The sequence below is a fragment of the Streptomyces sp. NPDC051452 genome, assembly GCF_044454765.1.
In the GTDB taxonomy this organism is placed as follows: Bacteria; Actinomycetota; Actinomycetes; order Streptomycetales; family Streptomycetaceae; genus Streptomyces.
Genome location: NZ_JBITEB010000013.1, coordinates 57,214 through 114,884, shown reverse-complemented (window position 1 = coordinate 114,884; position 57,671 = coordinate 57,214). Strand labels below are relative to the sequence as shown.

The 57,671-nt window shown below is 71.4% G+C and carries 40 protein-coding genes (1 of these 40 running past the window's edge); 11 read left to right on the top strand and 29 right to left on the bottom strand.

Annotated features, from left to right (window positions below; translation table 11 throughout):
- Positions 1 to 1,031, bottom strand: the 5' portion of a protein-coding gene (locus ACIBA9_RS27100) for a M16 family metallopeptidase (RefSeq protein ID WP_393899135.1). The gene continues 358 nt to the left of window position 1, outside the view; the window shows 1,031 of its 1,389 coding nt (coding positions 1-1,031); the start codon lies at positions 1,029 to 1,031; its stop codon lies off the left edge, out of view.
- On the bottom strand, positions 1,028 to 2,476 hold the full coding sequence (locus tag ACIBA9_RS27095) for a M16 family metallopeptidase (RefSeq protein ID WP_399366918.1): 1,449 nt from the start codon (positions 2,474 to 2,476) through the stop codon (positions 1,028 to 1,030). The genes ACIBA9_RS27100 and ACIBA9_RS27095 overlap by 4 nt, the downstream gene beginning before the upstream one ends.
- Before the next feature lie 318 nt (positions 2,477 to 2,794).
- Here ACIBA9_RS27095 and ACIBA9_RS27090 point away from each other — a divergent pair, with 318 nt between their 5' ends.
- Positions 2,795 to 5,251 (top strand): DNA topoisomerase IV subunit A, encoded by a 2,457-nt coding sequence (locus ACIBA9_RS27090; RefSeq protein ID WP_362157723.1) that lies wholly within the window; start codon positions 2,795 to 2,797, stop codon positions 5,249 to 5,251.
- Positions 5,252 to 5,433: 182 nt separating this feature from the next.
- Here the strand turns inward: ACIBA9_RS27090 and ACIBA9_RS27085 are convergent, their stop codons facing one another.
- Positions 5,434 to 6,609, bottom strand: a complete 1,176-nt coding sequence (locus ACIBA9_RS27085) for a CobW family GTP-binding protein (protein ID WP_399366917.1) — start codon at positions 6,607 to 6,609, stop codon at positions 5,434 to 5,436.
- 220 nt (positions 6,610 to 6,829) lie between these two features.
- On the bottom strand, positions 6,830 to 7,996 hold the full coding sequence (locus ACIBA9_RS27080; protein WP_399366916.1) for a citrate synthase: 1,167 nt from the start codon (positions 7,994 to 7,996) through the stop codon (positions 6,830 to 6,832).
- A gap of 112 nt (positions 7,997 to 8,108) precedes the next feature.
- Between ACIBA9_RS27080 and ACIBA9_RS27075 the strand changes: the two genes are divergently transcribed.
- The 4 genes from ACIBA9_RS27075 to ACIBA9_RS27060 all read left to right on the top strand — a co-directional run bounded on the left by ACIBA9_RS27075 (position 8,109) and on the right by ACIBA9_RS27060 (position 12,815).
- Positions 8,109 to 9,365 carry a citrate synthase gene (locus tag ACIBA9_RS27075; protein WP_399366915.1) on the top strand — a complete coding sequence of 419 codons (1,257 nt, stop codon included), beginning with the start codon at positions 8,109 to 8,111 and terminating at the stop codon, positions 9,363 to 9,365.
- Between the two features lie 54 nt (positions 9,366 to 9,419).
- Positions 9,420 to 10,361 carry a sucrase ferredoxin gene (locus ACIBA9_RS27070; RefSeq protein ID WP_399366914.1) on the top strand — a complete coding sequence of 314 codons (942 nt, stop codon included), beginning with the start codon at positions 9,420 to 9,422 and terminating at the stop codon, positions 10,359 to 10,361.
- Positions 10,362 to 10,476: 115 nt separating this feature from the next.
- The gene (locus ACIBA9_RS27065; protein WP_399366913.1) at positions 10,477 to 12,138 is read left to right on the top strand and encodes an ATP-binding protein; all 1,662 of its coding nucleotides are present in this window, start codon (positions 10,477 to 10,479) and stop codon (positions 12,136 to 12,138) included.
- A complete protein-coding gene (locus tag ACIBA9_RS27060; RefSeq protein ID WP_399366912.1) occupies positions 12,135 to 12,815 on the top strand; it encodes a response regulator in 681 nt (226 codons plus the stop codon). Before ACIBA9_RS27065 ends, ACIBA9_RS27060 begins: the two co-directional genes overlap by 4 nt.
- A 68-nt stretch (positions 12,816 to 12,883) precedes the next feature.
- Here the strand turns inward: ACIBA9_RS27060 and ACIBA9_RS27055 are convergent, their stop codons facing one another.
- From ACIBA9_RS27055 to ACIBA9_RS27030, 6 genes are all read right to left on the bottom strand, one after another.
- Positions 12,884 to 14,476, bottom strand: a complete 1,593-nt coding sequence (locus ACIBA9_RS27055) for a cation acetate symporter (protein ID WP_399366911.1) — start codon at positions 14,474 to 14,476, stop codon at positions 12,884 to 12,886.
- Complete coding sequence (locus tag ACIBA9_RS27050; protein ID WP_399366909.1) at positions 14,473 to 15,021, bottom strand: DUF485 domain-containing protein; 549 nt, start codon at positions 15,019 to 15,021, stop codon at positions 14,473 to 14,475. The genes ACIBA9_RS27055 and ACIBA9_RS27050 overlap by 4 nt, the downstream gene beginning before the upstream one ends.
- A gap of 69 nt (positions 15,022 to 15,090) precedes the next feature.
- Positions 15,091 to 15,774, bottom strand: a complete 684-nt coding sequence (locus ACIBA9_RS27045; RefSeq protein ID WP_399366908.1) for a response regulator — start codon at positions 15,772 to 15,774, stop codon at positions 15,091 to 15,093.
- Positions 15,771 to 16,922 carry a sensor histidine kinase gene (locus tag ACIBA9_RS27040; protein WP_399366907.1) on the bottom strand — a complete coding sequence of 384 codons (1,152 nt, stop codon included), beginning with the start codon at positions 16,920 to 16,922 and terminating at the stop codon, positions 15,771 to 15,773. The genes ACIBA9_RS27045 and ACIBA9_RS27040 overlap by 4 nt, the downstream gene beginning before the upstream one ends.
- Positions 16,919 to 17,440 (bottom strand): DUF1453 domain-containing protein, encoded by a 522-nt coding sequence (locus tag ACIBA9_RS27035; protein WP_399366906.1) that lies wholly within the window; start codon positions 17,438 to 17,440, stop codon positions 16,919 to 16,921. Before ACIBA9_RS27035 ends, ACIBA9_RS27040 begins: the two co-directional genes overlap by 4 nt.
- Positions 17,441 to 18,448: 1,008 nt before the next feature.
- Positions 18,449 to 20,572, bottom strand: a complete 2,124-nt coding sequence (locus ACIBA9_RS27030) for a DNA topoisomerase IV subunit B (RefSeq protein WP_362157695.1) — start codon at positions 20,570 to 20,572, stop codon at positions 18,449 to 18,451.
- 439 nt (positions 20,573 to 21,011) lie between these two features.
- On the opposite strand from ACIBA9_RS27030, the gene ACIBA9_RS27025 reads away from it, so the two are divergent.
- Positions 21,012 to 21,242 (top strand): hypothetical protein, encoded by a 231-nt coding sequence (locus tag ACIBA9_RS27025; RefSeq protein ID WP_360148297.1) that lies wholly within the window; start codon positions 21,012 to 21,014, stop codon positions 21,240 to 21,242.
- 101 nt (positions 21,243 to 21,343) lie between these two features.
- Here the strand turns inward: ACIBA9_RS27025 and ACIBA9_RS27020 are convergent, their stop codons facing one another.
- From ACIBA9_RS27020 to ACIBA9_RS26995, 6 genes are all read right to left on the bottom strand, one after another.
- A complete protein-coding gene (locus tag ACIBA9_RS27020) occupies positions 21,344 to 22,204 on the bottom strand; it encodes a serine protease (RefSeq protein ID WP_399366905.1) in 861 nt (286 codons plus the stop codon).
- A 122-nt stretch (positions 22,205 to 22,326) separates the two neighbouring features.
- On the bottom strand, positions 22,327 to 23,865 hold the full coding sequence (locus ACIBA9_RS27015; protein ID WP_399366904.1) for an RNA polymerase sigma factor: 1,539 nt from the start codon (positions 23,863 to 23,865) through the stop codon (positions 22,327 to 22,329).
- 452 nt (positions 23,866 to 24,317) lie between these two features.
- Complete coding sequence (locus ACIBA9_RS27010) at positions 24,318 to 25,205, bottom strand: FadR/GntR family transcriptional regulator (protein ID WP_399366903.1); 888 nt, start codon at positions 25,203 to 25,205, stop codon at positions 24,318 to 24,320.
- A gap of 162 nt (positions 25,206 to 25,367) precedes the next feature.
- Entirely contained in the window at positions 25,368 to 28,115 is a 2,748-nt protein-coding gene (locus ACIBA9_RS27005; protein ID WP_399367079.1) for an ATP-binding cassette domain-containing protein, read from the bottom strand.
- Between the two features lie 162 nt (positions 28,116 to 28,277).
- On the bottom strand, positions 28,278 to 29,036 hold the full coding sequence (locus ACIBA9_RS27000; protein WP_362157685.1) for an NUDIX hydrolase: 759 nt from the start codon (positions 29,034 to 29,036) through the stop codon (positions 28,278 to 28,280).
- Positions 29,037 to 29,696: 660 nt separating this feature from the next.
- Entirely contained in the window at positions 29,697 to 31,298 is a 1,602-nt protein-coding gene (locus ACIBA9_RS26995) for a DUF4192 domain-containing protein (RefSeq protein ID WP_399366902.1), read from the bottom strand.
- Between the two features lie 141 nt (positions 31,299 to 31,439).
- On the opposite strand from ACIBA9_RS26995, the gene ACIBA9_RS26990 reads away from it, so the two are divergent.
- Complete coding sequence (locus tag ACIBA9_RS26990; RefSeq protein WP_399366901.1) at positions 31,440 to 33,605, top strand: RecQ family ATP-dependent DNA helicase; 2,166 nt, start codon at positions 31,440 to 31,442, stop codon at positions 33,603 to 33,605.
- 267 nt (positions 33,606 to 33,872) lie between these two features.
- The gene (locus tag ACIBA9_RS26985) at positions 33,873 to 34,487 is read left to right on the top strand and encodes a hypothetical protein (RefSeq protein ID WP_399366900.1); all 615 of its coding nucleotides are present in this window, start codon (positions 33,873 to 33,875) and stop codon (positions 34,485 to 34,487) included.
- A 519-nt stretch (positions 34,488 to 35,006) separates the two neighbouring features.
- Here ACIBA9_RS26985 and ACIBA9_RS26980 read toward each other — a convergent pair.
- From ACIBA9_RS26980 to ACIBA9_RS26960, 5 genes are all read right to left on the bottom strand, one after another.
- Positions 35,007 to 35,639 (bottom strand): hypothetical protein, encoded by a 633-nt coding sequence (locus ACIBA9_RS26980; protein ID WP_393899115.1) that lies wholly within the window; start codon positions 35,637 to 35,639, stop codon positions 35,007 to 35,009.
- A gap of 68 nt (positions 35,640 to 35,707) precedes the next feature.
- Positions 35,708 to 36,409 (bottom strand): ribonuclease HII, encoded by a 702-nt coding sequence (locus ACIBA9_RS26975; RefSeq protein ID WP_399366898.1) that lies wholly within the window; start codon positions 36,407 to 36,409, stop codon positions 35,708 to 35,710.
- A gap of 385 nt (positions 36,410 to 36,794) precedes the next feature.
- A complete protein-coding gene (locus ACIBA9_RS26970; protein ID WP_399366897.1) occupies positions 36,795 to 37,709 on the bottom strand; it encodes an ADP-ribosylglycohydrolase family protein in 915 nt (304 codons plus the stop codon).
- A gap of 12 nt (positions 37,710 to 37,721) precedes the next feature.
- Positions 37,722 to 38,381, bottom strand: coding sequence for a histidine phosphatase family protein (locus tag ACIBA9_RS26965; RefSeq protein ID WP_399366896.1), 660 nt, complete (start codon positions 38,379 to 38,381; stop codon positions 37,722 to 37,724).
- Between the two features lie 164 nt (positions 38,382 to 38,545).
- Complete coding sequence (locus ACIBA9_RS26960) at positions 38,546 to 39,151, bottom strand: YdbC family protein (protein ID WP_393899112.1); 606 nt, start codon at positions 39,149 to 39,151, stop codon at positions 38,546 to 38,548.
- A 150-nt stretch (positions 39,152 to 39,301) separates the two neighbouring features.
- Between ACIBA9_RS26960 and ACIBA9_RS26955 the strand changes: the two genes are divergently transcribed.
- The gene (locus tag ACIBA9_RS26955; RefSeq protein ID WP_362157657.1) at positions 39,302 to 39,835 is read left to right on the top strand and encodes a TerD family protein; all 534 of its coding nucleotides are present in this window, start codon (positions 39,302 to 39,304) and stop codon (positions 39,833 to 39,835) included.
- 99 nt (positions 39,836 to 39,934) lie between these two features.
- On the opposite strand, the gene ACIBA9_RS26950 is transcribed toward ACIBA9_RS26955, so the two are convergent.
- Both ACIBA9_RS26950 and nrdR read right to left on the bottom strand, forming a co-directional pair.
- Positions 39,935 to 42,832, bottom strand: a complete 2,898-nt coding sequence (locus tag ACIBA9_RS26950) for a vitamin B12-dependent ribonucleotide reductase (protein ID WP_399366895.1) — start codon at positions 42,830 to 42,832, stop codon at positions 39,935 to 39,937.
- A gap of 167 nt (positions 42,833 to 42,999) precedes the next feature.
- Positions 43,000 to 43,551 carry a transcriptional regulator NrdR gene (gene nrdR, locus ACIBA9_RS26945; protein WP_399366894.1) on the bottom strand — a complete coding sequence of 184 codons (552 nt, stop codon included), beginning with the start codon at positions 43,549 to 43,551 and terminating at the stop codon, positions 43,000 to 43,002.
- Between the two features lie 562 nt (positions 43,552 to 44,113).
- On the opposite strand from nrdR, the gene lexA reads away from it, so the two are divergent.
- Positions 44,114 to 44,893, top strand: a complete 780-nt coding sequence (gene lexA, locus ACIBA9_RS26940; RefSeq protein ID WP_393899109.1) for a transcriptional repressor LexA — start codon at positions 44,114 to 44,116, stop codon at positions 44,891 to 44,893.
- 246 nt (positions 44,894 to 45,139) lie between these two features.
- Here lexA and ACIBA9_RS26935 read toward each other — a convergent pair whose 3' ends face one another.
- From ACIBA9_RS26935 to ACIBA9_RS26920, 4 genes are all read right to left on the bottom strand, one after another.
- On the bottom strand, positions 45,140 to 47,233 hold the full coding sequence (locus ACIBA9_RS26935; RefSeq protein WP_399366893.1) for an ATP-dependent DNA helicase: 2,094 nt from the start codon (positions 47,231 to 47,233) through the stop codon (positions 45,140 to 45,142).
- Positions 47,234 to 47,692: 459 nt separating this feature from the next.
- The gene (locus ACIBA9_RS26930) at positions 47,693 to 48,478 is read right to left on the bottom strand and encodes a GNAT family N-acetyltransferase (RefSeq protein ID WP_399366892.1); all 786 of its coding nucleotides are present in this window, start codon (positions 48,476 to 48,478) and stop codon (positions 47,693 to 47,695) included.
- Between the two features lie 80 nt (positions 48,479 to 48,558).
- On the bottom strand, positions 48,559 to 50,745 hold the full coding sequence (locus tag ACIBA9_RS26925) for an IucA/IucC family protein (protein WP_399366891.1): 2,187 nt from the start codon (positions 50,743 to 50,745) through the stop codon (positions 48,559 to 48,561).
- Positions 50,746 to 51,096: 351 nt separating this feature from the next.
- Entirely contained in the window at positions 51,097 to 52,539 is a 1,443-nt protein-coding gene (locus tag ACIBA9_RS26920) for a diaminobutyrate--2-oxoglutarate transaminase family protein (RefSeq protein WP_399367077.1), read from the bottom strand.
- A gap of 398 nt (positions 52,540 to 52,937) precedes the next feature.
- Between ACIBA9_RS26920 and ACIBA9_RS26915 the strand changes: the two genes are divergently transcribed.
- On the top strand, positions 52,938 to 54,161 hold the full coding sequence (locus ACIBA9_RS26915; RefSeq protein ID WP_399366890.1) for a trypsin-like serine peptidase: 1,224 nt from the start codon (positions 52,938 to 52,940) through the stop codon (positions 54,159 to 54,161).
- Positions 54,162 to 54,257: 96 nt separating this feature from the next.
- Here the strand turns inward: ACIBA9_RS26915 and hflX are convergent, their stop codons facing one another.
- Together hflX and ACIBA9_RS26905 are read right to left on the bottom strand one after the other, a co-directional pair.
- A complete protein-coding gene (gene hflX, locus ACIBA9_RS26910) occupies positions 54,258 to 55,748 on the bottom strand; it encodes a GTPase HflX (RefSeq protein WP_362157637.1) in 1,491 nt (496 codons plus the stop codon).
- 258 nt (positions 55,749 to 56,006) lie between these two features.
- Positions 56,007 to 57,530: a M1 family metallopeptidase gene (locus tag ACIBA9_RS26905; RefSeq protein WP_399366889.1), complete on the bottom strand. Its 1,524-nt coding sequence runs from the start codon at positions 57,528 to 57,530 to the stop codon at positions 56,007 to 56,009.
- Positions 57,531 to 57,671 lie beyond the last annotated feature (141 nt).

Genomic DNA, 57,671 nt, shown 5'->3' with positions numbered 1-57,671 from the left:
CCGGTGTTGGGGGTGTCCACCGAGCCGCTGATGGCGAGCATCGAGGCGCCGGTGCCATCCGGGGCGGACCTGAGGACCTGCCCGAAGGAGCGCACACCGTAGGTGTAGCCCTTCTCCTCGCGCAGGACGCGGTCCAGGCGGGAGGTGAGCGTGCCGCCCAGGCAGTAGGTGCCGAGCACCTGGGCCGGCCAGACGCGGTCGTGCCGGTCCGGGCCGACGCGGCCGATGAGCAGCTGCGTCTGGACCGCGCCGGGCCGGTCGACGATGACCACGCGCCCGGTGTCGTCGGCGGTCACCGGCGGCACCGGCCGGGGCTCGCCCGGCGTGCCGGTCCAGGCGCCCAGGGTCTCGCCCAGCAGCGCGTCCAGGTCGATACCGGTCAGGTCGCCGACGACGACCGCGGTGGCCGTGGCGGGGCGCACATGGCGGTCGTAGAACGCGCGTACGGAGCCGGCGTCGATCTTCTCGACCGTCTCCTCGGTGCCCTGGCGCGGGCGGGACATGCGCGAGGTGGCCGGGAACAGCTCCCTGGAGAGCTCCTTGGCGGCCCGGCGGGCGGGGCTGGCCAGCTCGTGCGGGATCTCGTCCAGCCGGTTGCGGACCAGCCGCTCGACCTCGCTCTCGGAAAAGGCCGGGGCGCGCAGGGCGTCGGCGAGCAGACCGAGGCCCTTGGCCAGACGGGAGGCCGGGACCTCCAGGCTGATGCGGACACCGGGGTGGTCGGCGTGCGCGTCCAGCGTGGCGCCCGCGCGCTCCAGTTCGGCGGCGAACTCCTCGGCCGAGTGCTTGTCGGTGCCCTCGGAGAAGGCCCGCGCCATGATCGTGGCGACGCCGTCCAGGCCGGTCGGCTCGGCCTCCAGGGGTGCGTCGAGCAGCACCTCGACGGCGACGACCTGCTGGCCGGGGCGGTGGCAGCGCAGCACCGTCAGACCGTTGTCGAGGGTGGCGCGCTCGGGGGCGGGGAAGCCCCACGGCCTGGCGTCGCCCGGCTGCGGCCGGGGGTGGAAGTCCATGGTGGCGAGCTCGGTCACTTGGCCGTCTCCTCGTTCTCGTTACCGGCCTGTGCGGTGGCACCCTCGGTGCCGGCCCGCGCGGCCGTCCTCTCGTTGCCGGCCTCCACGGTCGCCTCGCGCTCGGGGTCCTGCGGCACCTCGGCGTCCTCGACGGCCTCCGGGGACTTCGGCTCGTAGACGAGGACCGCGCGGTTGTCGGGCCGCAGACGGGCCGCGGCGACCTCCCGCACCTCCTCGGGGGTGACGTCCAGAACCCGCTTCACGGCGGTGAGGGCGAGCTGCGGGTCGCCGAACAGGACGGCGTAGCGGCACAGTTCGTCGGCTCGGCCGGCGACCGTGCCGAGCCGGTCGAGCCACTCGCGCTCCAACTGCGCCTGGGCTCGCTCCATCTCCTCGGGCGTCGGGCCCTCCTCGGCGAACCGGGCCAGCTCCTCGTCGATGGCGGCCTCGATGACCGGTACCTCGACGTCACCGGAGGTCTTCACGTCCAGCCAGCCCATCGAGGGCGCGCCGGCCAGCCGCAGCAGACCGAAACCGGCCGCGACGGCGGTACGGTCGCGCCGCACCAGCCGGTTGTACAGGCGGGAGGACTCGCCGCCGCCGAGGACGGTCAGGGCGAGGTCGGCCGCGTCCGCCTCGCGCGTGCCGTCCTGCGGCAGCCGGTAGGCGGCCATCAGGGCGCGCGCCGGGACCTCCTCCACGACGACCTCGCGCAGCTGCTCGCCGATGACCTCGGGCAGGGAGCCGTCGCGCGGCTCGGGCTTGCCGTCGTGGGAGGCGATCGAGCCGAAGTACTTCTCCACCCAGGCCAGGGTCTGCTCGGGGTCGATGTCGCCGACCACGGAGAGCACCGCGTTGTTCGGCGCGTAGTAGGTGCGGAAGAACTGGCGCGCGTCCTCCAGGGTGGCCGCGTCCAGGTCCGCCATCGAGCCGATCGGCGTGTGGTGGTAGGGGTGGCCCTCCGGGTAGGAGAGGGCGGTCAGCTTCTCGAAGGCGGTGCCGTAGGGCACGTTGTCGTAGCGCTGGCGGCGCTCGTTCTTGACGACGTCCCGCTGGTTCTCCATGGACTCCTCGTCCAGGGCGGCCAGCAGCGAGCCCATGCGGTCGGCCTCCAGCCAGAGGGCCAGTTCGAGCTGGTGGGCCGGCATGGTCTCGAAGTAGTTGGTCCGCTCGAAGCTGGTGGTGCCGTTGAGCGAGCCGCCCGCCCCCTGCACCAGCTCGAAGTGACCGTTGCCCTTGACCTGGCCGGACCCCTGGAACATCAGGTGCTCGAAGAGGTGAGCCAGACCCGTACGCCCCTCGACCTCGTGGCGGGAGCCGACGTCGTACCAGAGGCAGACCGCCGCCACCGGGGTCAGGTGGTCCTCGGAGAGCACCACGCGCAGACCGTTGGCCAGCCGGTGCTCGGTCGCTTTCAGGCCCCCGGAGCCTGCCTCGGCTGTGGTCGTGTGACCCATGGGCATGTACGTCCCTTCGCGAGCGGAGGCGGTCGTCGAAACCGCGCTTTTCCTGCCGTTCCTGCCACTGTATGCAAAGCGTGCGGGGCCTCGGCGAAGTTCCCGCGGGACGTACGCCCACAGCGGATCGCGTAGCCTGCGTCCGACCCGTCCGGGGACGTCCTCCGGGCGCCGGGCGGGCCCGCGGAGACCGGGGCGCGGCCCGGCTTGTCAGTGGGGCGGTCCACAATGGTCCGCGACAGATCCGTCAATCGCTTCAGCAAGAGCGAGCCGAGGGGTGCGCGCCCCCTCGGTGAGCGACCAGACCAGGAGGAGCCGGCAGCGATGGCCCGCCGCAGCACGAAGACCCCGCCGCCCGACGACCCGTTCGAGGAGAGGATCCTCGATATCGACGTCGTCGACGAGATGCGTGGCTCCTACCTCGAGTACGCGTACTCGGTCATCTACTCGCGCGCCCTGCCGGACGCCCGCGACGGCCTCAAGCCGGTGCACCGCCGCATCGTCTACCAGATGAACGAGATGGGCCTGCGCCCCGACCGCGGGTACGTGAAGTGCGCGCGTGTCGTCGGCGAGGTCATGGGCAAGCTGCACCCGCACGGCGACGCGTCCATCTACGACGCCCTGGTACGCATGGCGCAGCCGTTCTCCATGCGCCTGCCGCTGGTCGACGGCCACGGCAACTTCGGTTCGCTGGGCAACGACGACCCGCCGGCCGCCATGCGGTACACCGAGTGCCGGCAGGCCGAGGCGACGAGCCTGATGACCGAGTCGATCGACGAGGACACGGTCGACTTCGCACCCAACTACGACGGCCAGGAGCGGGAGCCGGTGGCGTTGCCCGCCGCCTTCCCGAACCTGCTGGTGAACGGCGCCTCGGGCATCGCGGTCGGCATGGCGACGAACATGGCGCCGCACAACCTGCGCGAGGTCATCGCCGCCGCCCGCCACCTGATCAAGTACCCGAACGCCGACCTGGACGCGCTGATGAAGCACGTCCCCGGCCCGGACCTGCCCACCGGCGGCCGGATCGTCGGCCTGGACGGCATCCGCGACGCGTACGCGACGGGCCGCGGCACCTTCAAGATCCGGGCCACGGTCGCGATCGAGACGGTCACCGCCCGGCGCAAGGGCCTCGTCGTCACCGAACTGCCGTTCACGGTCGGTCCGGAGAAGGTGATCGCGAAGATCAAGGACCTGGTCAACGCCAAGAAGGTCCAGGGCATCGCCGACGTCAAGGACCTCACCGACCGCCAGCACGGCCTGCGCCTGGTCATCGAGATCAAGAACGGCTTCGTGCCCGAGGCGATCCTCGAGCAGCTGTACAAGCTGACCCCGATGGAGGAGTCCTTCGGTGTCAACAACGTCGCCCTGGTGGACGGTCAGCCGCTCACCCTGGGGCTGAAGGAGCTGCTGGAGGTCTACCTCGACCACCGCTTCGACGTCGTGCGGCGTCGCAGCGAGTACCGGCGCGGCAAGCGCCGCGACCGGCTGCACCTGGTCGAGGGCCTGCTGACCGCCCTGGTCGACATCGACGAGGTCATCCGGCTGATCCGGTCCAGCGAGAACTCCGCGCAGGCCAAGGAGCGCCTGATGGAGCGCTTCTCGCTGAGCGAGGTGCAGACGCAGTACATCCTCGACACGCCGCTGCGCCGGCTCACCAGGTTCGACCGCATCGAGCTGGAGGCGGAGCAGGACAGGCTCACCACCGAGATCGAGGAACTGACCCGGATCCTGGACTCGGACGCGGAGCTGCGCAAGCTGGTCTCGGCGGAACTGGCCGCGGTGGCCAAGAAGTTCGGCACCGACCGGCGCACGGTCCTGCTGGAGTCCGGTGGCGCCCCGGTGGCCACCGTGCCGCTGCAGGTCGCCGACGACCCGTGCCGGGTGCTGCTGTCCTCGACGGGTCTGCTGGCCCGCACGGCGACCGCCGAGCCCTTCCCGGAGGCGGCCGGCGCGAAGCGGGTCAAGCACGATGTGATCGTCTCGGCGGTGCCCGCGACGGCGCGCGGCGAGATCGGGGCGGTCACCTCGGCGGGCCGGCTGCTGCGGATCAACGTGGTCGACCTTCCGCAGCTGCCCGAGGCGGCGGCCGCGAACCTCGCCGGAGGGGCGCCGCTGGCGGAGTTCGTCTCCCTGGTGGACGACGAGACGGTGGTCTGCCTGACCACTCTGGACGAGTCCTCCCCGGGCCTGGCGCTGGGCACGGAGCAGGGCATCGTCAAACGCGTGGTGCCCGACTACCCGTCCAACAAGGGCGAGTTGGAGGTCATCGGCCTCAAGGAAGGTGACCGGATCGTCGGCGCGGTGGAGCTGCGCACCGGCGAGGAGGACCTGGTGTTCATCACCGACGACGCTCAGCTGTTGCGTTTCCAGGCCTCGATCGTCCGTCCGCAGGGCCGTCCGGCGGGCGGCATGGCCGGCATCAAGGTCACCGAGGGCGCGAAGGTCATCTCCTTCACCGCGGTGGACCCGGCCGCCGACGCCGCGGTGTTCACGGTGGCGGGCTCACGCGGCACCCTGGACGACTCGGTGCAGACGACGGCCAAGCTGACCCCGTTCGACCAGTATCCGCGCAAGGGCCGGGCCACCGGTGGCGTGCGCTGCCAGCGGTTCCTGAAGGGCGAGGACTGTCTCTCCCTGGGCTGGGCGGGCCCGGTCCCCGCGCGCGCGGCACAGAAGAACGGCACCCCGGTCGACCTCCCGGAGCCGGACCCCCGCCGAGACGGCTCGGGCACGTCCCTGCCGAAGACGGTGGCGGTGGTCGCTGGGCCGGTGTTCTAGGCGGTCGAGGGGGGAGGTGCCGGCTGCCTGGACTGGTCGTCCGGGCGGGCGGGGTCTCGGGGGCCTTCGCTGGGGGCAGTCTCGCTGGGGGACGGCCTCGCTGGGGGCGGCCACCGGATTCTCCGGGTCGTCCGGGTGCCGGTCAGCCGGTTCGGGGCGGTGAGCCCGTCCGGGTCGGCCGCTTAGTACGGGTCGGTCGGCCCGTCCAGGTCGGTCGGGTCCGTCAGGTCGGTCGGGTCCGTCAGGCCGTCCGGGGCAGCCGCCGTCCCCGGGCCCGCTTCCCCCGGGCCGCGCACATAGCGCAGGACGCCCCACATGCCGTGCTCGTCGGCGTGCGGGGCGTCCGTCTTGCACGCCTCCAGTTCCTTGCCGAGGGTGTCGGCGTCGATGCCGGAGCCGATCAGCACGAGTTGGGTGAGGCGGGGCTCCCCAGGGGACCAGGGCTCCGGGTAGAAGCGCAGGAACCGGCCGACGGCGTGCACGGCATACCGGTTGGACGTGTCGTGCGGACCGAAATCAACGTATCCCTTGATCCGGTACAGGCCCTCGGGCCGGCTGTCCAGGAACCGCATGAGCCGCCGGGGCTCCATCGGCATGTCGGAGGTGAAGGACAGACTGTCGTAGCCGGTGTGCAGGTGCGGGATGTGGTCCTGCGAGTCGAGGCCGGGGGCGTCGTCGCCGGCCGTGTGGTCGTGCAGGTCGTCGAAGGACAGCTGGCCGATCCGCTCCTCGCTCGGCCGGCAGTCGAAGAGGAACTCCGGGTCGACGCGGCCGTAGGTGGCGGGGACGACGGCGGCGCGGTCGGTGAGCGAGCGGACGAGCCGCAGGATCCTGTCCCGGTCGGCGTCGTCGGCCCGGTCGAGCTTGTTGACGACAGCCAGGTCGGCGAGGGCCAGGTGCCGGTCGATCTCGGGGTGCCGCGCGCGCGTGTCGTCGAACTCGGCGGCGTCGACGACCTCGATCAGCCCGCCGTAGACGATGCCGGGCTGCTCGCTGGCGAGCACCATCCGCACCAGCTCCTGCGGCTCGGCGAGTCCGCTCGCCTCGATGACGATCACGTCGATGCCGGCGGCGGGCGCGGCGAGCCGGTCCAGGTAGACGTCCAGTTCGCTGGTGTCGACGGCGCAGCACAGACAGCCGTTGCCGAGTGAGACGGTGGAGTCCCCGAGCGCACCGGCCACGGCCATCGCGTCGATCTCGATCGCCCCGAAGTCGTTGACGATCGCCCCGATGCGGCTGCCTCCGCTGCGGTGCAGCAGGTGGTTGAGGAGCGTGGTCTTTCCCGAGCCCAGGAAACCGGCGAGCACGACGACCGGGATCTGCTGCGGACTACGGCTGCCGCCCAGGCTGTTCCCCAACGGGCACCTCTCTCACACGGAAGCGCACCGGCTCGCGGCCCGGCGCGCACACGGGAATCGACTGTGCGACCAGGATACGAGCGGGCGGAATCGCGGCGCCGTGCTCGCCCCGGCACGGCACCGCGCTCCGGACCGTGCGGCATCACGAGCGGCTCGGCGTGGCACCGCGCTCCGGACCGTGCCGCATCCTGGCGGGCTCCGCGCGGTGCCGCGCCGAGGCTCAGGCGGGTGCGGGGACGGAGAACCGTGGTTCCGGGCCGACATAGCGGGCCGCCGGCCGGATGATCTTCGAGTCGGCGGCCTGTTCCAGGATGTTGGCGCTCCAGCCGACCACGCGTGCGGCCGCGAAGGTGGGGGTGAACATCTCCCTCGGCAGACCGCACAGTTCCATGACGACACCGGCGTAGAACTCGACGTTGGTGTGGAGTTCGCGGCCGGGCTTGAGCTCGGCGAGGATCGCCTCGACCCGGCGCTCGACCTCCACCGCGAAGTCCACCCGGGGGCCGCCGAACGACTGCGCCGTCTCCCTCAGCATCCGCGAACGGGGATCCTCGGTGCGGTAGACGGCGTGACCGAACCCCATGATCCGGTCCCCGGCGAGCACCCGCTCCCGGATCCAGCCGTCGATCCGGTCCGGCGTGCCGATCGCGTCCAGCGTGTCCAGGGCCCGGCTCGGCGCGCCGCCGTGCAGCGGTCCGGACAGCGCGCCGACCGCACCGGTGAGGCAGGCCGCGACGTCGGCACCCGTGGACGCGACGACCCGTGCGGTGAAGGTTGACGCGTTGAATCCATGATCAATGGTTGAGACGAGGTATTGCTCGACGGCACGTGCCCGACGCGGGTCGGGCTCGGAACCCGTCAACATGTACAGGTAGTTGGCCGCGTACGAGAGATCCTCGCGCGGCTCGATGGGTTCCAGGCCCTGCCCGAGCCGGTACAGCGCGGTCAGCAGGGTGGGCACGGCGGCGCAGACGGTCACGGTGTCGGCGCGGCGCCGGTCGGCGTCGATGTCGTACACCGGCCGGAGTCCCCGTGCCGCACCCAGGAGCGACAGGGCCGTGCGCAGGCCGGCGAGCGGGCCGGAGACACGGCTCGCGGCGGCGATCGCCGGCAACGCGGCCCGCACCTCCCCGGGCAGTCGCCGCAGGGCCGCGGTCTCGGCGGCGAAAGCGGCGGCGCGCCTCGCGTCCGGCAGTTCACCGTGTACCAGCAGATGCCAGACGTCCTCGAAGCCGCGGGTACGGGCGAGTTCGACGGCCGCGTACTGACGGTAGTGATAGAAGCCCTCCCGCCCTCGGACGTCACCGATTCGGGTCTCGGCGACGACGACGCCCGCGAGACCGCGCGGCACCTCGACGAGGGAGCTCGCGGTGGTGTTGCTGTCCATGGTTCTCCTCCCTGAACTTGATCCGACTGTCCATGCTTGACTGACTTATTGTCAATGTTGATTGGATCAATGTTGTCCATCAAGCTGTGCAGGGACGGCTACGGTGGCCCTCATGCGCGATCACGAACCCGCTCCCGGCCGCCCCGGGGGACGGCTGACCACCAAGGAGACTGCCGAGGCACTCGGCGTGAAGCCCGAGACGGTGTACGCGTACGTGAGTCGCGGCCTGCTCAGCAGCAGACGCGAGCCCGGCGGCCGCGCCAGCACCTTCGAGGCGAAGGAGGTGGAGGCACTCGCCCGGCGCAACCGGCGTGAGGCGGCCGGGAGTCCGGGCTCCGGCACCGATCTGTCGGTCCGGACCCACATCACGCTGATCGACGAGGACCGGTACTTCTTCCGCGGCGTGGACGCCGTCGAACTGTCCACCCGGCACTCCTACGAGGAGGTCGCCGAGTGGCTCTGGACCGGCCGGCTGACCCCGGGCGTCACCTTCTCCGCGCCCGGGGCCACCGTCGAGGTCGCCCGGCGCGCGGTGAACGCCCTGTCCGAGCACGCCTCCCCCGTCGACCGGCTGCGGGTGGCGGCGATCGCCGCGGCGGCCGAGGACCCGCTGCGCTTCGACCTGTCCGAGGAGGCCGTGCTGAACACCGCGCGCCTGCTCATCCCGACGCTCGTCGCCGCGCTCCCGCCGGCCCCGCACGGCGACCGGGACGACGGCCCGCTGGCACACCGCCTGTGGGGCCGGCTGACCGGCCGCCCCGCCGACGAGGCCTCCCTGCGCGTACTCGACACCGCGCTGGCCCTGCTGGCCGACCACGACCTGGCCGCCTCCACCCTCGCCGTCCGGGTCGCCGCCTCGGCGCGCGCGCACGTCTACGCCGCCGTATCGTCCGGCCTCGGCGTCCTGGAGGGTCCGCTGCACGGCGCCGCCAGCGGCCTGGCTCACCGGATGCTCGTGGACGTCCTGGAGCAGGGCACGGCGGTCCCGGTGATCGCCGACGAGCTGCGCGCGGGCCGCCGCATCCCCGGTCTCGGCCACCGGCTCTACCCCGGCGAGGACCCCCGCGCGCGCGTGCTCTTCGGCCTGCTGGAGCAGGTCCCGGATGCCGAGCCCGCGCTCCTCGCGGCCCGCGACATCGTCGCCACGACGGCGCGGCACACCCCCCTGCACGCCAACGTCGACCTGGCGCTGGCGGTGTTCACGGCCTCGTGCGGCATGCCGGCCACGGCCGGTGAGACGATCTTCGCCGTCGCCCGGACGGCGGGCTGGATCGCGCACGCCATCGAGGAGTACGGCGAGCGACCGCTTCGGATGCGGCCCAGCGGTCACTACGTCGGACCGCGGCCGCCCCGCCCCCTGCCGGAGTAGGCCCCCGACGAGGCCGGAAGTCGCCCTGGGAGGAGTCAGGTTAGGCTCGCCTCTGTGAGTAGGTGCGCGACCGTCTCCCGGAGCCTCGACGAGCCTGTTGCCGGCACGGCTGCCAGGGCGACGACATGGCTGCTGCTGGAACAGCCCGGACCGTGGGGTGCCAAGGCACTCACGTCGAGCCATCTGGACCCCGCGGTGGGCCGGGTGCTGGAGGCCGCCGCGGAGGGGACGGGCGTCCGTGTCGCGCTCATCCGCCACCCCGGGCGCCACGCGGACCCCGGCACCGCCGCGATCCGGCGCGTGTACGCCGCCCACACCGTTCCGGGCCACACGTGGCTGCACAGCGCCACCACCCGCGATCCGCGGCGCCTGCTCGGCCTCGACTTCGCGGCCCTCGGGGCGGGCGACCCCCGTTCGTTCGGCGCGGCGCTCGGCGGCCTCCCCCACAACGGCGATCCGCTCGCACTCGTGTGCACCAACGGCAAGCGAGACCGCTGCTGCGCCCTCCTGGGCCGTCCCCTCGCCGCCGAGCTGGTCGCCTCCGGGGTCCGCGGCGTCTGGGAGGTCACCCATCTGGGTGGACATCGCTTCTCGCCGACGGTGCTCGTCCTGCCGTACGGCTATTCCTACGGCCGCGCCAAGGCGCACACCGTCAAGGAGGCGCTGCACGGCGCCCGCGAGGGACGTGTGGTCGTGGAGGGGTGTCGCGGGTGCTCCGCCTGGGAGCGGCCCGGGCAGGCGGCCGAGCTGGCCGTCCGGGCGGCCGCGGACGAGTACCGGGCGGGCGTGCTGAGTGTGCTGCGGACCGATGGCTCGGCTCCCCGCTGGGAGGTCACCGTGGGCCACGCCGACGGCCGCCGCTGGCGGGTCACCGTGGCGCAGACGGCGTCGCTGCCGCCCCGCCCGGAGAGCTGCGGCGCGGCGGTGCTCGGGGCGCCCGCGCGAATGGACGTGGTGGCGCTGCGCGGTCTGCGGCCGACGGCGCTGGCGAGCTGAGCGCGGCCTCCGGTCCGATCGATCTCCCGTCCCACCGGTCTCCCGGGACAGGGGCCGGGAGATCCGCGCCACACCCCCTGGGGCGGGTCCGCGGCGGACACGTACCGTCGGGGGCATGAGCCCCCCTCCCGCCGCACGCCGTCCGCGCCTCGGGCTGCCGCGGCGGGTGTTCTCGCAGGTGCTGCTGATGCAGGTGGCGATCGCCGCGGGGGTCGCGGTACTCGCGACCGGGCTGTTCCTGGCGCCGCTGAGCAAGCAGCTGGACCAGGAGGCGATGCGGCGCGCCCTGGCCATCGCCGAAACCACCGCCCAGGACCCGCAGATCGCCGAGGGGGTCCGCGCCACCCGGCCGGCCGGCGACGGCCCCGTGCAGCGGGAGGCGGAACGGATCCGGCGGGCCACCCACGCCGAGTACATCGTGGTGCTGGACCGGAACTGGGTGCGCTGGTCGCATCCCACGGACTCGGAGATCGGCCGGCGCGTGTCCACCGATCCCAGCGACGCCCTGGCCGGCAGAGAGGTCATGGAGATCGACAAGGGCACCCTGGATCGCTCGGCCCGAGGCAAGGTGCCGCTGTACGACGCCGAGCACCACGTCGTCGGCGCGGTGTCGGTCGGCATCGCCTACGACAGTGTGCGGGCCCGGCTGATCAGCGCGATCCCCGAGTTGTTCGGGTACGCCGGCGGCGCTCTCGCGGTGGGCGCGCTGGCCGCCTGGCTGATCTCCCGCAGGGTCCAGCGGCAGACCCGGGACCTGGCCTTCTCCGACATCTCGGCGCTGCTCGCGGAGCGCGAGGCGATGTTGCACGGCATCCGGGAGGGTGTCGTCGCCCTCGATCGCGGCGGCCGCGTCCGCCTGTTCAACGACGAGGCGCGACGGCTGCTCGGCATCGGCGACGAGGCGGTCGGACGCACCCCCGACGAGGCTCTCGGCACGGGCCGCACCACGGACGTCCTGACCGGCCGTGTGGCCGGCACCGACCTGCTCACCGTGCGCGGCCCGCGCGTCCTGGTCGCCAACCGCATGCCCACCGACGACGGCGGCGCCGTGGCCACCCTGCGCGACCGCACCGAACTGGAGCGACTGGGGCGGGAGCTGGACTCCACGCGCGGGCTGATCGACGCGTTGCGCGCCCAGGACCACGAGCACGCCAACCGCATGCACACCCTGCTGGGCCTGCTGGAACTGGAGATGTACGACGACGCGGCGGAGTTCGTCGGTGAGGTGGTCGGCGACCACCGGGCCACCGCCGAACAGGTCACCGAGAGGATCCAGGACCCGCTGCTGGCCGCGCTGCTGGTCGGCAAGGCGGCCGTGGCGGCCGAGCGTGGGGTCGTGCTTCTGGTGTCGGACCACACCCGGCTCCCGGACCGGCTGATCGATCCCCGGGGGCTGGTGACGGTCGTCGGCAACCTGGTGGACAACGCCCTCGACGCGGTCGCCGGCTCCCCGCACGCGCGCGTGGAGGTCGAATTGCGTGCGGAGGGCCGGACGGTCGCCCTCCGGGTACGGGACACGGGCCCCGGCATCCCGGCGGACCGACGGGAGTTGATCTTCACCGAGGGGTGGTCCACCAAGGACCCGCCCGCGCACGGCAAGCGCGGCATCGGACTCTCCCTGGTACGCCGGCTCGCCGAACGGCAGGGCGGCAGCGCGTCCGTTGACACGGCGGCCGGCGGCGGTGCCGTGTTCACCGTGGTCCTGCCCGAGGCACTGACCGACCCCGCACCCGAACCGGCAGGCGTCCGGGCCACTGCCGAGGAGGAGACACGATGATCGAGGTGCTGGTCGTGGACGACGACGTCCGGGTGGCCCGGGTCAACGCCGCCTACGTCGAGAAGGTGCCCGGATTCCATGTGGCGGGCGAGGCGCACAGCGCGGCGGAGGCACTGCGCCGGGTGGCGTCCCTGCCCCGGCTCGACCTGGTGCTCATGGACCACTATCTGCCCGACGGCACGGGGCTGGCCGTCGTACGGGAGATGCGGCGGCGCGGCCACCAGGCCGACGTGATCATGGTGACCGCCGCACGGGACGTCTCCACCGTCCAGGCCGCCATGCGGCACGGCGCGCTGCAGTACCTGGTGAAACCGTTCGCCTTCGCCGGTCTGCGGGCCAAGCTGGAGGCGTACGCCGAGCTGCGGCGGACCCTGGACGGCGGCGGCGAGGCCGAACAGGCGCAGGTGGACCGCATCTTCGGCGCCCTTTCCACCCCGTCGGAGCCGGAGCTGCCCAAGGGGCACTCCCCCACCACGGCCGAGTTGGTGCGCCAGGCGCTGATGAGCGCGGAGGACCCGCTGTCGGCCCAGCAGATCGCCGAGCGCACGGGAGTGAGTCGGCAGACCGCCCAGCGCTATCTCAAGCTCCTGGAACGCACCGGACGCGCCCGGCTGACCCTCAAGTACGGCGACGCGGGCCGCCCGGAACACCGTTACGTGTGGGCGACCCGCGCCTGAGCCAGACGGCGGCTTCGAGCAGCCCCGGGACGCGCCCGGGCCGGAACAGCGCCACCACCCCGCCCCCGCTACACGGCTCCGGCGCCGGTCAGTGACCGCACCTCCGTCTCGGCGTACTTGGTCTCGTCCGCGACCTCCTCCGAGGTGACCGTCCCCAGCCAGCCGGCCAGGAAGCCGAGCGGGATGGAGACGATCCCCGGGTTCTGCAACGGGAAGTACTGGAAGTCGACACCCGGGAACAGCGAGGCAGGACTGCCGGAGACCACCGGGGACAGCAGCACGAGCCCGAGTGCCGGGATCAGCCCGCCGTACACGGCCCACACCGCGCCGCGCGTGGTGAAGCCCCGCCAGAACAGCGAGTAGAGCAGCGCCGGGAGGTTCGCCGACGCGGCGACCGCGAAGGCGAGTCCGACGAGGAAGGCGACGTTGAGGTCCCGGGCCAGCAGCCCGAGCGCGATCGCGACGACACCGATACCCACCGCCGCGAACCGCGCCACCGCCACCTCGCTGCGCGCCGTGCCGTGCGCCCGACGCAGCGACGCGTACAGGTCGTGGGCCACCGAGGCCGAGGAGGCGAGCGTGATGCCGGCGACCACCGCGAGGATCGTCGCGAAGGCGACGGCGGCCACCACCGCGAACAGAACGGTCCCCCCGGTGGAGCCCACTCCCCCGCCCAGATCCAGGGCGAGCAGCGGCATGGCCGTATTCCCGGCCGCGTTCGATGCACGCAGGGCCTCCGGCCCCACAATGGCCGTCGCCCCGAACCCCAGGACGATGGTCATCAGGTAGAAACTGCCGATCAGGCCGATGGACCACACCGTGGAGCGGCGGGCGGCCCGCGCGGTGGGCACGGTGTAGAAGCGGGACAGGATGTGCGGCAGCCCTGCCGTGCCCAACACCAGCGCGACGCCGAGGCTGATGAAGTCCAGACGCTCGGTCCAGTTCCCGCCGTACTTGAGACCCGGTGCCAGGAACGCGTCCCCGTGGCCACTGCGTTCGGCGGCCGTGGTCAGCAACCGGTCGAAGTCGCCGTGGAACCGGACCAGCACGAGCACGGTCAGCGCGATCGTCCCGCTGAGCATCAGGACGGCCTTCACGATCTGGATCCAGGTCGTCGCCCGCATCCCTCCCAACGACACGTAGATCACCATGAGTGCACCCACCCCGATGACCGTCCAGGCCTGGGCCACGCCGCTCGTCCGCCCCAGCAGCAGCGCCACCAGACTGCCCGCGCCGACCATCTGCGCCACCAGATACAGAACGGACACCGTCACCGAGGAGGTTCCCGCGGCGATCCGCACCGGACGTTCGCTCATCCGCGCCGCCACCACGTCGGCCATGGTGAACCGCCCGCAGTTGCGCACCAGTTCCGCCACAAGGAACAGCACGACCAGCCACGCCACGAGGAAGCCCACCGAATACAGCAGCCCGTCGTACCCGTACAGCGCGATCAGCCCGGTGACCCCGAGGAAGGAAGCCGCGGACAGATAGTCGCCCGCGACGGCAAAACCATTTTCCATCGGGGAGAACAACCGCCCGCCCGCGTAGAACTCCTCCGCCGAACCGTGCCGCTTGCGGCTCACCCAGGTCGTGATCCCGAGAGTGACGGCCACGAAGCCGCTGAACAGCAGCAGCGCCAGTGTCTGATGGCCACCGGTCACGAGTTACCTCCCCGCGCACCGCGCGTCAGTTCTTGGGTGTCCCAGCGCAGTTCCAGCGCCGCCCGGTCCCGGCGCAGCCGAGCGTGCCGGGAGTAGGCCCAGGTGAGCAGGAAGGTGCTGACGAACTGCCCCAGCCCCGCGAGCATGCCCACGTTCACCGCACCCGCCACGGGCCGGCCCATGAATCCGGGCGCGGTCGTGGCCGTGACCACATAGGCGATGTACCAGGCGAGGAAGGCCAGCGTTCCCGGCACCACGAACCGCCGGTACCTGCCGCGCACTTCCTGAAAGGCGGCACTGCGCTGCACCTCGACGTACACGTCGCGGGCACGGATAGCCGTTCCGCTTCCCTCCCGGCGGGCGGACGGCACGGCCGGCGCGGGCCTGCCCGCGCCGTCCAGTTCACCCCAGCCGGAGGCCAGCGCGTCGTACCACGGGTCCTCGTAGTTCACCTCGCGGACGGGCACACCGCGGTCTTCCTGGTGCTCGGGCGAACTCTCGGGACCGTTCCCGGCTCCGGGGGAACGATCGTTGCTTGACTGCATGCCCAAGGATGGACAGATCGGGAAGATCCCTGACTCTTCTTCCCCCCGCTCTTCACCCCATCAGGTGACTCACATCACTGGTGGCCGCACCAGTCCCTTGCTGTAGGCGTAACGGACCGCCTGCGCCCGGTCCTTGAGACCGGTCTTGGCGAACAGGTTGTTGATGTGTGTCTTCACGGTCGCGGTGGAGACATGCAGCTTGCGAGCGATCTCCTGGTTGCTGAGACCGTCGGCGATGAGCACCAGGACCTCGGTCTCACGCGTGGTCAGGCCGTCGGGCGCCTCGATGGCCGCCGGTTCCGGCTCGGGCCGCGAGAGCCGCTCCAGCAGGCGGCGCTGGACGCTGGGCGACAGTCCCGCCTCCCCCGACAGCACGCTCTCCACGGCCCGGACGATCTCGTCGCCGCCCGCGTCCTTGGTCAGGTATCCCCGCGCACCAGCCCGCAGCGCGGGGAAGAGCGACTCGTCGTCGGCATAGGTGGTGAGCACCACGACCTGGGTCGCGGGGTACTGCGTCCGGATACGCCGGGTGGCCTCCACGCCGTCGCAGCGGGGCATTCTGAGGTCCATCAGGACGACGTCGGGTGCCAGTTCCGCGGTCAGCCGCACTGCCTCCTCGCCGTCCCCGGCCGCGCCGACGACCTCCACCCCGGGGAGCAGACCCAGCAGCATCACGATGCCCTCCCGGACGACGGTCTGATCGTCCGCGACCACCACCCGCGCGGGCTTCCTCTCCCCCTCCCGCTCCGTCATACGGGCACCTTCAGCGTCACCATGAACCCCTCCTCGTCCGGGCCCGCGTCCAGCGAGCCACCCAGCAGTTCGGCCCGCTCGCGCATACCCAGCAGACCGTACCCACCCCCGGAGCCGGTGAGTTCACCCGGTCGGCCACCCCAGTCCCTTACGTCCAGCGTCACTTCGCGTGGGCTGTAGTCCAGTCGCAGACGCACCTTGGCGCCCTGGGCGTGCTTGCGGACGTTCGTCAGTGCCTCCTGCGCGACCCGGCGCACCGCCTGCGACGCCTCGGCCGGCAGCGGTCTACGCTCACCCGTGACGGTGACCTCCGCATTGTCGGCGCCGCTGACCAGCTCGGCCAGGAAGTCCTCCAGCGGGGTCAGCTCGCCCCGCAGCGCGGACAGGGCCTGCCGGGTCTCGGCGAGACCGTCCCGTGCCATGCCCCGGGCCGCCACTACCCGCTCCAGGATCCGCTCGCGGTCGGCGCCGTTCTCGATCAGCAGCCGGGCCGCCTCCAGGTGCACGAGCTGGGCCGAGAGGCTGTGTGCCAGCACGTCGTGGATCTCCCGGGCGATCCGCGCCCGCTCGGTCAGCGCGGCGGACTCGGCCTCGGCGGCCAGAGCGGCCCGCTCCTGGACGAGCAGTCGCTGTGCGCTGCCCCGGGCCTCGGCGTCCAGGCGCAGCACGTACCCACCGAGCGCCATGCCCGCCACGGTGATCGTCGTGTTCAGCCAGGCATCGGTGTTGAACGCGGAGTACGCGGCGAGCGCCACAGCCGTCACCGGGCCGGCCGCGGCGAGCGGCAGTCTCTCCAGAGCGGTGATCCCGCAACCGCAGAAGATCACCAGAGCCGGTACACGGAACCCCGTGGCCTGGGCGGCGACCGCGATGGCCAGCAGCAGGCCGGTGAGCGCCAGCGAGGGCACCAGCCGGTGCGCGCAGGTCGTGCGGAAGAAGGCCCAGCCGGCGAGGCCGGCGACGACGACTCCCGCTGCCGCCGCGAGCGCTCCCCAGATTCCGACGTGCCGGTGACTAAAGGCGCTCCACAACAACACGCCGAGGACCAGCAGCCGAACGGCCCAGGCGAGCATGCGCCGCGGCCGGGAGGTTCCCTCACGGCTCAGAGCCTCCCGCAAGGGCCAGCGTGTCCAGACGTTCCCGCTCACACGCTCTCCTTCCACGCCGGCCTCCTGCCGTCACCGTACGCCGGGGCAGGACGGCTGGTGGCGTCCAGGGACTGCGCCCGCCAGACCAGAATTCCGCCGCGGACCAGGAGGGTGCCGGCGAGGCCGAGCATCAGGGCGGCGCTGTCCTGGTGCACGCCGAGTCCGGCGCCGACGGCGTAGAGACCGACCCGCAGGCCCAGCCCCACGGCCCACACGGCGACGCTCGCCTTGGTGCTCTTGGTCCACACCACGCCGTCCGCAGCCGTCCATATGCGGGTAGTCCAGGCCCAGCCGGCGCCTATGGCCAGGCCCGTCAGCAGTTCGACGGCGAGCAGGGCGGCGGATTCCGTGCGGTGGTGGGCGTCGAGGATGCCGGGTTCGCGCAGCGCGACGACGGCGAGGATCACCGGCAGCAGCCACCACCGCCGGTCCGTGTTGATCGCGCGGGCACGGAACTGCCGCACGATCACTATGGCGACGACGGCCACGATCATGAGCGTGTTGACGAGCCCGGACATCAGAGCCTCCGTGAGGGAGAAGGTGGCGCCGGGGCGAGTGCCGCCGACCTCTCCGAAGTTACGGAAATCCGCGGTTCGGGAGATCGGAGCCGGGGTGGATCACAGGTGGATTCGGGAAGCGGTGCGTCTCCACCCGGGGGTGGAGCGGAGTGGCGGGGCAGTGGGGTGGGTGGGCAGCCGGGGTGGCGGGCAGTGGGGGTGGGGCTCAGAGCTCGGGGCCAGCTCCAGGGCCTGGGAGGGGCCACTCCAGGGCCTGGGAGGGCGAGGCTGGGGTGCGGGTCCGGGATGGGCGCGGGATGGGATGCGGTCGGTGCCGCCCGGGCGTCGACCGGGAGCCGGCCGCCTGAGCAGCGGGGGCTGGGCGCGGGCCGGGACTGACGGGTGACCGGCGGTGGGGCCGGGTGGGGAGGCAAGGAACCGGACAGGAAGGGCAGACCTGCCACTGCGGAGCCGGGCCGCCGGAATGAGCGACGGAATGCGAGGGCCAGGAGCGCAGAGGGATGTCGCGATGCCCCGGGTGGGGGCCGGCGCCCGGAAGGAAGGCGGGGGCTGGGGAAGATCGGGGACACTGGACCGGAACCACCGGCTCGGAGAGACCGGACCGGAACCACGGGCTCGGGCGCAGAGCGTGGATGGAGAGCGGAGAGCCGCGAGCGGGAGCCCGGACTCGCAAGGAAGCCCTTGATGGCCAGTGGCGACACCTCGTGGCTACCGGCCCCGTGCCCACACGCGCGGCGCGGAAAGAACACCGTGATCAGCCGTCATACCGCGGCCCCACCCGGCAGGCGGCAGCGATGTCAGCACCACCGGCGCCCCGGACCGGCATCCGCAACCGCACCACTACCGCACGGCCGAGGCCGACATCCCGTGCCGTCACCGAACCGCATCTGCCGACGGCCCGGCCGACGGCGCCCGTCCGCCCCCCCGACTCGCCCCCAGCCCGGACCGTCCCGAGCGCACCGCGCTCCGCTCCTCAGGACCTCGACCAACCAGCGTCCCGCACCCCGCTCACGCGTCGATGCGGGAGCGGTCCAGGGTCGCCGCCGAGCTGGAGATGAACTCCTTTCGGGGTGCCACGTCGTTGCCCATGAGGAGGTCGAAGACCTGCTCGGCGGCCTCCAGGTCGGCGAGGTTGATGCGGCGCAGGGTGCGGTGACGGGGGTCCATCGTGGTCTCCGCCAGCTGGTCGGCGTCCATCTCGCCCAGGCCCTTGTAACGCTGGATGGAGTCCTTGTAGCGCACGCCCTTGCTCTGAAACTCCATCAGCTTCTCGCGCAGCTCGCGGTCGGAGTACGTGTAGACGTACTTGTCCTGGCCCTTCTTCGGCTGGACGATCTCGATGCGGTGCAGCGGCGGCACCGCGGCGAAGACCCGGCCGGCCTCGACCATGGGCCGCATGTACCGCTGGAAGAGCGTCAGCAGCAGGCAGCGGATGTGGGAGCCGTCCACATCGGCGTCGGTCATCATGATGATCTTGCCGTAGCGGGCCTGCTCGATGTCGAAGGTGCGGCCCGAGCCGGCCCCTATGACCTGGATGATCGCGCCGCACTCGGCGTTCTTGAGCATGTCGGTGACCGACGACCGCTGCACGTTGAGGATCTTGCCCCGGATCGGCAGCAGCGCCTGGAACTCGGAGTTGCGTGCCAGCTTGGCCGTACCGAGCGCGGAGTCGCCCTCCACGATGAACAGCTCACTGCGGTCGACGTCGTCGCTGCGGCAGTCGGCGAGCTTGGCCGGCAGGGAGGAGGACTCCAGCGCGGTCTTCCGGCGCTGGGCGTCCTTGTGCTGGCGGGCCGCGACACGGGTACGGGCGGCCGCGACCGCCTTCTCCATGACGACCCTGGCCTGGGCGGCCGCGTCCCGCTTGGTGGCGGTCAGGAACGCCTTCAGTTCCTTGGCGACCACGTTGCTCACGATGCGGCGGGCCGCCGAGGTGCCGAGGACCTCCTTGGTCTGCCCCTCGAACTGCGGCTCGGCCAGTCGCACGGTGACGACGGCGGTGAGGCCCTCCAGGGCATCGTCCTTGACGATGTTGTCCTCGGCTACGCGCAGTAGTTTCTTGGCACGCAGGACGTCGTTCATCGTCTGCGTGAGGGCCTGCTCGAAGCCGGAGACGTGGGTGCCGCCCTTGGGGGTGGCGATGATGTTGACGAAGGACCTGACCGTGGTGTCGTAACCCGTGCCCCAGCGCATCGCGACGTCGACGCCCAGCTCGCGGGTGACCTCGGTGGGGGTCATCTGGCCGTGCTCGTCCAGGACAGGGACGGTCTCCTTGAAGGTGCCCTGGCCGGAGAAGCGGAGGACGTCACAGACCGGCTTGTCGTTCGCCAGGTACTCGCAGAACTCGCTGATGCCGCCGTCGAAGCGGAACGACTCTTCGCCCTTGCTGCCGCCTTCGCCGAGGCCGTACTCGTCACGGACGACGATGGTCAGGCCCGGCACCAGGAACGCGGTCTGGCGCGCCCGCTGGTGCAGGTTCTCCAGGGAGAGCTTGGCGTCCTTGAGGAAGATCTGCCGGTCGGCCCAGTACCGCACGCGCGTGCCGCTGCGCGTCTTGGGGACCTTCTTGGTCTTGCGCAGACCGCTCTTGGCCTCGAACTTCGCTTCGGCGCCGCCGGTCGCGAAGGCACCCGGAACGCCGCGCCGGAAGCTGATGGCGTGCGTGTTGCCGGCGCGGTCCACCTCGACGTCGAGACGGGCGGAGAGGGCGTTGACCACGGAGGCGCCGACGCCGTGCAGACCGCCGGAGGCGGCGTAGGAGCCACCGCCGAACTTGCCGCCCGCGTGGAGCTTGGTCATGACGACCTCCACGCCGGACAGGCCGGTCTTGGGCTCCACGTCCACCGGGATGCCGCGACCGTTGTCGCGCACCTCCACGGAGCCGTCGTCGTGGAGGATCACCTCGATGTGGTCGCAGTACCCGCCCAGGGCCTCGTCCACGGAGTTGTCGATGATCTCCCACAAGCAGTGCATCAGACCGCGACTGTCCGTCGAGCCGATGTACATGCCAGGGCGCTTGCGCACGGCTTCGAGGCCCTCGAGGACGAGAAGGTGCCGCGCGGTGTAGTTGGAACCGTCCCGGTCTGCTCCTGCCAGCAGCGCTGTGGACGGCACGGACGTATCGGCGGTCACGCGGTTCGCTCCTCGCTGAATTTCAGATGGCCCCCTTTTGGGTAAGGGGTCGGCTTCGGTCGCCGCTCAGAGGGTACCGAGGCCTGGTAGAGCCGATGTAACGCCACCCTCGTCGGAAACCAAGACTAGTCCAGGCTCGCATGCGTGTTCGATCCCTCGATGGGGTGAAGTGCACATCACGTTCCCTTGGAGGCATGAACCATTTAGGCTCCGGGCACGTCCTCATGAACAACCGGCAAGCCAGCCGGGAGGACCCCGACCCAAGACAGCGCGAACCCGTAAGCACCGAGACACGCACTACGGCACATTCGCCGCCAACCGGCAGCAGACAGCCGCCCCGGAAAGATTTTTTCGAGGAAAAGCCACGAGCGGGAACGTTTTCGGGCTGGTTGGATGTTGACCCTGGTACGACAGCTCGTCGAGCTAGAGAAGAGGCGACGTGACTACTGTTCTGACCCCCGCGAGCCCGCTGACGGCCGCCGATCGCTGCGACCGCTGCGGCGCCCAGGCATACCTGCGCGTGGTCCTGCTCAGCGGCGGAGAACTGCTCTTCTGCGCCCACCACGGTCGCAAGTTCGAGCCGGAACTCAAGAAGATCGCCGCTGAGATACAGGACGAGACGGAGCGACTGACGACCGTTCCGAACAACGCTTCCGAAGAAGAGCGCTGAATCTCGCACACACGACGAGCCAGCTCCGGCACAGGCCGGCGAACGGGCGGCCGCTCTCTTTCCAGGAGCGGCCGCCCGTGCTCATGCCCGCGTGACGGACCTCAGGTGTGCCTGTGGGGCCCCTCAGGGCCCGCTGCACCGGGTTTCAGGGCCCGCACGACATCGGACACCCGGGTGTAGACGCCAGGGCTTCCCGGCCGCCCACAGCCGCTTCCCCACGACACGAGCCCGATCAGCCGCCCGTCGGCCACCAGCGGGCCTCCGCTGTCGCCCTGGCAGGCGTCGGGGCCTCCGGCGGCCTCACCGGCGCAGAGCATGGTGTCGGCCCGGTAGGTGCCGTCCGGTCCGCCCGGGTAGGCCCGGGTACAGAGGTCGTCGGCCAGGACGTGCATGCGCGCCGCGTAGAGACGGCGCACGTAGGCACCCCCGCCGGTGATGTCGCCCCAGCCCGTCACCAGGGCTTCCGTACCCGGCGTGTAGGCCGGGTCGCCCGCACCCGCCATGGTCACGACCGCGCTCTGCGGCAGTTCCCGGGCGAGCGTGAGGACGGCGAAGTCTCCGGAGTTGGTCGCACTGTCGTACCCGGGGTTGACCTGGACGTCCCGGACGTCGATCTCGTCCCCGTCTTCCGCCAGCAGGTCCGTGCGGTCCGCGATGACCTTCAGGTCGCGCACGAGGTTCGGCGGTGCCCCCAGGGCCTCCTCGCTCATGCAGTGGGCGGCGGTGAGCACCGTGTTCCGCGCGATCGCCACGCCACCGCAGAACTGTCCCGCGCGCGTACCTCCGAATCGGTCACGGCTGGACAGCGCCACCGTCCACGGAGCCTGGGAAACATCTACCGGGAAGCCCCCGACCACCACGCTGTCGGCGACCACCGGGGCCGCGCTCACCAGGGGTATGGCCGTCATGGTGGCCGCGAGGACCAGCGGCCGGATCAGCGCCCGGGCAACGGAACGACGCATTCCAACTCCTCACTCTGGGGTCCTGCTGGGACACCCAGAGTGATGCAGCGCATCGCCGTCCGCAGCCCGAAGGCCCGGCCCCCGCGAGGGGAACCGGGCCTTCGTCGTCGTACGACCGCGACCTAGTCGAGGTAGTCGCGCAGCACCTGCGAACGGGAGGGGTGGCGCAGCTTCGACATGGTCTTGGACTCGATCTGGCGGATGCGCTCACGCGTCACGCCGTAGACCTTGCCGATCTCGTCGAGGGTCTTCGGCTGACCGTCGGTGAGGCCGAAGCGCATGGAGACGACGCCGGCCTCGCGCTCGGACAGAGTGTCCAGGACGGAGTGCAGCTGCTCCTGCAGGAGCGTGAAGCTGACGGCGTCGGCGGGGACGACGGCCTCGGAGTCCTCGATGAGGTCGCCGAACTCGCTGTCGCCGTCCTCACCCAGCGGGGTGTGCAGCGAGATGGGCTCACGGCCGTACTTCTGGACCTCGATGACCTTCTCGGGGGTCATGTCGAGTTCCTTGGCCAGCTCCTCCGGGGTGGGCTCGCGGCCCAGGTCCTGGAGCATCTGGCGCTGCACGCGCGCGAGCTTGTTGATGACCTCGACCATGTGCACCGGGATACGGATGGTGCGGGCCTGGTCGGCCATGGCGCGGGTGATCGCCTGACGGATCCACCAGGTGGCGTACGTGGAGAACTTGTAGCCCTTGGTGTAGTCGAACTTCTCGACCGCGCGGATCAGACCGAGGTTGCCCTCCTGGATGAGGTCCAGGAAGAGCATGCCGCGGCCGGTGTAGCGCTTCGCCAGGGAGACCACCAGACGGAGGTTGGCCTCCAGCAGGTGGTTCTTGGCCCGGCGGCCGTCCTCGGCGATGATCTCCAGCTCGCGCTTGAGCTTCGGGGCGAGCTTGTCGGCGTTGGCCAGCTTGTCCTCGGCGAACAGCCCCGCCTCGATGCGCTTGGCCAGTTCGACCTCCTGCTCGGCGTTGAGCAGGGGGACCTTGCCGATCTGCTTCAGGTAGTCCTTGACCGGGTCGGCCGTGGCACCGGCCGCCGCGACCTGCTGCGCGGGCGCGTCGTCCTCGTCCTCGTCGGACAGGACGAAGCCGGCGCTCTCGGCGCCCTCGGGCTCGTCGGCGACCTTGGTGTCCTCGAGGACCTCCTCTTCGAGGAGCTCGACGTCGTCCTTGCCGGCCGCGGTCTTCTTGGCGGCCGTCTTCTTCGCCACGGTCTTCTTGGCGACAGCCTTCTTGGCGGTCGTCTTCTTGGCCGCGGCCTTCTTCGCGGGCGCGGCCTCTTCGGCGGAGTCGGCCACGGCCGGAGCGGTGGGCGCGTCCGGCGTGGCCGGTGTGGTGGCCTTACGGGTGGTCACCGTCTTGGCCGCGACCGTCTTGGTGGCGGTGCGCTTCGCGGGACTCTTCGCTGCGACGCTCTTTCGGGTGCGCTTGGGCTCTGCGGCACTGACCATCAGCGTCACACCCTCTTCCTCAAGGATCTGGTTGAGGCTGCGCAGTACGTTCTTCCACTGAGTGGCCGGGATCTGGTCAGCTTCGAAGGCCCGACGCACATCGTCGCCGGCGATCTGCCCCTCAGCCTTTCCCCGCTCAATGAGCGCCATGACAGAGACGGACTCGGCGATCTCCGGCGGGAGCGTACGGGATGTGCTGGCCGACACGAACAACCTCTCGGAACGTTGGAAAACGGCTTCCGGCATCGTCCACTGCGGACGGGAGCCGACCACCGGCCGGGGGAAGGGCCGACGGCGCGGGCGGGGCCGGGGAGATGCACAGCGCCTGTCTCGGCGTCCGTATTCCCTCCGCGGCTGTCACCTCTTAGGTCATCGCACTGCTCCCACGAGTGTTACGCCCAATCTGCGTGGCCCGAGTCACACCCCGTAAGCGTTCAAAAGCGATCAGAAGTGGTCAAATAAGATCACTGACGGCGTCCACCCGGCCACGAACAGCATCGAAGTGACCCATCGCACCGCCGGACCCGCCGGAATCCCCAGGATCCGGCAGGTCCGGCGGGGCCCGGTACCGGGGCCGACACGGCCACGAGAACCGGTCCGGCGCGGTTACGAGCACCCCGAGGACGTCGCACACCTGCGACCGCGCCGGCTCGTCGCGATCAGTGCTCGCGCGGGGCCGGAACCACGCGCTCCACCTCGGGGTGGACCGTGAGCAGCTGGCGCATGGCCGACTCGGCCGCCGTGGCGTCACCGGTGCCGAGGGCGTCGACGATGCGCGCGTGCTGCGCGAGAGCCGCCTCGTTCGGCCGGTCACAGCCGGTGACCGGACCGCCGGAGACCTGGAGGGCCGCCGAGACGATCCCGGAAAGGTGCTCCAGCATGCGGTTGCCGGCGATCTGGATGAGCATGGCGTGGAACTCGGTGTCCGCACGCGAATAGGTCAGCACATCGCCCTGCGCCATGGCATGGCTCATGATCTCGACCATGTCGCACAGACGCTGCTGCACCTCCTCGCGGCCGTGCCCGGCGGCGAGGCGGGCGGCGAGCGGCTCGATCGTCCAGCGCAGCTCGCTGAGCTCACGGCGCTGGTTGTCGCGCTGCGGCCCGAAGGCCCGCCATTCGATGATGTCCGGGTCCAGGAGGTTCCAGTCACTGACGGGACGCACGCGCGTGCCGACGTTGGGGCGGGCGCTGACCAGCCCCTTGGCCTCCAGGACACGGAGGGACTCGCGGACGACGGTGCGGGAGACCTCGAAGCGCTGGCCGATCTCCTCGGGCACCAGGGGGCGGTCCGCGCCCAGGTCACCGGAGACGATCATCTGTCCCAGCTGTTGAACGAGTTGGCCGTGCAACCCGCGTCCGCGGCTGCCCGCGGTACGCCGGCCGACGCGGCCCAGCTCCGGGTCTCCGCCGTCCCAGGAGGGTGCCGCGACGCGGTCGGCCACCGGGGCCTCGGCGTAGGGGTAGCGGTCGAGATCGCCCGGGCCGGTCAGACCAGAGTCTGCGGAGCGGGCGGCGGTCATCATGGTGTGCGCAAGGGTACTCACGGATCCTTTGTCGGCGCTCTCTCCAACTCCCTTGAGGTCTTTGGTGAAAAGCACACGAAAGGGTGATCGCTCACTCCGTCGCAATTGACGCCTTATCGGAAAGAATTGGCCTTTCTGCGGGGAGTTGTGCGCACGACGGGACCACAAGCGCTCGAACAGTGGTCACCGGACCCTGGTGCGCAAGGTTGTGAACACATACGCGCAGAGCAGTCCGGTCAGGGACAACGTCATTGCGCCGCCCACGGGTTGGGCAAGGATCCGCACCGCCGCGACCAGATACCGGTCGCCTCCGAAGGGCCACTGCAGCAGCATGAGTTCCCGCATCCGCACCGGGAGACCGGCCGCCATCCGCATACCGGAACCCTGCAGCGCCTTGTGCACGAGCGGTACGACGAGGACAGGGACGGCGAGGACGGCGGCCAGGCCGGCCGTGGTGGACCGGAACACCCCGGCGGCCAGCACACCGGCCCAGGCGCAGCCGACCACCAGTCCGAACCAACTCGCGGTCAGCGAAAGCCAGTCCGCGGGAACTTGTGTGAGCTCCCGTCCGTACACGAGGTACAGCACTTCGGCGTCGCACCCCATGGTGAGGAAGGCCAGCAACAGCGCGGTGGCTCCGGCGACGAGCAGTTTGGCGGTCAGCAGCCCCAGCCTGCGGGGCACGGTGCCGCGGTCCACCGCCAGGGCGGGGTGGCGGAACTCGTCCCCGAAGGCCAGCGCGCCGAGCAGCCCGGCCGCGAACGCCGCGGGCGGCAGCGGCAGCTCCCGCGGCCATGCCGCGAACAGCCGAGCCTGCGGGGTGTGGCCGATTCTGGCCAGTACGACGGCGGTGAGCGCGGACACCACCAGCGTGGCCCCACAGGTGAGAAAGCCGGTGCCGACACCGGCGGCGCGGCGGATCTCGTAGCGCAGGGGGCGCAGCGGGGTGCGAGCGGGGCGGACGGAGATGGGCAGTGGAAGGGGGGAGTTGGCATCGGGCGCGGGCACGCCGTCGGGACGCACGGCGAGGCTCGGCTGAACCCTGCGCATGAGCGGATTCCGGGCGCCGGGGAGGCGGGTACGCGTGCGGGTGGCGAGGGCGCTCCCCGAGGCGCCGTCCCCGCCGCCGGTCCGCGGGCGCGACGACTCCGGACTCCCGGGCTCACCGACCTGCGCCGGGGCCGGGGCATCGGTGGAGCGGTTGTCGTCGACCGCCTTGGCCACCTCGGCGGGTTCCGCGCCGCCGGTGGGGCCGGCGGCTTCGAGGACCGTTTCTCCACAGGTCGCGGCCACTCCCGTGGCCGGGGACGCCTCGTCGGCCGAAGCGGCGCGGGAGGTCTCCGGGCGCTTCGCGGCCGACGCGCGGCCTGGACCCTCCCCGGTCGTAGACCACTCCCCCGCCCGGGTGTGCGTGTCCGCCCACGCGGAGGAGCCGGCAAGGCTGCCCTCCTCGTCGGCCGAAGACGTCCACGCTTCCCGGTCCGTGAAGAAGTCGGAGATGGCGCACTCTTCCGCCGGTCGTTCCTCGGCACCGTAGTCATGCCTGTGTGACGGGGCGCTCGTCGCCGCGACGCCGTGTTCCCCAGGTGCGCCGTCCGGCGTCGGCGCGTGCCGTTCCGGCCGGGAGACGCCGATCGCCGATGTGCCGGGCTCGGCCGTCGCCGGACCACCGCCGGTGCGGTCCGGCTCCGTCGACGGCTGCCCGTTCCTGCGGACGGACTCGACCGGCGGCAAGCCGGACCCGGCGCTCTGCCGGCCAGTCGTGGACAGGTCGGTAGCCACGCCCTCCCACTCCTCCGACGGCCGGTGGGCTCCGGTCTCCCGTCCCCGCCCTTCGGTCGAGGCGGCGTGCGATGCCGCGCCTCGCTCCACGGCAGAGGCGTCCAGACCGGTTCGCTTCCGGGCCGACGCGGCGGAGTTCGGTGCGGCCGAGTCCGATACGGGCGAATCCGATGCGGATGAGTCCGATGCGGGTGAGCCCGATGCGGGCGAGTCGCGCCGAGCCGACCGGGCACCCTCGGTCTCCATCCCGCCGGCGGGCTCCGCACCGGCTCCGGGCCCCATGTCGCCCTGCTCGTCGGCGAGTTGGTGGATCAAGATGCCGTTGCGGAACGCCGTCTCACCGATGTCGGCGGTCGTGGTGCCGTACACGCACAGACGGTTGCCGCCCTCTCGTACGACCTCCACGGACCGGCGGGCGGTACGGGCCTCCTTGGCGAGCAGGGCCGCGAGGCGCGCCGCGTGGGGGCTGCGAACGGCCACCCGCGGGCGCAGCCGGGTGCGGGCGAATTCCCTGGCGTCCTGGTCGGCGACGAGCCGGCCGCCGTCGAGGGTGACCACCCGGTCGGACGAGCGCGCGGCCTCCTTGGGGTCCGCCGTGGTGAAGAGCACCGTGCCGCCCTGACGGGCGTGGGCACGAAGCATGCCGTGCAGCCACTGCGCCTCACGCGCCGAGAGACCGTCGGCGGGTTCGTCCAGGACGAGTGTGTGCGGGTCCGGCAGGAGGGCACAGGCCAGTCCGAGTCTGCGGTCCACGCCGCACGACAGCGTGCCGAGGCGCTCCTCGCGGAAGCTGGCGAGGCCGACCACCTCGAGGACCTCGTCGGCACGCCGCGCGGGAACCCCCGACGCCGCGCACAGCATCCGCAGATGGCCACGGACCGAGCGGGCCGGATGCCCCGGTACGTCGCCGAGGAGTACGCCGACTTCCCGCGAGGGATGCGCGATGCGGTGCAGGGGCCGGCCTCTGAAGTAGGTGATGCCACGGCCCGGTTGCAGCTCGAGCATCAGTCTGAGCGCCGTCGTCTTGCCCGCGCCGGCGCCTCCGAGGAGCGCGGTGACATGCCCCGCGCGCGCTTCGAAGGAGACGTCGTCGACGGCGGGCGGGTGCGCCTTGCGGGGGTTGCTGGTCAGTCCGAAGGCCTGGATCACCTGCAGCAAGATAGCGCGCTATGTCCGGTTTTCTGGTGTATAGCGCGCTCTGACGCACGAGTGCCGCGCGGACTCCCCGTTCGTGTCCGCCGTTCGACGGACCCGGGCTCGATCGGACAGGGCGCCCTGCTCGAGGTACCGGCGGTCGTCCGCGCCGCGGCCTCAGACCTCGGGGCGCAGCATCGGAGGGTTCAGCAGCGTGGCACCGCCGGCCCGGAAGAGCTGGGCCGGACGGCCGCCCTGGCGGGTGGTCGTACCGCCCGTCGGAACGAGGAAGCCAGGCGTTCCCGTCACCTTGCGGTGGAAGTTCCGGGGGTCCAGGGCCACGCCCCACACCGCCTCGTAGACCCGGCGCAGCTCCCCCACGGTGAATTCGGGCGGGCAGAACGCGGTGGCCAGCGACGAGTACTCGATCTTGGAGCGGGCCCGTTCCACCCCGTCCGCGAGGATCTGGGCGTGGTCGAACGCGAGTGGAGCCACGGGCTCGCCGTCCCGGCCGTAACCGCCCTGCTGGAGCAGTTCCTCCACCGGTGCCCAGCGCGCGTTGCTGGCGTCCCCTCCCGCGCGTGGAGCGGGCAGGTCGGGTGCGAGCGCGAGATGCGCGACGCTGACCACACGCATGCGCGGGTCCCGCTCGGGGTCGCCGTAGGTGGCGAGCTGCTCGAGGTGGGCTCCGTTGTCCTGAGCCGGCGCCGAGGGGTCGTGCGCACGCAGCCCGGTCTCCTCGGCCAGCTCGCGTGCCGCCGCCTGGGACAGGTTTTCGTCGTCCCGTACGAAGCCGCCCGGCAGCGCCCAGCGCCCCTGGAAAGGGGGCTCGCCCCGGCGTACCGCCAGCGCGCACAGGGCATGGCGGCGCACGGTCAGCACGACCAGGTCCACGGTCACGGCGAAGGGCGGAAACGCTGACGGGTCGTAGGGCATGAGCGTGATCATAGTCGTCTGCCTGACGATAAACACTCCCCTCGCCGGTCACACCGGTGGTCGTTCCGCTTCGTCCCGCTCCGGGGCGGCGGGCCGGACTGCCGCCCCGCGCGGCGGCCGTATCCAACGAGGTCACGCTCCGGTCGCCGGGGCTCATGCCCCCCAGTTGCAGACCGTCCGCGGCCTCCTCGACCATGGCCAGTCCCAGACGGCCGACCCGTATGACGAAGGGGGCGCCCACCAGGCACAACCCGGTCAGGCAGAGTTCGCCGAGCGGCGCACCGGGCACCGGGCACCGGGCACCGGGCACCGGACACAGCGTGATCGTGCCGTTGGGCGCATCGGGACGGTACCGGCGGGGGCGGCGAGCACCTTCTGGTGGCTGGCGGCGGCCAGTCCCCGCTCGCCGCGTCTTCGACACGCGGGACGGCCGGTGCGGCGCCCCGCAGGACAGGGGGCGGGCAGCGGCAAGGCCGTCGGGGCGTTTCGCCACTCACGTGACCGGAGGGGGACTCGACGGAGTCAGGGTTCATGTCGGTGAAGCCGTCGGAACGGCGTCGTGGTGGCCCGGCGACGTCCGTCATCGCCGCCGCCCGCCTGCCGGCGCGAACGGATGCTTGCCGGGGCGGTCGGTGGCCCCTCGCTCCCCCTGGCTGGTGTTCAACCATCCCCCTCGCGCTCCGGGTGACCGCTTGCCGTGGGGGCGCCGCCGGTCGTGCCCTCGTGGGTTTCGGCCGGGCGCGTGCGTGTGCCGCCAGTGCCTCGAGAACCAGGTCGGGAGGGGTTGGTGGACGTCGGCCGAGGGCGAGAACCGGTCGGCCGGCGCCGCCCGCCGACCGACCGTTGCTCGCGGCACTCGTCGGTGTCTCCGGGCCGCACTCGTCGCCGTCGCCGCGTACGCGTGACCGAGCCGGGTTCGACAGACTGATCGTCTGCCGCCGACACCCCCGATCCCGGGGCCACGGCCGCTGCTGGGACGACCTCCCTCCCGTCCGCACGTGCCGACGGGCCCGCAAGCCGGACGGCCTCTTCCGTGTCCTCGGTCTCTTCCGTCTCCTCCGCCTGCTGCGACTCCCCCGTACGTCCCGGGCGCCCGGCGCGCAGGCAGCGGCGGATCGCCTCCGGGTCGAGGCCTTCGTTGCAGGCCTGGTGCAGCAGCCGGGCGAAGAGGTAGTCGGGGTCGGCGCCCAGGGCCATGGCAAGGGCCTCGCGTGCCTCCAGTTCGTCACCCGACGACCAGGCGACCCAGCCGGCCAGGGTCAGCGGGGCGGCGGCGTGCTCGCCGTAGGGACCGACGCAGCGACGGGCCAGGGCGCGCCACAGCCGTAGCGCCGGGGCCGCTTCCTCGCCCTCCATCCAGGCGGCCGCGCGATCGCGGGTCGTACGGTCCTGGAGGCCGAGGACGAGCCTCGCCGCCTCGTCGTGGCCGAGCAGGTCGTCGTCGCGCAGGTCGGCCGGATGCGTGCCGGACACCGGCGATGCCGCGGCGAAACGGCGGATGACGCGCTCGGCGAGGTCGAGGGTCTCCTCCGCGACGTCCACGCGGGTCGCCTCGTCCAGGACGCGGGGGACCAGGCTCATGCCGGCCGCGTCCAGGGCGATCTCCTGCGCCAGGGCCGCGGTGCTCTCCCAGGGTTGCAGCCTGGCGCGCAGCTCCCGCAGCGTGCCGCGGACCTGGATGCCGGCGTAGGTGGCCGCTGCGGCCAGCACGGAGGTTCCGGGAAGGCCCATCGGTGAGCCGTCGTCGGGGCAGCAGCCAGCGGTCGGGCAGCAGTAGCTCCAGAAGCGGCCGTCCGAGACGCACAGTGCCTCGATGACCGGCACGTCGAGGTCGCCACACGCCACGCGCAACAAGTGGGCCAACCTCTCCAGTCGCCGCTTGACGTCCCGGCCCGACTCACCCGGGGCCGGTTCCTGGCATACGTAGGCCACCATCTGCTCGGGGCGGGTGCCGCGCCGCTCGCTGCCGGTCACCAGTCCGCGGGCCAGCTGCCGGGCGGCCGCCTCCCAGTCCTCCTCGCTCGCGGGGATCCCGAGCCGGGCCCGCCCGCCGAACCTGCCCGGTCCGCCGCGGTCGTGGAGGGCGACCAGCACCATGCTGTCCTCCGGGCGGTAGCCGAGCAGATAGGGCAGGGCGTCGGCCAGCTCGGCGGGGGTGCGCAGGGTGACCTGCGTGTCGTGCGCGGACGGTCCGGTCGCGGGCTCCGGGCCCGAGATGCCGCTGTCCTCGAACGGTCCGGTCGTGTCGCTGTGATTCGTCATGCGCAGACGATCTCGCGGATCTTGCGACTCCGCTTGAGCCTGTGGATAAGTCGAATCAGGGACACGACAAGGCCGGATGGTTGTCCACAGTCGCGGGCCCGGGCCGCCCGCTTGTCGGTCCCGTCCTGTTGTATGGAACGCATGGAGCACACGAGCAACGCGGACCTCCGGGCACAGGCCGACACCGTCCTCGCCCGGCTCGTCGGAGATGCCACAGGCGCGGCGCGGCTGCGCGAGGACCAGTGGCGGGCGATCGAGGCGCTGGTCGCCGACCGCCGCCGGGCCCTGGTCGTGCAGCGCACGGGATGGGGCAAGTCCGCGGTGTACTTCGTGGCGACCTCGCTGCTGCGGGCCGCGGGAAGCGGCCCGACGGTGATCGTCTCGCCGTTGCTCGCGCTCATGCGCAACCAGGTGGAGGCCGCGGCCCGGGCCGGTATCCATGCCCGGACCATCAACTCGGCCAACACCGAGGAGTGGGACGCCGTCCAGACCGAGATCGCCGCCGGCGAGGTGGACGTCCTGCTCGTCAGTCCGGAGCGTCTGAACAACCCCGACTTCCGCGACCAGGTCCTGCCCAAGCTGTCGGCGGCGACCGGTCTGCTGGTCGTGGACGAGGCGCACTGCATCTCCGACTGGGGGCACGACTTCCGTCCCGACTACCGGAGGCTGCGCACCATGCTCGGGGACCTGCCGCCCGGCGTCCCGGTGCTGGCCACCACCGCCACGGCCAACGCGCGGGTCACCGCTGACGTCGCCGAGCAGTTGGGTACCGGAGGCACCTCGGACGCCCTGGTACTCAGGGGGCCGCTGGACCGCGAGAGCCTGAGTCTCGGCGTGCTGCGGCTGCCGGACGCCGCGCACCGCATGGCCTGGCTGGCCGATCACCTGGACGACCTGCCGGGATCTGGCATCGTCTACACGCTCACCGTCGCCGCCGCCGAGGAGGTCACCGCGTTCCTGCGACAGCGCGGGCACACCGTCGCCTCGTACACGGGAAAGACGGAGAACGCCGAACGGCAGCAGGCCGAGGAGGATCTGCTCGGCAACCGGGTGAAAGCGCTGATCGCCACCTCCGCCCTCGGCATGGGGTTCGACAAGCCCGACCTGGGGTTCGTGGTCCACCTCGGCTCGCCCTCCTCCCCCATCGCCTACTACCAGCAGGTGGGCCGGGCCGGCCGTGGCGTCGAACACGCGGAGGTGCTGTTGCTGCCGGGCAAGGAGGACGAGGCGATCTGGGAGTACTTCGCCTCCCTGGCCTTCCCCGCCGAGGAACTGGTCCGGCGCACCCTGGACGTCCTCGCCCGGGCGGACCGGCCCCTGTCGCTGCCCGCGCTTGAGCCGCTCGTCGAGCTGCGCCGCTCACGGCTGGAGACCATGCTGAAGGTCCTCGACGTGGACGGGGCGGTGCGGCGGGTCAAGGGCGGCTGGGTCGCGACCGGACAGCCATGGACGTACGACACCGAGCGTTACGCGTGGGTCGCTCGGCAGCGCGCCGCCGAGCAGCAGGCGATGCGTGCCTACGCGTCCACCACCGATTGCCGGATGGAGTACTTGCAACGGCAGTTGGACGACGAGGGCGCCAAACCGTGCGGCCGTTGCGACAACTGCGCCGGCCCGCGCTTCACGGCCGACATGTCCACGGCTGCGTTGGACGCCGCACGCAGCGATCTTGGCCGGGCGGGCGTCGAGGTGGAGCCCCGCCGCATGTGGCCGACCGGACTGCCGGCCGTCGGCGTCGACCTCAAGGGCCGCATTCCGGCAGGTGAACAGGCTGCGCAGGGAAGGGCCCTGGGGCGGTTGTCGGACATCGGCTGGGGCAACCGGTTGCGCCCTCTCTTCGCGTCCCAGGCACCGGACGCTCCTGTTCCGGACGACGTGGCAAAGGCCGTGGTGGACGTGCTTGCCGACTGGGCCAGGGGCCCCGGCGGCTGGGCCTCCGGCGCGGCCGACGCCCCGGCCCGGCCGGTCGGTGTGGTCACCATCGCCTCACGCACTCGGCCGCGATTGATCCAGTCCCTGGGCACCCGGATCGCCGAGATCGGCCGGCTGCCTCTGCTCGGCTCGGTGGACTACGCCGAGGACGTACCCCGAATGTCGCGCAGCAACAGCGCGCAGCGACTGAAGGCACTCGACGGAGCGTTGACGGTGCCGGCCGCCCTGGCCTCGGCCCTCGGGGAGGCCGGGGGCCCCGTTCTGCTGGTCGACGACTTCACCGAGACCGGCTGGACTCTCGCGGTCGCGGCCCGCCTGCTCAGGAGAGCCGGCGCCCGGGAGGTGCTGCCGCTGGTCCTCGCCGTCCAGGGATGACCCCGCGACCATCGGCGTGCACCGAACGTGACGTGAAGCGACACCCCAGGCGTCATGGGGCGACCGGGTGGGTAGGGATATAAACCCCGCACCAGCAGATAACCGGCGGTGGCGCCAATTGCTCGTTGCCGCAGCCCAGTTCGACAGGAAGAATTGAGATCCGCTCCCCGCACGATTCGCCCGTGTTCCGGTTGGGCTTCACTGCGGTGCGCGCTCCCCCGAATCCGACCTCGCCCGCACTATGGGCGCGTAGCCGAAGGGAGGAACGTGACCTTCGGATTCGCCTCGTCCTCGGCGGCTTCGCTGCCGACGTCCGCCGCCTCCGCCAGTCGCCTGCTCGAGCCGGCGGAATGGTCCGCCGCGGGAATCCCGCTGCTGCGCAACCCCCGTGAGGTCGTCAGTGGGTTGCACGCCCGCCATCGCCCCAAGCCGCTGACGGCGATCGTGGCCGTCCTCGGTCCGGACGAACGGTTGTGCGCCAGCGCCTCGTTCACACGGCGTGCCGCCCAGGCGGACGGCTGGATGTTCCGCAACGCGCTCCTGTCCCAGCTGCGCCGGGTCATCCCGCACGACCTTCGGCGCCGCACCCCGGTGCGCACGGCCGTGTTGCTCTACTGCCGTGAGGGCGAAGGGCGTTGGACGGAGGAGGACGGCGCCTGGATGTGGGGGCTGCGTGACGCGTGCACGCTGCACGGACTGAGGTGCGGGGCGTACATCACGCTGACGCACGAGGGCTGGCAGGTGCTCGGCGAGGGACGCGGCGGGCGACGCCCCAACGCTCACTCCGTTCCGGAGGCGTTGGCGATGACGCAGGCTCCGCCGCTCACCCCTCGCACCGGCGGCCCGGTCTCCGACGTCCTGCGACGCGCCGCGGCGCGCTGAGCAGCGGACCGCGAGAGCAGGCACCGCCGAGCACCGCACCGCCGGCATCACCGACACCGCCGAGCAGCACATCCCCGGAGCATGCCGCGCGCGTGGCCGTCCGTGCCGAACGATCCGCAGAAGCGCCACCGATCAGTGCCACGGGGGCGTCAACTGGCCCCGGCCAGAAGCCGGCAACCTGCCACCTGCCACCTGCCAGCGTGCAGGCAAGGCCGGCCCGCTCAAGGCAGACTGCGCCGCGCCCAGGGACCGCTCTTGAAGTGCCTATGTGCGGACCGCTGAGGCGGGGCTCAGGAACCGGCCCGTTCGGCGCCCTTCGGCCCCGACCGGCGTCGCCGCGGCGACCTGAACCCGTCCTCTGATGTCCCCCGACTCCCCCGCCGCACGCCTCGCGGAGGCCTCCTTCGAGGAGATGGCCACCGAGGTGACCCGGCATGCCTAAGGCGTCACCGTGCGGTGGCCGCCTGTGCGGCCACTACGCCACCCGGCGCCGCCGCGTCGCGGGGTGCCGTTCGCGGCTCAGACGCCGACGCCCAGCACCGAGTTGATCTGCTGCGGGTCACCGCAGACGATCAGCAGCGCACCCGCCCGGGAGTGGGCCAGCGGGAGGGCGGCGGCAACGGCGGCGGCGGAGTCTCCGTTGACGGCCACGACGACCACGGGTCGGGACGCGGCGCGGGAGACGACAGTGGCGTCGGTGTAGAAGACGTCGTCACCGGCGTCGTGCTGCGCCCAGTACGAGGCCTCACCGAAGGACAACTCGTGTTCGGCCCACGGGTGCCGGGCACCGGTGGTGATCACGAGCACCTCGCCGGGGGCACGACCCGACTCCAGGAGCAGGTCCACCGCCTCTTCGGCGGCGTCGAGGGCACCCTCGGCCGTGGCCGGGACCAACTGGATCTGAGGGCTCGCCACAGGTGCGGCGGGAGCGGCCGGCCCGGATGGGCTCGGCATGGCCGGAGCGACGTCACGCGGCGTGCGCTGCACCGGCGGTGTGGGCCGCGGGGGGCCCGGACGACCGGGGCGGGACGAGGCCGCGGGGCGGGGGCCGGGTACGGGGCGAGGGGTCGGCGCGATACGGCCGCTGGCCGGAGTGGCGCGGGGACCCTGGGCACTCTCGTAAATCTGAGGCTCCTCGGGAATGAGAGGCATGAGCTGATTTTTATCAAACATTGGTGCGGTGCGGATGACCGGGGGGCACATCAGTGCGAGCGGAACGGTCAGAAGTCGAAGCCGAGCTGACCTTCGATTTCCGGAACGCTTCCGTCCGCCCAGCTGCGGACCTTCTTGAGGTGCCGCCACTGAGGCAACGCATCAAGATACGCCCACGACAACCGGTGATGCGGGGTGGGCCCCCACTCCTCCAGCGCGGCCTTGTGCACGGGCGATGGATACCCGGCGTTGTCCGCAAAACCGAAGTGTGCATGGTCGCCACCCAGTTCGGCCATCATTTTGTCGCGCTGAACCTTGGCGATCACCGATGCCGCCGCGACGGCCACGCACGAGCGGTCGCCCTTGATGACCGTCCGCACCTGCCAGGGGGCACCGAGATAGTCGTGTTTCCCGTCGAGGATGACGGCCTCGGGGCGGACCGGCAGGGTGTCCAGAGCGCGACTCGCCGCCAACCGGAGCGCCGCCGTCATCCCCAAACCGTCGATCTCCTCGGGGGAAGCATGCCCCAGCGCGTAGGCCGTCACCCATGTCCGCAAGATGCCGGCCAGTTCCGTACGCCGCCGGATCGTCAGCAGCTTGGAGTCGGTGAGGCCCTCGGGCGGTCGGCGCAGTCCGGTGATCGCCGCGCAGACGGTGACGGGGCCGGCCCAGGCACCGCGCCCCACCTCGTCGACACCGGCGATGATCTTCGCTCCAGTCGTCGCGCGCAGCGAGCGCTCGACGGTATGAGTAGGCGGTTCGTACGGCATGGCGCCCTTAGCGTACGCCGCCGGGATTGCCACGCGACACCCTGGTCACCCAACGCCCGCGGCGACCGCCGGCCGGGACGTCCACCCCCTTCCAACCGGCGACGACGGGAGCGTCGGCCGATCCCTCGCCCCCCTCACACCTCCGGCCATTCCGTTCGCTGCCGCACACCATCGACCCTCCCCGCGAGGCCGGGTGCGGTGTCCGAGTCCAAGCCGGTTCACCCTGCCGAGGCGGAGGCCGAACCACGGCACAGATAACCCCCTGGCGGCTTTCGGAATACGCGACAGCCGACTACGTACGGCCGTCGTCGCCCGCACCACGAAGGTGCCCCATTCACACAGAATCGCAACTGTGAATACGGAGAACGAGCGGAACGCCGGACCCTCAGGACCGGGTGGGCACCCACTCCGGCAGCGCCTCGGCCCGTTCGACCCAGTGCGCGGGAGGTGCGCCCGCCTTGTTCGCGGCAAGCACACCGCCCATGATCGCGCAGGTCGTGTCGATGTCCCCGCCGACCTGGGCGGTCGTCCAGAACGCCGTCTCGTAGTCGCCCAGGCTCCGGGCGGCGGACCACAGGGCGAAGGGGACGGTGTCGTGGGCCGTCGTACGCCGCCCACACCCCAGGACGGCCGCGACGGTGGCCGCGTCGCCGTAGTCGAGCATGTCCCTGGCGCGGCGCAGGCCCTGGCCGACGGCGCTTCGCGGCACGAGCGCGATGACGCCGTCCAGCAGCGCCTCGGGGCTCGGCGGTCCGTCCGGCGAGCCGGCCAGCGCGGCGGCCGCGGCGACGGCCATGGCGCCGACCACGGCCTCCCGGTGCTGATGTGTGGGGTAGGCCGAGATCTCGGCCTGGTGGGTGGCCTGTTCGGGGTCGTCCGCGTACCAGGCGCCCAGGGGGGCGATGCGCATGGCCGCGCCGTTGCCCCAGGAGCCGCGTCCGTCGAAGAGGGCGGCGGACAGCTCACGCCAGTCTCCGCCCTCCCGGACCTGGTGCAGCAGCCGGCTGACCGCGGGCCCATAGCCCCGGTCGGCGTCGTGGTGCTCGGCGAAGGAGCGGGCCAGCGCGTCCTGGTCGACGCGTCGGTGCCCGGCGAGAACGGCGACCACGGAGCAGGCCATCTCGGTGTCGTCCGTCCACTTCCAGGGGTCCGCGGGCAGCTCGCGTCGCCTCAGCAGGGGGTGGTTGCCGGGCACGACGTACTGGGAGCCCAGGGCATCCCCCACGGCCAGCCCGCGCAGGCTCGCCAGGGCGCGCTCCATGCGCCCGGAGGAGCCGGAGGAAGAGGAGTCAGCGGTCATCGCCCTGTCACTTTATCCGGTGGCCCAGTACGGCTCCGGCTCGCGCCAGCGCTCGAAGGGCCGGTCGAGTGAGTACTTGCCGTCCTCTCCCAGAACGAGCATCCGCATCTCGGCGTTCCCGGGGTTCGACAGCGACTCGAATTCCGCCACCGTCCAGTGGAACCAGCGCATGCAGAACAGCCGCATGGCCAGGCCGTGTGTCACCAGGAGCACGTTCGGCGGGTGGTCCGGGGCCTCGAAGCTGCGGAAGAGGCTCTCCAGGAAGCCGCCGACCCGGTCGTACACGTCGGCGCCGGACTCGCCCTGCGGGAAGCGGAAGAAGAAGTGGCCGTAGGCGTCGCGGTAGGCCTTCTGCAGACGTACGTCGTCGCGGTCCTGCCAGTTGCCCCAGTCCTGCTCGCGCAGCCGGGGCTCCTCGCGGACGCGTATGAGTGCGGGGTCGAGCCGGCAGGCGGCGAGCGTTTCGAGCGTACGGCGGTACGGGGAGACGTAGACGCTCACGTGCTCCTGGCCGAAGACGTCCCGGAGTCTCCTGCCGGTCTCCTCGGCCTGGCGCCGGCCGCGCTCGGTCAGCGCGAGGGCGTGGTCGGGCTCGCGTTCGTACACGGAGTCGTCGATGTTGCCGGTTGACTCTCCGTGCCGGACAAGGACGATGCGCCGTGGTCGTGCCATGCCGAAACCCTAGATCGAACGAGGAAGAGGGGAGGACTCGTACGGGCCCCATACGCCGCAGATCACATGAATCGGGCGCCTGAAACCCGGAGTGGAGACGCACACCACACTACCGGCCGGGTAAGTTTGCTTTCCGAACTCGCCGGATTCGACACTCGCCGGATTCAGACCGTCCAGGACGGTTCCAGATCCACGATGTCACCCGAGAGCGCGGCGATGTCCGCCTCCGTCTGGGCGCGCAGGGCGAGGCGCTCCACCCGTTCGGTGCGGTATTTGCCGTGTTCGGCGGCCGACCGCCACATCGACAGGACCAGGAACTCCTGCTCGGGCGCCTCGCCGAACATGCCGCGGATCATGCCCGGCGAGCCGGCCATCGCGGGGTTCCAGACCTTCTCCTGCATGAGAGTGAAGTGCTCCACGCGCTCTTCGTGCACCCGGCACAGGGCCACGCGGATGAGATCGGAGTCGGTGAAGCGCGGCTCGAAGCCCGTCTTCACGTCGAAGCGGTACTCGAACAGCTTGACCTGGGCGTCCTTGAACGTGCCGGACTGGGCGGCCGCGAGCCGGTCGTGGGAACGGGCCATGAAGGAGTCGTAGAAGGCGCGGCTCTCCCAGAAGGCGAAGACGTGCGCCACCCCCTGCCGCTGCCGGCTCCAGCCTCCACCCTGTCCCCGAAAACCCGGCTCCCCCGGAAGCCCCGCCCATTTCCGCTGCCCGCGCTCGAAGCCGCGGCGGTCCACCACGGTGCAGCGAATCCACTTGACCAGCACCGCGCCATCGTAGGCCAGCGGGCGTGGCGCCGGTCACGCTCCGGCTCAGATCGCCTGCACGTGCGCTCCCGCGCGCGTGGGACGATGGACAAAGAGCCTCCGCTCGGCGGGAGTTGAGGCGCATGATCTTCAGGGGGAAGGGGAAGCCCGGTGACCGGCTTCAGCAAGGGAAACCGCAAGGTCCAGGTCGCGCTCAAGTGGGATCCCAGTGCGGCGGGTCAGCCCGCCACCGATCTCGACATCGTCGCGGCGACCTTCGTGTCCACGGACCCCTACGGGGCTCCGTCCTATCTGGTGCACTTCGACAGCCGCTCGCCGGACGGCACGATCTTCCTCGACCGGGACAGCACGGACGGCAAGGGGTTCGGCTGGGACGAGGTCATGACACTCGAACTGGACCGCCTGGACGGCCGCTACGCGCGCGTGGTGGTGGGCGTCGTCATCCAGCAGCGTCCCGCGCGCAGGACGTTCGCCGAGGTCCTGAACCCGGCCATGCGCGTCCGGGAGGGCTACACGGTCCTCTCGGAGGACGACTTCGGCACGGTCCACGGGGCGACGGCCGCCACCATCGCCGAGTTCGTCCGCGACGAGGCCGGCGAGTGGGTCTTCCGTGCCGGTGTGCACGGCTTCGACGAGGACCCGGCGACGTTCCCGCGCGTCATGGGCAGGGAGCACCGGGCCTGACGCCGCGGCGCTTCGAGGCTCGGGCCTGACGCTGGGACCTGTTACGGCGGAGGGGCGCCGGCCATGGCCGGCGCCCCTCGTCGAATGAACCGTCGTGCGTCAGCTGCAGCCGCTGGTCGAGCCGCAGCCCTCGCAGATGTAGCAGGAACCGGCCCGCTGCATCTTCGTACCGCAGGAGAAGCACAGCGGGGCGTCGGCCTGGATGCCCAGCTGCATCTCCACCAGCTCGGCGCTGGTGTGGGCCTGCTGCGGGGCGGGAGCCGCGACCTCGGCCTCGGCCTTCGGTGTGGCCACCGCCTTCAGCTCCTGGGCGCGCGGCGCCGACTGGGCCAGGCCCTCGACGTCGACCTCGTCCTCGGCCGACTCGTAGGAGCCGGTCTCCAGGTGGCGCTGCCGCTCCTCGGCGGAGTGGATGCCGAGCGCGGAGCGCGTCTCGAAGGGCAGGAAGTCCAGCGCCAGGCGGCGGAAGATGTAGTCGACGATCGACTGCGCCATCCGCACGTCCGGGTCGTCCGTCATGCCGGCCGGCTCGAAGCGCATGTTGGTGAACTTCGAGACGTAGGTCTCCAGCGGCACGCCGTACTGGAGGCCGACCGAGACGGCGATGGAGAAGGCGTCCATCATGCCCGCGAGGGTCGAACCCTGCTTGGACATCTTCAGGAAGACCTCGCCCAGACCGTCGTCCGGGTAGGAGTTGGCGGTCATGTAGCCCTCGGCACCGCCGACCGTGAAGGACGTGGTGATGCCGGGACGGCCCTTGGGCAGACGCTTGCGGACCGGGCGGTACTCGATCACCTTCTCGACCGCGGCACGGATCGTGTCCTCGGTCTTCTCGGTGATCTCGACCTTCTCGGTCTCCTTCTTCTTGGCGGAGAGCGGCTGGCCGACCTTGCAGTTGTCGCGGTAGATGGCGAGGGCCTTGACGCCGAGCTTCCAGGCCTCGTAGTAGATCTCCTCGACCTCCTCGACGGTCGCCGTCTCCGGCATGTTGACCGTCTTGGAGATGGCACCGGAGATCCAGGGCTGGATCGCGGCCATCATGCGGACGTGGCCCATCGGGGAGATGGCGCGCTCGCCCATGGCGCAGTCGAACACCTCGTAGTGCGCGGGCTTGAGGCCGGGGGCGTCGATCACATGACCGTGCTCGGCGATGTGGGCGACGATCGCCTCGATCTGCTCCTCCTGGTAGCCCAGGCGGCGCAGGGCCTGCGGGACCGTGCCGTTGACGATCTGCATCGAGCCGCCGCCGACCAGCTTCTTGAACTTGACCAGGGCGAGGTCGGGCTCGACACCGGTGGTGTCGCAGGACATCGCGAGGCCGATGGTGCCGGTCGGGGCGAGCACGGACGCCTGGGAGTTACGGAAGCCGTTCTTCTCACCGAGGCGCAGGACGTCCTGCCAGGCCTCCGTGGCGGCGGCCCAGACCGGGGAGTCCAGGTCGTCGGTCTGGACGGCCTTGGCGTTGGCGTCGGCGTGCTGGGCCATGACGCGCTTGTGGGCGTCGGCGTTGCGGGCGTAGCCGTCGTACGGGCCGACGACCGCGGCCAGCTCGGCCGAGCGGCGGTAGGCCGTGCCCGTCATCAGCGAGGTGATGGAGCCGGCCAGGGTGCGGCCGCCGTCCGAGTCGTACGCGTGGCCGGTCGCCATCAGCAGGGCGCCGAGGTTGGCGTAGCCGATGCCGAGCTGGCGGAACGCGCGCGTGTTCTCGCCGATCTTCTGGGTCGGGAAGTCCGCGAAGCAGATCGAGATGTCCATCGCGGTGATGACCAGCTCGACGACCTTCTGGAAGCGCTCGGTCTGGAAGGACTGGTTGCCCTTGCCGTCGTCCTTCAGGAACTTCATCAGGTTCAGCGAGGCCAGGTTGCAGGACGTGTTGTCCAGGTGCATGTACTCGCTGCACGGGTTCGACGCGGTGATCCGGCCGGACTCGGGGCAGGTGTGCCACGTGTTGATCGTGTCGTCGTACTGGATGCCCGGGTCGGCGCAGGCCCAGGCGGCCTGGGCGATCTTACGGAAGAGCGCCTTGGCGTCGACCTCCTCGATGACCTCACCGGTCATACGGCCACGCAGGGCGAACTTGCCGCCGTTCTCGACCGCCTGCATGAACTCGTCGTTCACACGGACCGAGTTGTTGGCGTTCTGGTACTGGACGGACGTGATGTCGTCGCCGCCCAGGTCCATGTCGAAGCCCGCGTCACGCAGGACGCGGATCTTCTCCTCTTCCTTGACCTTGGTCTCGATGAAGTCCTCGATGTCGGGGTGGTCGACGTCGAGCACGACCATCTTGGCGGCGCGGCGGGTGGCGCCACCGGACTTGATGGTGCCGGCGGAGGCATCGGCACCCCGCATGAAGGAGACCGGTCCGGAAGCGTTGCCGCCGGAGGAGAGCAGTTCCTTGGAGGAGCGGATGCGGGAGAGGTTCAGGCCGGCGCCCGAGCCCCCCTTGAAGATCATCCCCTCTTCCTTGTACCAGCCGAGGATGGACTCCATGGAGTCGTCGACGGACAGGATGAAGCAGGCGGAGACCTGCTGGGGCTGGGTGGTGCCGACGTTGAACCAGACGGGGCTGTTGAAGCTGAAGATCTGGTGCAGGAGCGCGTAGGCCAGCTCGTGCTCGAAGATCTCGGCGTCGGCGGGCGAGGCGAAGTACCTGTGGTCCTCGCCGGCCTTCCGGTACGTCTTCACGATGCGGTCGATCAGCTGCCTGAGGCTGACCTCGCGCTGCGGGGTGCCCACGGCGCCCCGGAAGTACTTGCTGGTGACGATGTTGACCGCGTTCACCGACCAGAAGTCGGGGAACTCGACGCCGCGCTGCTCGAAGTTGACCGAGCCGTCGCGCCAGTTGGTCATGACGACGTCACGGCGCTCCCAGGCGACCTCGTCATACGGGTGCACGCCCGGGGTGGTGTGAATGCGCTCGATGTGCAGCCCCTTGGTCCCCACCTTGCCGCCCTTGGCTCGGGAACCTCGTGCCGGACCGCTCGCCGTCTCTGTCATGCCGCCTCCCTATACGGGCAATAACGCCCCGAAGTGCCCCGCTTGTTCCCGTGACACGGTGTTCTGTCTTACGTTGCGGGCTACTCAGCTGCCGCTCGCAACAGGTCTTCGGCCGCCGCCTCCGGACGACCGGAACCGGGGTCTCCTCCCGGTTTCCGGCGTGTCCGTCAGTCGGCGGCGTGCGTGGGCGCGGGGACCTGACCGGTCCCGCCGCGCCCGCGCTCGTCTTCCTTGTTTCCCGCTCCCACGCCCTCGTCGTCCGCGGCGGGTTTCCGGGTCGCCTCGCGCAGTTCCGCGATCGCGGCCTCGAAGTCCTCAAGCGAGTCGAACGCCCGGTAGACGGAGGCGAATCGCAGATACGCGACGAGGTCGAGTTCCTGCAGCGGACCGAGTATGGCCAGACCCACGTCGTGCGTGGTCAGCTCGGCGCTCCCGGTGGCCCGCACCGCCTCTTCGACCCGCTGGCCGAGCTGGGCGAGCGCGTCCTCGGTGACGGGCCGCCCCTGACACGCCTTGCGCACGCCGTTGATGACCTTGGTCCGGCTGAAGGGCTCGGTCACTCCGGATCGCTTGACCACCATGAGAGAGCACGTCTCCACGGTCGTGAAACGACGGGAGCAGTCGGGGCACTGGCGGCGTCTGCGGATCGCCGTGCCGTCGTCGGTCGTACGACTGTCGACCACACGGCTGTCGGGATGCCTGCAGAAGGGGCAGTGCATGATCTCCAACCCTCCTCACAGCAGACTCAATAGCCTCGCAGGACACCATGTGTCCCGCGGAGCAGCCCTAAGCATAGGCGATCGGAGAGCCGTCCCGGACCGGGGGGACCACAACCACTGGGCCGCTGTAGCCATCCAACCACTAGATGTGGGGATTGGCTCATACATGGAGCTGAACTCGCGTGTCGCGACCGGACCCGCGGACCCGGCCCGGCAGCAGCGGTCCGTCCGAACACGCGGACGCAGCGTCGTATCCCCGGGGCGCTTACGGAGATACCGTGGGCGCCGCACGGAGGACACGTGCGACTCCGGCACGGAAGGGGCCCGCATCCCGGCGGGCTCGGTTCCGGATGGCACACTGGGGCGCGCCCACAAGGTCGACGACCCCGGCGGCGAACGTACAACAATGAGCGTATTTGCCCGTCAGGTGCCGCGTTAGCCATACACCCAGACACATGACCGCGACAGCCGAATCGCAGTTTTTCACTCGAACGTGTGTTTGGCGCAACCTTTCGAAAGCAACTACCGTTGTGCAGCAGGGAGACCATCGAGAGGGGCCGACGTGACCACCACCGCTGACAGTGCCACCATCACTGCCCAGGACCGCTCCCAGGGCCGGATCGAGCCGGTACACGCGATGAACGAAGCCACGAATCCGGAGGGACACAAGCGCTCCCTCCCTGGCCGACCTCCAGGCATCCGGGCGGACAGTTCCGGGCTCACCGACCGACAGCGCCGGGTGATCGAGGTCATCCGGGACTCCGTACAGCGCAGGGGCTACCCGCCGTCGATGCGCGAGATCGGCCAGGCCGTCGGCCTCTCCAGCACGTCCTCGGTCGCCCACCAGCTGATGGCACTCGAGCGCAAGGGCTTCCTGCGCCGCGACCCGCACCGGCCCCGCGCGTATGAGGTCCGTGGCTCCGACCAGGCCGTGACCGTGCAGCCCACGGACACCGCGGGCAAGCCCGCCGCGTCGTACGTCCCGCTGGTCGGCCGGATCGCCGCCGGTGGCCCCATCCTCGCGGAGGAGTCCGTCGAGGACGTCTTCCCCCTCCCCCGCCAGCTCGTCGGTGACGGCGAACTGTTCGTCCTCAAGGTCGTCGGCGACTCCATGATCGAGGCCGCGATCTGTGACGGTGACTGGGTCACCGTCCGCCGTCAGCCGGTCGCCGAGAACGGTGACATCGTCGCCGCCATGCTCGACGGCGAGGCCACGGTCAAGCGCTTCAAGCGCGAGGACGGCCATGTCTGGCTCCTCCCGCACAACTCGGCCTACGAGCCTATCCCCGGCGACGACGCGACCATCCTCGGCAAGGTCGTCGCCGTGCTGCGGCGCGTGTGACGACCGTGGCAGACGGGTCGACCACGACCCCTCCCTGACCGGGCCCCGGAACCCCTGCGCCGGTTCCGGGGCCCTGCGTGTGCCCACCGTGGCTCGCGCGCTGTACGACCGTCCGGGCTGGCCCGGGCGGTCGTACGTCGTTCAGGGCCGGGAGGGTGGGGCTCCGTCCGAGACCGGGCGGGGTGGGGTGTGGCAGGCGTACGTCGCCGGGGTGGGCCGACCTGCGTCGACCGGCCCACCTCACGATCACTTCGCCGCGGCCTCCGTGGCTGCCGGCTCCGCTTCCGTCTGCACCGGCTCGGCGTGCCCGGCCCCTGGCTGGCCGGTCTCCGCCTGGCCGGTCTCCGCCTGCCTGGCTTCCGCCTGGCCGGCCTCTGCCTGTTTCGCCGCCGCGTCGATCGCCGCCAGCGACCGGCGGGCCTGGTTACGGTCCGTCGTGTACCAGAAGTCGGGCAGTGACGCCCTGAGGTAGCTGCCGTACCGCGCGGTGGCCAGTCGCTGGTCGAGTACGGCGACCACGCCCCGGTCACCCGACGCGCGGACCAGACGGCCGGCGCCCTGGGCCATCAGCAGGGCCGCGTGGGTGGCCGCCACCGCCATGAAGCCGTTGCCGCCCGCCTCCTCGACCGCCTTCTGGCGTGCGCTCATCAGCGGGTCGTCGGGGCGCGGGAACGGAATCTTGTCCATGACGACCAGCTGGCAGCTGGGGCCGGGGACGTCGACGCCCTGCCACAGCGACAGCGTGCCGAAGAGACAGGTCGCCGGGTCGGCCGCGAAGTTCTTGATCAGCTCGCCGAGCGTCTCCTCGCCCTGCAACAGGATCGGGAACTCGGGAATCCGGGAGCGGAGCTCTTCCGCGGCGAGCTGGGCGGCCCGCATGGAAGAGAACAGGCCGAGCGTGCGACCGCCGGCCGCCTGGATCAGCTCGGTCAGTTCGTCGAGCATGTCGGCGCGGTCGCCGTCCCTCGCGGGACGGGCCAGATGCTTGGCGACGTAAAGGATGCCCTGTTTGGGGTAGTCGAAGGGCGAGCCGACATCGACGCCCTTCCACTGCGGCAGGTCCTCCCCCTCCACGCCCTCGGGGCCTAGCCCCAGGGAGGCGCCGACGCCGTTGAAGTCCCCGCCCAGCTTGAGGGTGGCGGAGGTGAGGACGACGCTGCGGTCCGCGAAGAGCTTCTCCCGGAGCAGCCCCGAGACTGACATGGGAGCGACGCGGAGGGAAGCGCCGAAGCGGTCGTGCCGCTCGTACCAGACGACGTCCCATTCCGAGCCGTTCACGACCCGCTCCGCCACGTCGTGCACCGTCTCGACCGAGGCCAGCGCCTGCTTGCGGACCGCGTCCTCGTCCTGGACCGACTTGTCGCGGGTCGCGCCGATCGCGGAGATCACCGTCCGGGCCGCGTCCCGCAGCGCCATCAGGGCGTAGCCGAGATCTTCCGGGATCTCCTCGAGACGACCGGGCAGGGCCAGCTCCATCAGCCGCTCGAAGCCCTCGGCGGCGGTCTGGAGCTGATCGGCGGCCTTCTCGTTGACAAGCTTGGCGGCCCGGCGCACCGCGCGGTTGACCTGGCCGGGTGTGAGTTCGCCGGTGGCGACACCGGTGACCCGCGAGACCAGTTCGTGTGCCTCGTCCACGATCAGTACCTCGTGCTGCGGCAGCACGGGGGCACCCTCGATGGCGTCGATGGCCAGGAGCGCGTGGTTGGTGACCACGACTTCGGCGAGCTTGGCGCGCTCACGGGCCGTCTCCGCGAAGCACTCGGCGCCGTACGCGCACTTCGACGCGCCCAGACACTCCCGCGACGACACCGACACCTGTGCCCAGGCGCGGTCGGAGACGCCCGGCGTCAGATTGTCCCGGTCACCGGTCTCGGTCTCGTCCGCCCAGTCCCGCAGCCGCAGCAGGTCCTGGCCCAGCTTGCTGGTGGGCGCGGCGGCCTCGAACTGGTCGAAGAGACCCTCCTCCTCGTCCTGCGGCATGCCCTCGTGCAGGCGGTGCAGGCACAGGTAGTTCGAGCGGCCCTTGAGCATCGCGAACTCGGGGCGTCGACGCAGCAGCGGATGCAGGGCGTCGACCGTGCGGGGCAGGTCGCGCTCGACCAGCTGGCGCTGCAGCGCCAGCGTGGCCGTCGCGACGATCACCCGTTCTCCGTGCGCGAGCGCGGGCACGAGGTAGCCCAGCGACTTACCGGTGCCGGTGCCGGCCTGGATCAACAGATGGGATCCGTCGTCGATCGCCTCGGCGACCGCTTCGGCCATGGTCACCTGGCCGGGGCGCTCCGTGCCGCCGACGGCAGCGACAGCGGCATGCAGGAGTTCGGGGAGTGAGGGCTTCGTCATAGCCCGACCACCCTACGGCGCGGCACTGACAAACGTGCGCCGACGGCGGAGTCCAGGGTGCTGCAGGGAGCCGGTGACCGCGCCGGTCGCGCGGTTCCCGGCCCGGTGGATCGCCCGGGCTGTACGGCGGAGACGACATCCGCACGAGTGAAGGTGGTCTCGGACTGCGGCGACCGGGACGACCTGCGGTGACCTATTCGGCCCCGGTGCCCCGTCGACCTTCACCCCCTCGGCCCTTGCCCCCTACGCCCGCTCGCCCCTTCACCTGTCGCGTCTACCTGCCGCGCAAGGCGCGCACCCCTCCCGCATGGCGCGCCGCCCTTCTTACCCATCGCGTCGGCATTCCGCCCGAACGGCCATGGCGCGTCCCGCCTCCGCACATCTCAGAAAATGTTCGTGCGGATGGGAACACCTCGCCTTCGCGGTTCGTACTCATTGTGAGCGCTCGAACACATGAAGCTATGACAGATCGCGCAGGATCCGGTCCCTGATCATGAGGGCGGCCCGTTTGTCGGGCAGGTCGATCTCGGCGGCGAGCCGGAAGCCGGCGCTCAGGAACGCGGCGACGGAGGGGGTGTTGCGAAGGTCGGGTTCCGCCACGACACGGGCGCACGCGGGTCGCCGGGCGAGGACGAGGTCGGTAACGGCCCTGAGCAGGGCGGTGCCGACGCCCTGTCCACGGTCCGCCGCACCGCCGAGCAGGAGGTGGATCCCGGTGTCGTTCGGGCGTGCCGGGTAGTACCGGGCCAGGGGGTCCAGGTCGGCCCGGTAGATCTCCCAGTAGCTGATGGGGGTGCCGTCAAGCATCCCCAGGCACGGCACGCTGCGCCCGTCGCCGTCGAGCTGTGTCCGCAGGTGTTCCTCCGTCCGGTTCCGGGGCCCGGCCAGCTCCCAGAACTCCGCGACGGCGGGGTCGTTCATCCAGCCGTGGATCAGCGGCAGGTCGCGCTCGATGCGTACGGGTACCAGGTGGAAGGAGCCGACGGGGGTGGCGACCGGCCCCCACATGGGAAGACGGTCGAGGAGGTCGGGTGTCCCCGTGCTGAAGAGGGCGATGTATTCGGAGGGGAGGTGCAGATCCAGCGTGTCCTCGCTGTCGGCGTCGTCGTCATCGACGGTGAACTCGCCGAACAGGGCGGCCCGCCTGCGGGTGGAGTCCGCTCGGGACCCGATGGGGTCCGGGCGGGTGGAAGCGAAGCGGGAGGCGGCGGAGCCGGAGGCGGCGCCTGCATCGGGGGGAAGCATCGTGCGCTCCTCTCAGGAGTCGGGGTGGGTCATGGTCCTCGGGAGTGCGAGACGGAGGGAAAGGTCGCTCGGTAACGGGTTCAGAAGTGAAGGGGGTTGGCGATGGTGACGTACACGGACTGGGTGTCGACCGGGCCGACTAGTTCGTCCAGGCCGCGCAGCCGAGTCAGCAGGTTGGCCTTGCAGCGCAGGACGGGTGAGTCGAGGAGACGGTCGGGCAGGGGGGTGCGCAGAGCGCCGGGGCCCGAGGCGAGACCGGTGAGGAAGCGGCGGAAGGCCGCGAGGAGCAGCCGTTCGTCGGCCAGACCCTGGGAGCCGAGAGCCCCGATCAGTCCGAACACGTTGTTGACGGCCAGGTAGTAGGCGAAGCGTTCGTCGGTGACCTCGTCGGAGACGAAGGTGTCGCTGCGCTCGCCGATGCCGGGCAGCCGGGCCGACAGGTCGGCGCGCCGGGATTCACGGAAGTAGTACCCCTGGTTGTCGCGGTATCGGCCGCCCACGGGCCAGCCGTGGTCGTCCAGCAGGACCAGCGTGTTCTGCTGGTGGGCTTCGAGTGCGACGCCCGCCTCGCTGTCCAGCCAGAGCACGGGGCGGACGACCTGTTCGAGGTAGCGCAGGAACCACTCCGCGGCGACGGCTCCGACGGGGCGACCGGTGCGGGCGGCGAGTCGCACGACGAGTTGGTCCAGTCGGGACCGCATGGGCCGAGCAAGCCCGGTGGGCGCAGTGGCCGCAGCGGGTCGAGCGGCTTGCGGGGGTGTGGCGTCGGGGTGTTCATCGGGGAGGGGGCGCGGAGAGACGAGTCCGGCGACGCAGCCGACGTCGACGGCCTGAGCGAACGGGTTGTGCCTGATCATCACGTCCAGTCCGGGCACGGGCACTCCGTCCGGGCTGTCCACGGCGAGCCAGGCCGGGTCACGGACGATGTCGAAGCCGGGATGCACGGCCTGCCACTCCTTGAACAGGCCGGTGCGCAAAAGCCGGTGCACCTCGACTCCGCGATGGAGTTCCTTGCGCAGGTTCTCCCGGCGGGAGTTGGTGATGCGCAGGCCCAGCGACAGCTTGAGCATCGCGGGCGCCCCGGATCGGTGGACGGTGCGCACGGAGGAGGTCGGATGCCAGGGCGCCCCGGCCGGGCCGAGGTCGCGCAGAAGCCCGGAGTCGAGGAGGGCCGCGACGGGTTCACGGTGCCGCACATCGCGCGCCTGCCAGGGGTGCAGCGGCAGGGCGGTGTAGCCGTCGGGCAGGGGCAGTGCGGCGCCGGCGAGACGTCGGGTGAGGTGGTCGGCGGGAACGGTGCGGCCGCGCTCGGTCCAGGCCGAGTCCGTGGCGAGCAGTGAGGGGGCGACGGCCATCCAGTGCAGGGGAAAGGAGCCGCGCAGTTCCGGTGAGTACAGGCGGGCTTCGGCGTCCGTCAGACCTTCACGGCCCTTGGGGGTGGGGTGCAGGGGGTGTCCGAGGAGAAGCGCCTGCTCGGCGCCGAGGAAGAGGTCGGGGGTGTCGGCGGGGTGTGCGCGCCGGTCCTGGATGAAGGTCGTGGTGCGGCGCACGGAGTCGGCCACCCTGGCCACGAGGTCACCACCGTCACCGGTGGCTCCGGTTGTGCCGGGGGTGGGGAGGGTGATGGTGCGGGGCGAGGTGCGGGAGGTGCCGTCCGGGTGGAGTGGTGTGGTGCCGCGGGGGCGAGGTGTGCCGTCCTGGATACGGGGGGTGCCGTCCGGGGTGTGGGGCGTGCCGTCCGCGGCGAAGGCGTATTCCTCGGCGGTTTCCTCCGCGTTTTCCTCGGTGGGCGGCGCCTGGGCGATGAACGCATCGCGCGGTCCGCTGTCTCGGGGCGCTGTCTCCCTGGTCAGGAGTGCCGCGAGGGTGACGGCGTCGACGGGTGGGGCGTCCATGGGGGCGCTGGTGAGGCGTGGGGTGCCGAAGCGATGCCAGCCCGTCGGGGACCAGTAGCGAACCGGAACGGTCAGGGAGGCGCCGCTGGCCGGCAGTGGGATGTGGAGGATGCCGGTGGCGGGGGCGGCGAGGTCGGTCTCGCGTACCCAGCACCGCAGCAGGTTCTCCACTGCGGCGGCCTGGGCGGCGGTGCCGGGGTCGGGGTCGTCGAGCGCGTCGGCGCCGGGCTCAGTGGGCCGGGTCACCGACACGCTTCGTCTCTTCTGCTGGGGAACGGAGTCGGCGAGTGGGACGGGAGAGTTCGAGGCGCCCGAATCTCCCTGTTCGTCGGGAGCACCGGAGCGGCCGTCGGGAGTGGGGGTGTCGTTCATGACGGCTCCTGGGGCTGGAGGTGGGAAGGGACGGGCTGTCTCCCGTTGGCGTCCGCTGGTCGTCGCGTTGGGTCGGTGGCCGATCCGGCTGGACCGGTGACGGGGCGGGACCGCCGCCCGGGCGGCCCGGGTGACTGGGCAGGTCCGCAGCGGGCGGGCCGGGCCGTGCCGTGGGGAGGCCGGCCGTGGGAGATGGCTGGAGGTTGCAGGTCGGTGGGCACTGGGCTGCGGCGTGGGGAGACGGCGTGGTCGGGGAGTTGGACGTCCTTGGAGGGAGGCGTGGTGGGGATGGCTCGGTCAGGATCGCGTGGCCGGTGCCTGGGCGGCGGCCGGGCAAAGGCCGGGCGGACTTCAGCCCGCGGGCCGGGCCGGAGCGTGCGGGTGTGGGTGGTGGTCCGGGTGATCGTGGGCCACGGCTGCCACCGCGTCCGTCAGGCGGTCGAGGACCGCTGTGGCCTGCTCGTCGCTCAGGGTCAGGGGCGGGAGCAGCCGGACGACGGCCGAGTGACGGCCGCCCAGTTCGACGATCAGCCCGCGCCGCAGGCACTCCCGCTGGACGGCCGCCGCGAGTTCGGGCGCGGCCGGGCGGGGGGTGCGTGTCGGATCCGTTCCGCCCAACGACACGGGCTGCTCGCCGGACGTCCCGTCGAAGAGCGTTCCGTCGTCGCCCTCGGGTCGCACCAGCTCGATCCCGATCATCAGCCCTCGCCCCCGCACGTCGCCCACACACGCGAGTGCTCCGAGGTCTTGTCTGAGTCGGGTCAGCATGCGCGAGCCGAGTTCGGCGGCTCGGGGGGCGAGTCCGTTCTCGCGGACGTAGGCGAGGGTGGCGGTGCCGGCGGCCATGGCGAGCTGGTTGCCGCGGAAGGTGCCCGCGTGGGCGCCGGGTCGCCAGACGTCGAGATCGTCGCGGTAGACGATCACGGCCAACGGCAGGCTGCCGCCGATGGCCTTGGACAGGACCATGACGTCGGGGGTGATGCCACTGTGGTCGACGGCCCAGAAGGCACCGGTGCGGCCGACTCCGGTCTGGATTTCGTCGGCGATCAGGGGGATGGACCGGTCCGCGGTGAGCCGTCGCATACGGCGCAGCCAGTCGTCGGGAGCGGGGATCACTCCGCCCTCGCCCTGGACGGGTTCGAGAATCATGCCGGCGGGCCGGGGTACGCCCGACTTGGGGTCGTCGAGCAGGGACTGCGCCCAGCGGGCGCCGAGTTCGGCGCCGTGGGGGCCGCCGATGCCGAAGGGGCAGCGATAGTCCTGCGGGTAGGGCAGGCGGGTGACCTGGACGTCGTGGGCGTCGCCGGAGGCGGCGAGCGCACCGGCGGTCATGCCGTGGTAGGCGCCGGTGAAGGCGAGGATGCCGGTGCGGCCGGTGGCGGCACGGACCAGCTTCAGGGCGGCTTCGACCGCGTCGGTGCCGGCAGGCCCGCAGAACTGGACCCGGGCCCGGTCGGCGAGGCCGGGCGGCAGCGTGCCGAACAGTTCGGTGACGAAGGCGTCCTTGACGGGTGTCGCGAGGTCGAGGACGGAGAGGGGGGCACCGGAGTCCAGGACCCCCCGGACGGCTTCCAGGACGACCGGGTGGTTGTGGCCGAGCGCGAGTGTGCCGGCGCCGGAGAGGCAGTCGAGGTAGCGGCGGCCGTCGGCGCCCTCGATGGTGAGCCCGCGTGCCCGGACCGGGACGATGGGCAGGGCCCGGGCGTAGGTGCGTGCCGAGGACTCACGCGCCGACTGGCGTCTCAGGATCCCCTCGTGGGCGACTCGGGCCGCCTCTTGCGGCCCGCCGGCCATCGACTCCGTAACGGCCACGGCTCGTCGTCCTCCCCGCTGTTCAGAGGCCAGTTGGTCCCCGGGGGCCGGACACAGGCAGCAGGCCCCCCACCCCTACAACCGTGGACCGGTCGGCGGGTTACGGGTCGCCCCGGACCATTGCCGGCGGAGTGCCGGTCGGCCGGCCGCCCGGGCCCGGAGGTGAACGCACGTCAAATCGGGCCATCTGCGGATGATCGGCCAGGTCAGAAGGCTTGTAGCCGAACCGTTGCCGTTCCGGCGGAAGTCCCCCACAGCGAGCGCATAGTGTGTGATGCCGTTCCCAGAAGGTCGTGGGACCGACGTGAACTCCCCATGGGTTCAACGGCGGTGTCGCGGCTTAAGCGCCGAGTTCCTTCACAGCAGGGGGAGTCAAGAGCATGCGATCCATACGGCCGTCGTTCACCGTTCGGCGAGGGAGGGGCGGCCGCCGTACCTCCCCCGCCCTGGCGACGGTCGCCCTCGTGTCGGCGCTGGCGCTGACCGCCACCGCCTGCAACGGCGACGACAACGCCGACGCCCGGCCGACCGCCACCGCGACGGCGGCGGGCACCGGCGACGGCAAGATCAGGATCCCGGACGACCTCAAGAAGAGGCTCAAGGAGCACGGGATCGACCTCGACAAGTGGAAGAACGGCGCCTGGAAGAACTGGAACAGGGACGACTGGCTGCGCGAGGCCAACGACTTCGTCAACCCGATCATCAAGGGCCTGTGGAACCCGGACCGGATGCGGGACGCCAACGACCCCGACAAGGGCGTCGACGACAACGACATCTCCGGTGACCAGGGGGTCACGGACCCGACGCCGCAGCCGGTGAGGGCGCAGGCGGTCGCGCCGCCGTATCACTCCCGGGCGGCCACTTCGGGGAAGGTGTTCTTCGACTCGCCGCAGGGCACCATGGTGTGCTCGGCGACGGTTGTCGAGGACCCGGCGCATCCGGGCCGGTCCAACATGATCTGGACGGCCGGACACTGCGTGCACGCCGGCAAGAGCGGTGGCTGGTACCGGAACATCGCGTTCGTGCCGTCGTACAACAACGCCGGTAAGTCCAGCGCGCAGTTGCAGGGTGCCAGCCGGTCCGAGGTCGCCCCCTACGGCGTCTGGTGGGCCGACGCGGCGCAGACCTCCCAGCAGTGGATCGACCAGGGCGGCGAGACGGGCGGCAACGGCGCCTCGTACGACTTCGCGGTCATCCATGTCACGCCGGAGCAGGGCAACGCGGGCAAGTCCCTCGAGGAGACGGTCGGCGGGGCGCTGCCGGTGAACTTCGATGCGCCGGCCGTGCCGAAGGTTTCCAGCATCACGGCGTCCGGGTATCCGGCGGCGGCTCCTTACGACGGTCAGCTGCTCTACCAGTGCCAGGACAAGCCGGGCCGGCTGTCCATCGCGAAGTCGGACCCGACGATGTACCGGATCGGCTGCACGATGACCGGTGGCTCCTCCGGTGGCGGCTGGGTGGAGACCGGCGCGGACGGCAAGCCGGCCCTGGTGTCCAACACCTCGATCGGTCCGGTGAGTTCGGGCTGGCTGGCCGGTCCCCGGCTGGGTGGGGTGGCCAAGGGCGTGTACGACTCGGTGAGCAAGAAGTTCGCCGGGCGGTGACAGCGCTCGCGCGGACGTGACGAAGGCCCGCCGCCCCGAGGGGGTGGCGGGCCTTCGTACGGCCGTCGGCGGTGCCGCGGCACGGGTGCCTGTGGGTCAGGCCGCGGGGGCCGGGACGTAGGGCGCCAGGTCGGCCGCCAGTTCCTCGTGCACCCGGACCTTGATCAGGGTGCCGTCCGCGGTGTGCTCCTCGGAGAGCACCTCGCCCTCGGTGTGGGCCCGGGCGACCAGCTTGCCGTGGGTGTACGGCACCAGCGCCTCGATCTCGACCGAGGGCCGGGGCAGCTCGTCGTCGATCAGCGCCAGCAGTTCCGCCAGGCCCTGGCCCGTACGGGCCGAGATGGCGAGGGAGCGCTTCTCCACCCGGAGCAGCCGCTGCAGGACCAGCGGGTCGGCCGCGTCCGCCTTGTTGATCACGACGATCTCGGGCACGCCGGTGGCGCCGACGTCCCGGATCACCTCACGCACGGCCGCGAGCTGCTCCTCCGGGGCCGGGTGCGAGCCGTCCACCACGTGCAGGATCAGGTCGGAGTCACCGACCTCCTCCATGGTGGAGCGGAACGCCTCGACCAGGTGGTGCGGCAGGTGCCGGACGAAGCCGACGGTGTCGGCGAGCGTGTACAGCCGGCCGCTCGGGGTCTCCGCGCGGCGGACGGTCGGGTCCAGGGTCGCGAACAGGGCGTTCTCGACCAGGACGCCGGCGCCGGTGAGGCGGTTGAGCAGGGAGGACTTGCCGGCGTTGGTGTAGCCCGCGATGGCGACGGACGGCACCTTGTTGCGCCGTCGTTCCTGGCGCTTGATCTCGCGGCCGGTCTTCATCTCCGCGATCTCCCGGCGCATCTTCGCCATCTTCTCGCGGATCCGTCGCCGGTCCGTCTCGATCTTGGTCTCACCGGGGCCGCGCGTGGCGAGGCCGCCGCGGCCACCACCCATCTGCCGGGACAGCGACTGACCCCAGCCACGCAGCCGCGGCAGCATGTACTGCATCTGCGCGAGTGCGACCTGCGCCTTGCCCTCTCGGGACTTGGCGTGCTGGGCGAAGATGTCCAGGATCAGGGCCGTCCGGTCGATGACCTTGACCTTGACGACGTCCTCCAGCTGGATCAGCTGGCCCGGGCTCAGCTCACCGTCGCAGATGACGGTGTCCGCGCCGGTCTCGATGACGACATCACGCAGCTCCAGCGCCTTGCCGGAGCCGATGTAGGTGGCGGCGTCGGGCTTGTCACGGCGCTGGATGACGCCGTCGAGCACGATCGCGCCGGCGGTCTCGGCGAGGGCGGCGAGCTCCGCGAGGGAGTTGTCGGCGTCCTGCGCGGTGCCGGTGGTCCAGACGCCGACGAGTACGACCCGCTCCAGGCGGAGCTGGCGGTACTCGACCTCGGTGACGTCCTCCAGCTCGGTGGACAGTCCCGCCACGCGGCGCAGGGCCGCGCGCTCGGAGCGGTCGAACTGGTCGCCGTCCCGCTCGCCGTCGATCTCGTGGCTCCAGGCGACGTCCTCTTCCATCAGGGCATCGGCCCGAAGACCCTCGGGGTAGGCGTGCGCGGAGCGCTTGGTGTCCTGGGAAGGGGAAGAAGAGGAGGTCATTGGATCCTTACGTCGATGGGAGTGCCGTTCGAGGCTCGGTGCCGGTACCGATGTCGGTGCGCCGGTCGCCGGTACCGTCCGTGGGTTACAACGCCTGAGTACCCCCGGGGATTCCCGCGTCCCGTGCCGCGCCGACCGGAGGGCCGACAGGAAGATGGTCGCACGGGACGGCACGTCTCGTCATCGGGATATCACCGCCGGGCGCGCCCCCTCGTCACCGCCGCCCACGCTCCTCGTCACCGCCGCCCGCGCCCCTCGTCACCGCCGGGCGCGCGCCTTGCTCCCGTCGGGTGTCTGCCTCGGGGTCTGGGCCTGCGCCTGGGGTTTCCAGTCCGGGTGTCCGGGCATCGGCGGGGTCTTCTGACCGTACAGCCAGGCCTGGAAGAAGCCGTCCAGGTCGCGGCCGGCGACCGTCGAGGCCAGCCGCACGAAGTCGGCGGTGGTGGCGGTGGAGTCCCGGTGCCGGCGGACCCAGAGCCGTTCGAGGCGCTCGAAGGCCGGGCGGCCGATCTCCTGGCGCAGGGCGTAGAGGACGAGCGCGGCGCCGTCGTAGACGTTCGGCCGGAAGATGCTGATCTTTCGGCCGGGGGCGGGCGCCTTGGGCAGGGCGGGCGGGCCGCCGGACTCGCGCCAGCGGTCGGAGGCGCCGTAGGCGGCCTTCATCCGGTCCACCATCGGCCGGTGCGCCGTCTCCTCGCTGTAGAGCTCCTCGTACCAGGTGGCGTGTCCCTCGTTCAGCCAGACGTCGGACCAGGTGCGGGGGCTGACGCTGTCGCCGAACCACTGGTGGGACAGCTCGTGCACCATGATCGACTCGACGTACCACTTGGGGTAGGCGGGCTCGGTGAACACGTTCTCCTCGAAGAGCGAGAGCGTCTGTGTCTCCAGTTCGAAACCGGTGGAGGCCTTCGCCATGAGCACGCCATAGGTCTCGAACGGGTACGGGCCGACCTTGCCCTCCAGCCAGGCGATCTGGTCGGGCGTCTTGGCGAGCCAGGGTTCGAGGGCCTTGCGGTCGGCGCTGGGCACGACGTCGCGCACCGGCAGGCCGTGGGGACCCTCGCGGTGCACGACGGCGGAGCGGCCAATGGACACCTGGGCCAGCTCGGTGGCCATGGGGTGCTGGGTGCGGTAGGTCCAGGTGGTGCTGGGCCCGACCCGCCGTACCCCGGTGGGCAGGCCGTTGGCAACGGCCGTGTAGCCGTTCGGGGCGGTGATCCGGAAGGTGAAGACCGCCTTGTCGGACGGGTGGTCGTTGCACGGGAAGGCCAGGTGGGCGGCGTCGGCCTGGTTCGCCATGGCGAGACCGTCCGAGGTGCGTACCCAGCCGCCTTCCTGGTCCTTGACCGGCATGGGGTCGCTGGTGTGCCGCACGGTGATCCGGGTCCAGATGCCCCGGTGCAGACGGTGCTGCGGCGTGACGACCAGGTCTTCGCCGGCGGTGGCGAAGTCGGCGGGGCGCCCGTCGACCTCGACGGACCGCACGGTGCCGTGCGCGAAGTCGAGGTTGAGGCGGTCCAGGCCGGTGGTCGTCCAGGCGTCGATGGTGGTGACGGCCTCCAGCGGCTTGTCGTTGGTCCCGGGATACGTCAGGGACAGGTCGTACGCGGCGACGTCGTAGCCGGGATTGCCCAGGTACGGGTAGAGCCGGTCGCCGATGCCCAGGGGCTCGGCCGGGGCCGCGGCGGCCAGGAGACAGACGGAGACGGCGGAGGCGAGCAGGGCCGCCTTCCGGTGCCGGGAGATCCGCGGCTGGGTCCGGGAGCGTGGGATGAGCGACATGGACCACCGCTACCAGGGCATGCCCGCGCCGCGGCGGCGACGCGCGTCCGACCCACCCGAACGGGTCGCCGCGCGGGGGTCTTCCGCGCGCGTTCCCCGCGATCGCTCCCCCGGGCCGCCCACGGCACGCGTGGCTTGCGG

Excerpts from the sequence above, each read along its gene's own strand:
- ACIBA9_RS27035 (WP_399366906.1), bottom strand. The coding sequence starts at position 17,440 with ATGTCCGGGCTCGTCAACACGCTCATGATCGTGGCCGTCGTCGCCATA.
- ACIBA9_RS26975 (WP_399366898.1), bottom strand. The coding sequence starts at position 36,409 with ATGCCGTACGAACCGCCTACTCATACCGTCGAGCGCTCGCTGCGCGCG.
- ACIBA9_RS26970 (WP_399366897.1), bottom strand. The coding sequence starts at position 37,709 with ATGACCGCTGACTCCTCTTCCTCCGGCTCCTCCGGGCGCATGGAGCGC.
- ACIBA9_RS26995 (WP_399366902.1), bottom strand. The coding sequence starts at position 31,298 with ATGACGAATCACAGCGACACGACCGGACCGTTCGAGGACAGCGGCATC.
- nrdR (WP_399366894.1), bottom strand. The coding sequence starts at position 43,551 with ATGCACTGCCCCTTCTGCAGGCATCCCGACAGCCGTGTGGTCGACAGT.
- ACIBA9_RS27060 (WP_399366912.1), top strand. The coding sequence starts at position 12,135 with ATGATCGAGGTGCTGGTCGTGGACGACGACGTCCGGGTGGCCCGGGTC.
- ACIBA9_RS26915 (WP_399366890.1), top strand. The coding sequence starts at position 52,938 with ATGCGATCCATACGGCCGTCGTTCACCGTTCGGCGAGGGAGGGGCGGC.
- ACIBA9_RS26920 (WP_399367077.1), bottom strand. The coding sequence starts at position 52,539 with ATGGCCGGCGGGCCGCAAGAGGCGGCCCGAGTCGCCCACGAGGGGATC.
- ACIBA9_RS27020 (WP_399366905.1), bottom strand. The coding sequence starts at position 22,204 with ATGCGTCGTTCCGTTGCCCGGGCGCTGATCCGGCCGCTGGTCCTCGCG.
- ACIBA9_RS27080 (WP_399366916.1), bottom strand. The coding sequence starts at position 7,996 with ATGGACAGCAACACCACCGCGAGCTCCCTCGTCGAGGTGCCGCGCGGT.
- ACIBA9_RS26905 (WP_399366889.1), bottom strand. The coding sequence starts at position 57,530 with ATGTCGCTCATCCCACGCTCCCGGACCCAGCCGCGGATCTCCCGGCAC.
- hflX (WP_362157637.1), bottom strand. The coding sequence starts at position 55,748 with ATGACCTCCTCTTCTTCCCCTTCCCAGGACACCAAGCGCTCCGCGCAC.
- ACIBA9_RS26930 (WP_399366892.1), bottom strand. The coding sequence starts at position 48,478 with ATGCTTCCCCCCGATGCAGGCGCCGCCTCCGGCTCCGCCGCCTCCCGC.
- ACIBA9_RS26980 (WP_393899115.1), bottom strand. The coding sequence starts at position 35,639 with ATGCCTCTCATTCCCGAGGAGCCTCAGATTTACGAGAGTGCCCAGGGT.
- ACIBA9_RS26935 (WP_399366893.1), bottom strand. The coding sequence starts at position 47,233 with ATGACGAAGCCCTCACTCCCCGAACTCCTGCATGCCGCTGTCGCTGCC.
- ACIBA9_RS27090 (WP_362157723.1), top strand. The coding sequence starts at position 2,795 with ATGGCCCGCCGCAGCACGAAGACCCCGCCGCCCGACGACCCGTTCGAG.
- ACIBA9_RS26950 (WP_399366895.1), bottom strand. The coding sequence starts at position 42,832 with ATGACAGAGACGGCGAGCGGTCCGGCACGAGGTTCCCGAGCCAAGGGC.
- ACIBA9_RS27095 (WP_399366918.1), bottom strand. The coding sequence starts at position 2,476 with ATGCCCATGGGTCACACGACCACAGCCGAGGCAGGCTCCGGGGGCCTG.
- ACIBA9_RS26925 (WP_399366891.1), bottom strand. The coding sequence starts at position 50,745 with ATGAACGACACCCCCACTCCCGACGGCCGCTCCGGTGCTCCCGACGAA.
- ACIBA9_RS26990 (WP_399366901.1), top strand. The coding sequence starts at position 31,440 with ATGGAGCACACGAGCAACGCGGACCTCCGGGCACAGGCCGACACCGTC.
- ACIBA9_RS26965 (WP_399366896.1), bottom strand. The coding sequence starts at position 38,381 with ATGGCACGACCACGGCGCATCGTCCTTGTCCGGCACGGAGAGTCAACC.
- ACIBA9_RS27065 (WP_399366913.1), top strand. The coding sequence starts at position 10,477 with ATGAGCCCCCCTCCCGCCGCACGCCGTCCGCGCCTCGGGCTGCCGCGG.
- ACIBA9_RS27045 (WP_399366908.1), bottom strand. The coding sequence starts at position 15,774 with ATGACGGAGCGGGAGGGGGAGAGGAAGCCCGCGCGGGTGGTGGTCGCG.
- ACIBA9_RS27050 (WP_399366909.1), bottom strand. The coding sequence starts at position 15,021 with ATGCAGTCAAGCAACGATCGTTCCCCCGGAGCCGGGAACGGTCCCGAG.
- ACIBA9_RS27075 (WP_399366915.1), top strand. The coding sequence starts at position 8,109 with ATGCGCGATCACGAACCCGCTCCCGGCCGCCCCGGGGGACGGCTGACC.
- ACIBA9_RS27000 (WP_362157685.1), bottom strand. The coding sequence starts at position 29,036 with ATGCCCTACGACCCGTCAGCGTTTCCGCCCTTCGCCGTGACCGTGGAC.